This window comes from Olivibacter sp. SA151, assembly GCF_054130995.1.
This window is the reverse complement of the sequence record NZ_CP096391.1, coordinates 3748641-3805251: the sequence shown is the minus strand read 5'-3', so window position 1 is coordinate 3805251 and position 56611 is coordinate 3748641. Positions and strand designations below refer to the sequence as shown.

General features: G+C 39.0%; 58 protein-coding genes (2 of these 58 only partly in view). 33 read left to right on the top strand and 25 right to left on the bottom strand.

What is annotated here, in order from left to right; all coding sequences use genetic code 11:
• The 6 genes from M1D52_RS15825 to M1D52_RS15800 all read left to right on the top strand — a co-directional run.
• Window positions 1-881, top strand: partial view of a hypothetical protein gene (locus M1D52_RS15825; RefSeq protein ID WP_130857362.1) — the 3' portion only. 238 nt of this gene lie to the left of the window's left edge; only the last 881 of its 1119 coding nucleotides appear in the window; its start codon lies off the left edge, out of view; it ends in the stop codon at window positions 879-881.
• A gap of 221 nt (window positions 882-1102) precedes the next feature.
• A complete protein-coding gene (locus tag M1D52_RS15820) occupies window positions 1103-3679 on the top strand; it encodes a DUF5686 and carboxypeptidase-like regulatory domain-containing protein (protein WP_130857363.1) in 2577 nt (858 codons plus the stop codon).
• 87 nt (window positions 3680-3766) lie between these two features.
• Complete coding sequence (locus M1D52_RS15815; RefSeq protein WP_013666295.1) at window positions 3767-4399, top strand: sterol desaturase family protein; 633 nt, start codon at window positions 3767-3769, stop codon at window positions 4397-4399.
• Between the two features lie 75 nt (window positions 4400-4474).
• Complete coding sequence (locus M1D52_RS15810; RefSeq protein WP_437392951.1) at window positions 4475-5230, top strand: CDP-alcohol phosphatidyltransferase family protein; 756 nt, start codon at window positions 4475-4477, stop codon at window positions 5228-5230.
• Window positions 5214-5645, top strand: coding sequence for a GtrA family protein (locus M1D52_RS15805; protein ID WP_437392950.1), 432 nt, complete (start codon window positions 5214-5216; stop codon window positions 5643-5645). Before M1D52_RS15810 ends, M1D52_RS15805 begins: the two co-directional genes overlap by 17 nt.
• 8 nt (window positions 5646-5653) lie before the next feature.
• A complete protein-coding gene (locus M1D52_RS15800) occupies window positions 5654-6241 on the top strand; it encodes a DUF4833 domain-containing protein (protein ID WP_013666298.1) in 588 nt (195 codons plus the stop codon).
• Between the two features lie 33 nt (window positions 6242-6274).
• Here the strand turns inward: M1D52_RS15800 and M1D52_RS15795 are convergent, their stop codons facing one another.
• The 3 genes from M1D52_RS15795 to M1D52_RS15785 form a co-directional block, all read right to left on the bottom strand.
• Entirely contained in the window at window positions 6275-7549 is a 1275-nt protein-coding gene (locus tag M1D52_RS15795; protein WP_130857366.1) for a DUF6600 domain-containing protein, read from the bottom strand.
• 147 nt (window positions 7550-7696) lie between these two features.
• Window positions 7697-9412, bottom strand: coding sequence for a GMC oxidoreductase (locus tag M1D52_RS15790; RefSeq protein WP_437392949.1), 1716 nt, complete (start codon window positions 9410-9412; stop codon window positions 7697-7699).
• An 11-nt stretch (window positions 9413-9423) separates the two neighbouring features.
• Window positions 9424-9966 (bottom strand): gluconate 2-dehydrogenase subunit 3 family protein, encoded by a 543-nt coding sequence (locus M1D52_RS15785; protein ID WP_437392948.1) that lies wholly within the window; start codon window positions 9964-9966, stop codon window positions 9424-9426.
• Between the two features lie 251 nt (window positions 9967-10217).
• Here M1D52_RS15785 and M1D52_RS15780 point away from each other — a divergent pair, with 251 nt between their 5' ends.
• From M1D52_RS15780 to M1D52_RS15720, 13 genes are all read left to right on the top strand, one after another.
• A complete protein-coding gene (locus M1D52_RS15780; RefSeq protein ID WP_437363447.1) occupies window positions 10218-10802 on the top strand; it encodes a DUF4230 domain-containing protein in 585 nt (194 codons plus the stop codon).
• Between the two features lie 66 nt (window positions 10803-10868).
• Window positions 10869-11342 (top strand): GAF domain-containing protein, encoded by a 474-nt coding sequence (locus M1D52_RS15775; protein ID WP_437392947.1) that lies wholly within the window; start codon window positions 10869-10871, stop codon window positions 11340-11342.
• A gap of 53 nt (window positions 11343-11395) precedes the next feature.
• The gene (locus M1D52_RS15770) at window positions 11396-12211 is read left to right on the top strand and encodes a hypothetical protein (RefSeq protein ID WP_130857370.1); all 816 of its coding nucleotides are present in this window, start codon (window positions 11396-11398) and stop codon (window positions 12209-12211) included.
• Window positions 12212-12286: 75 nt separating this feature from the next.
• Window positions 12287-13189, top strand: a complete 903-nt coding sequence (locus M1D52_RS15765) for a histone deacetylase family protein (protein ID WP_437392946.1) — start codon at window positions 12287-12289, stop codon at window positions 13187-13189.
• Between the two features lie 11 nt (window positions 13190-13200).
• Window positions 13201-14016 carry an alpha/beta hydrolase gene (locus tag M1D52_RS15760; RefSeq protein ID WP_437392945.1) on the top strand — a complete coding sequence of 272 codons (816 nt, stop codon included), beginning with the start codon at window positions 13201-13203 and terminating at the stop codon, window positions 14014-14016.
• Window positions 14017-14048: 32 nt separating this feature from the next.
• Window positions 14049-15104: a nucleoid-associated protein gene (locus M1D52_RS15755; RefSeq protein WP_437392944.1), complete on the top strand. Its 1056-nt coding sequence runs from the start codon at window positions 14049-14051 to the stop codon at window positions 15102-15104.
• 16 nt (window positions 15105-15120) lie between these two features.
• Complete coding sequence (locus tag M1D52_RS15750) at window positions 15121-16200, top strand: DUF3810 domain-containing protein (protein WP_437392943.1); 1080 nt, start codon at window positions 15121-15123, stop codon at window positions 16198-16200.
• A 169-nt stretch (window positions 16201-16369) separates the two neighbouring features.
• Window positions 16370-16618, top strand: a complete 249-nt coding sequence (locus M1D52_RS15745) for a type B 50S ribosomal protein L31 (RefSeq protein WP_013666308.1) — start codon at window positions 16370-16372, stop codon at window positions 16616-16618.
• Window positions 16619-16718: 100 nt separating this feature from the next.
• Window positions 16719-17915, top strand: a complete 1197-nt coding sequence (locus M1D52_RS15740; protein ID WP_437392942.1) for a putative sugar nucleotidyl transferase — start codon at window positions 16719-16721, stop codon at window positions 17913-17915.
• A 6-nt stretch (window positions 17916-17921) separates the two neighbouring features.
• Window positions 17922-18686, top strand: a complete 765-nt coding sequence (tpiA, locus tag M1D52_RS15735; protein WP_013666310.1) for a triose-phosphate isomerase — start codon at window positions 17922-17924, stop codon at window positions 18684-18686.
• Window positions 18687-18748: 62 nt separating this feature from the next.
• Complete coding sequence (gene prmA, locus M1D52_RS15730; RefSeq protein ID WP_437392941.1) at window positions 18749-19600, top strand: 50S ribosomal protein L11 methyltransferase; 852 nt, start codon at window positions 18749-18751, stop codon at window positions 19598-19600.
• 1 nt (window position 19601) lies between these two features.
• The gene (locus M1D52_RS15725; RefSeq protein ID WP_013666312.1) at window positions 19602-20963 is read left to right on the top strand and encodes a UDP-N-acetylmuramate--L-alanine ligase; all 1362 of its coding nucleotides are present in this window, start codon (window positions 19602-19604) and stop codon (window positions 20961-20963) included.
• 230 nt (window positions 20964-21193) lie between these two features.
• Entirely contained in the window at window positions 21194-21532 is a 339-nt protein-coding gene (locus M1D52_RS15720) for a helix-turn-helix domain-containing protein (RefSeq protein ID WP_013666313.1), read from the top strand.
• 16 nt (window positions 21533-21548) lie between these two features.
• Here M1D52_RS15720 and M1D52_RS15715 read toward each other — a convergent pair whose 3' ends face one another.
• The 4 genes from M1D52_RS15715 to mqnC all read right to left on the bottom strand — a co-directional run bounded on the left by M1D52_RS15715 (window position 21549) and on the right by mqnC (window position 24752).
• Complete coding sequence (locus M1D52_RS15715) at window positions 21549-22658, bottom strand: hypothetical protein (RefSeq protein ID WP_013666314.1); 1110 nt, start codon at window positions 22656-22658, stop codon at window positions 21549-21551.
• A gap of 80 nt (window positions 22659-22738) precedes the next feature.
• Window positions 22739-22933 (bottom strand): hypothetical protein, encoded by a 195-nt coding sequence (locus M1D52_RS15710; RefSeq protein ID WP_013666315.1) that lies wholly within the window; start codon window positions 22931-22933, stop codon window positions 22739-22741.
• Between the two features lie 115 nt (window positions 22934-23048).
• A complete protein-coding gene (gene scpB, locus M1D52_RS15705; protein ID WP_013666316.1) occupies window positions 23049-23609 on the bottom strand; it encodes an SMC-Scp complex subunit ScpB in 561 nt (186 codons plus the stop codon).
• Between the two features lie 18 nt (window positions 23610-23627).
• Window positions 23628-24752, bottom strand: coding sequence for a cyclic dehypoxanthinyl futalosine synthase (gene mqnC / locus M1D52_RS15700; protein WP_437363465.1), 1125 nt, complete (start codon window positions 24750-24752; stop codon window positions 23628-23630).
• A gap of 411 nt (window positions 24753-25163) precedes the next feature.
• Between mqnC and mtaB the strand changes: the two genes are divergently transcribed.
• From mtaB to M1D52_RS15680, 4 genes are read left to right on the top strand one after another with little or no spacing between them, the layout of a single operon-like run.
• Complete coding sequence (gene mtaB / locus M1D52_RS15695) at window positions 25164-26483, top strand: tRNA (N(6)-L-threonylcarbamoyladenosine(37)-C(2))-methylthiotransferase MtaB (protein WP_013666318.1); 1320 nt, start codon at window positions 25164-25166, stop codon at window positions 26481-26483.
• Window positions 26484-26492: 9 nt separating this feature from the next.
• Window positions 26493-27095 carry a C40 family peptidase gene (locus M1D52_RS15690; RefSeq protein ID WP_013666319.1) on the top strand — a complete coding sequence of 201 codons (603 nt, stop codon included), beginning with the start codon at window positions 26493-26495 and terminating at the stop codon, window positions 27093-27095.
• On the top strand, window positions 27096-27233 hold the full coding sequence (locus tag M1D52_RS15685; protein ID WP_437392940.1) for a hypothetical protein: 138 nt from the start codon (window positions 27096-27098) through the stop codon (window positions 27231-27233).
• A 21-nt stretch (window positions 27234-27254) separates the two neighbouring features.
• Window positions 27255-28247, top strand: coding sequence for an exonuclease domain-containing protein (locus M1D52_RS15680; RefSeq protein WP_437392939.1), 993 nt, complete (start codon window positions 27255-27257; stop codon window positions 28245-28247).
• Between the two features lie 89 nt (window positions 28248-28336).
• Here M1D52_RS15680 and dnaB read toward each other — a convergent pair whose 3' ends face one another.
• Entirely contained in the window at window positions 28337-29929 is a 1593-nt protein-coding gene (dnaB, locus tag M1D52_RS15675) for a replicative DNA helicase (protein ID WP_013666321.1), read from the bottom strand.
• A gap of 359 nt (window positions 29930-30288) precedes the next feature.
• On the opposite strand from dnaB, the gene rlmB reads away from it, so the two are divergent.
• Window positions 30289-31056: a 23S rRNA (guanosine(2251)-2'-O)-methyltransferase RlmB gene (gene rlmB / locus M1D52_RS15670; RefSeq protein WP_041387428.1), complete on the top strand. Its 768-nt coding sequence runs from the start codon at window positions 30289-30291 to the stop codon at window positions 31054-31056.
• A 3-nt stretch (window positions 31057-31059) separates the two neighbouring features.
• On the opposite strand, the gene M1D52_RS15665 is transcribed toward rlmB, so the two are convergent.
• From M1D52_RS15665 to M1D52_RS15650, 4 genes are all read right to left on the bottom strand, one after another.
• Complete coding sequence (locus tag M1D52_RS15665; RefSeq protein ID WP_130857379.1) at window positions 31060-32325, bottom strand: nucleoside permease; 1266 nt, start codon at window positions 32323-32325, stop codon at window positions 31060-31062.
• A gap of 43 nt (window positions 32326-32368) precedes the next feature.
• The gene (locus M1D52_RS15660) at window positions 32369-32974 is read right to left on the bottom strand and encodes a bifunctional nuclease family protein (RefSeq protein ID WP_041387430.1); all 606 of its coding nucleotides are present in this window, start codon (window positions 32972-32974) and stop codon (window positions 32369-32371) included.
• A gap of 163 nt (window positions 32975-33137) precedes the next feature.
• The gene (locus M1D52_RS15655; RefSeq protein WP_013666325.1) at window positions 33138-34112 is read right to left on the bottom strand and encodes an electron transfer flavoprotein subunit alpha/FixB family protein; all 975 of its coding nucleotides are present in this window, start codon (window positions 34110-34112) and stop codon (window positions 33138-33140) included.
• A gap of 64 nt (window positions 34113-34176) precedes the next feature.
• The gene (locus M1D52_RS15650; protein WP_437392938.1) at window positions 34177-34914 is read right to left on the bottom strand and encodes an electron transfer flavoprotein subunit beta/FixA family protein; all 738 of its coding nucleotides are present in this window, start codon (window positions 34912-34914) and stop codon (window positions 34177-34179) included.
• Between the two features lie 161 nt (window positions 34915-35075).
• Between M1D52_RS15650 and M1D52_RS15645 the strand changes: the two genes are divergently transcribed.
• A complete protein-coding gene (locus tag M1D52_RS15645) occupies window positions 35076-35417 on the top strand; it encodes a tetratricopeptide repeat protein (RefSeq protein WP_013666327.1) in 342 nt (113 codons plus the stop codon).
• A gap of 86 nt (window positions 35418-35503) precedes the next feature.
• On the top strand, window positions 35504-38113 hold the full coding sequence (gene mutS, locus M1D52_RS15640; RefSeq protein WP_041388326.1) for a DNA mismatch repair protein MutS: 2610 nt from the start codon (window positions 35504-35506) through the stop codon (window positions 38111-38113).
• Here mutS and M1D52_RS15635 read toward each other — a convergent pair.
• From M1D52_RS15635 to M1D52_RS15625, 3 genes are all read right to left on the bottom strand, one after another.
• Window positions 38110-38805 (bottom strand): class I SAM-dependent methyltransferase, encoded by a 696-nt coding sequence (locus M1D52_RS15635; RefSeq protein WP_013666329.1) that lies wholly within the window; start codon window positions 38803-38805, stop codon window positions 38110-38112. The genes mutS and M1D52_RS15635 overlap by 4 nt on opposite strands.
• Window positions 38806-38826: 21 nt before the next feature.
• Window positions 38827-40011, bottom strand: a complete 1185-nt coding sequence (gene pncB / locus M1D52_RS15630) for a nicotinate phosphoribosyltransferase (protein ID WP_013666330.1) — start codon at window positions 40009-40011, stop codon at window positions 38827-38829.
• 121 nt (window positions 40012-40132) lie between these two features.
• Window positions 40133-40885: an SGNH/GDSL hydrolase family protein gene (locus M1D52_RS15625; RefSeq protein WP_437392937.1), complete on the bottom strand. Its 753-nt coding sequence runs from the start codon at window positions 40883-40885 to the stop codon at window positions 40133-40135.
• 270 nt (window positions 40886-41155) lie between these two features.
• Here M1D52_RS15625 and M1D52_RS15620 point away from each other — a divergent pair, with 270 nt between their 5' ends.
• Genes M1D52_RS15620 through M1D52_RS15610 form a run of 3 tightly spaced genes read left to right on the top strand, consistent with a single transcriptional unit; the run spans window position 41156 to window position 43704 of the window.
• A complete protein-coding gene (locus tag M1D52_RS15620) occupies window positions 41156-41920 on the top strand; it encodes an MlaE family ABC transporter permease (RefSeq protein WP_013666332.1) in 765 nt (254 codons plus the stop codon).
• Window positions 41921-41922: 2 nt separating this feature from the next.
• Entirely contained in the window at window positions 41923-42696 is a 774-nt protein-coding gene (locus M1D52_RS15615) for an ABC transporter ATP-binding protein (protein WP_013666333.1), read from the top strand.
• A 3-nt stretch (window positions 42697-42699) separates the two neighbouring features.
• Window positions 42700-43704: an MlaD family protein gene (locus M1D52_RS15610; protein ID WP_013666334.1), complete on the top strand. Its 1005-nt coding sequence runs from the start codon at window positions 42700-42702 to the stop codon at window positions 43702-43704.
• A 33-nt stretch (window positions 43705-43737) separates the two neighbouring features.
• On the opposite strand, the gene M1D52_RS15605 is transcribed toward M1D52_RS15610, so the two are convergent.
• Genes M1D52_RS15605 through M1D52_RS15590 form a run of 4 tightly spaced genes read right to left on the bottom strand, consistent with a single transcriptional unit; the run spans window position 43738 to window position 46993 of the window.
• Window positions 43738-44727, bottom strand: coding sequence for a YihY/virulence factor BrkB family protein (locus M1D52_RS15605; protein ID WP_013666335.1), 990 nt, complete (start codon window positions 44725-44727; stop codon window positions 43738-43740).
• Entirely contained in the window at window positions 44724-45140 is a 417-nt protein-coding gene (locus M1D52_RS15600) for an acyl-CoA thioesterase (RefSeq protein WP_013666336.1), read from the bottom strand. The genes M1D52_RS15605 and M1D52_RS15600 overlap by 4 nt, the downstream gene beginning before the upstream one ends.
• A 2-nt stretch (window positions 45141-45142) precedes the next feature.
• On the bottom strand, window positions 45143-46201 hold the full coding sequence (gene mltG / locus M1D52_RS15595) for an endolytic transglycosylase MltG (RefSeq protein WP_013666337.1): 1059 nt from the start codon (window positions 46199-46201) through the stop codon (window positions 45143-45145).
• Between the two features lie 27 nt (window positions 46202-46228).
• Window positions 46229-46993 carry a PASTA domain-containing protein gene (locus M1D52_RS15590; RefSeq protein WP_377609336.1) on the bottom strand — a complete coding sequence of 255 codons (765 nt, stop codon included), beginning with the start codon at window positions 46991-46993 and terminating at the stop codon, window positions 46229-46231.
• Window positions 46994-47116: 123 nt separating this feature from the next.
• Here M1D52_RS15590 and M1D52_RS15585 point away from each other — a divergent pair, with 123 nt between their 5' ends.
• A complete protein-coding gene (locus M1D52_RS15585) occupies window positions 47117-48118 on the top strand; it encodes a D-alanine--D-alanine ligase (RefSeq protein ID WP_377609334.1) in 1002 nt (333 codons plus the stop codon).
• Window positions 48119-48166: 48 nt separating this feature from the next.
• Here M1D52_RS15585 and M1D52_RS15580 read toward each other — a convergent pair whose 3' ends face one another.
• Window positions 48167-48583, bottom strand: coding sequence for an acyl-CoA thioesterase (locus tag M1D52_RS15580; RefSeq protein ID WP_130857387.1), 417 nt, complete (start codon window positions 48581-48583; stop codon window positions 48167-48169).
• A gap of 183 nt (window positions 48584-48766) precedes the next feature.
• Between M1D52_RS15580 and rpsO the strand changes: the two genes are divergently transcribed.
• Window positions 48767-49045 carry a 30S ribosomal protein S15 gene (gene rpsO, locus M1D52_RS15575; protein ID WP_013666341.1) on the top strand — a complete coding sequence of 93 codons (279 nt, stop codon included), beginning with the start codon at window positions 48767-48769 and terminating at the stop codon, window positions 49043-49045.
• Between the two features lie 108 nt (window positions 49046-49153).
• On the opposite strand, the gene M1D52_RS15570 is transcribed toward rpsO, so the two are convergent.
• Complete coding sequence (locus M1D52_RS15570) at window positions 49154-51571, bottom strand: ABC transporter permease (RefSeq protein ID WP_437392936.1); 2418 nt, start codon at window positions 51569-51571, stop codon at window positions 49154-49156.
• A 123-nt stretch (window positions 51572-51694) separates the two neighbouring features.
• Between M1D52_RS15570 and M1D52_RS15565 the strand changes: the two genes are divergently transcribed.
• Complete coding sequence (locus tag M1D52_RS15565; protein WP_437392935.1) at window positions 51695-52981, top strand: hypothetical protein; 1287 nt, start codon at window positions 51695-51697, stop codon at window positions 52979-52981.
• A gap of 71 nt (window positions 52982-53052) precedes the next feature.
• On the opposite strand, the gene M1D52_RS15560 is transcribed toward M1D52_RS15565, so the two are convergent.
• The 3 genes from M1D52_RS15560 to M1D52_RS15550 form a co-directional block, all read right to left on the bottom strand.
• Window positions 53053-53241, bottom strand: coding sequence for a hypothetical protein (locus tag M1D52_RS15560; protein WP_013666343.1), 189 nt, complete (start codon window positions 53239-53241; stop codon window positions 53053-53055).
• Window positions 53242-53351: 110 nt separating this feature from the next.
• Window positions 53352-54176: an SGNH/GDSL hydrolase family protein gene (locus M1D52_RS15555; protein ID WP_437363499.1), complete on the bottom strand. Its 825-nt coding sequence runs from the start codon at window positions 54174-54176 to the stop codon at window positions 53352-53354.
• A 65-nt stretch (window positions 54177-54241) separates the two neighbouring features.
• Window positions 54242-54628, bottom strand: a complete 387-nt coding sequence (locus M1D52_RS15550) for a winged helix-turn-helix transcriptional regulator (protein ID WP_013666345.1) — start codon at window positions 54626-54628, stop codon at window positions 54242-54244.
• A gap of 130 nt (window positions 54629-54758) precedes the next feature.
• Here M1D52_RS15550 and M1D52_RS15545 point away from each other — a divergent pair, with 130 nt between their 5' ends.
• On the top strand, window positions 54759-56192 hold the full coding sequence (locus M1D52_RS15545) for an MFS transporter (RefSeq protein WP_437392934.1): 1434 nt from the start codon (window positions 54759-54761) through the stop codon (window positions 56190-56192).
• 80 nt (window positions 56193-56272) lie between these two features.
• On the opposite strand, the gene M1D52_RS15540 is transcribed toward M1D52_RS15545, so the two are convergent.
• A protein-coding gene (locus tag M1D52_RS15540; RefSeq protein ID WP_013666347.1) for a retropepsin-like aspartic protease crosses the window boundary here: on the bottom strand, window positions 56273-56611 show its final stretch. It continues 513 nt past the right edge of the window; only the last 339 of its 852 coding nucleotides appear in the window; its start codon lies off the right edge, out of view — the gene reads right to left on this strand; it ends in the stop codon at window positions 56273-56275.

Here is a 56611-nt window from a genome sequence, read left to right as displayed (position 1 = left end):
TTACACAAGCGAATGATGGCTTCTTTGGTTTTTTTGATGCCATAGATGATCAGGTTGTTGTAGACACCCTGTTATCACACAGTATCGCTTGGCTTAAAGAAAAGGGAGCTAACCGGTTAATTGGGCCGATAAACTTATCAACCAACGACTCTTGTGGACTTTTGGTGCAAGGGTTTGATCGACCACCGGTGGCTATGATGCCTTATAATAAGTCATACTACGAAAAGTTATTACTGGCATCTGGCTTGAAAAAGTTTACGGACTTATTAGCTTATCTTGTTATTCGGAATAATTTGAACGACCGATCTGTGCGATTGCTGGGTGCGTTGGAAAACCGATTGAAAAGAAGCGATATAAAGATCAGACAGATTGACAAGAAAAATCTGAAGCGAGAAATTCCTAAGATTAAAGCGCTTTATAATAGTGCTTGGGATAAGAATCTTGGCTTTGTACCTATGACTGATGAAGAGTTCAACTTTTTAGCTAAAGATTTATCATTAATTCTAGACCCCAAATATTGCATTATTGCGGAACAGGGAGATAAAATGGTTGGATTTGCGCTAGGCATTCCGGATATCAACCAAATATTGATTAAGATAAAACGTGGCCGGCTTTTCCCCACAGGAATTTTTAAATTATTATTTGGGCTGAAAAAGGTAACAGGTGTACGTGTATTATTACTGGGTGTTATCGACGGCTATCGCAAAATGGGTATTGAAGCTTGCCTATACGGAACATTAATCAAGAACGCCGAAGGTACGAAAGTTGAGTACGCCGAATGTTCCTGGATGTTGGAAGACAATTACCTAATGAATCATGCTATTGAGCAAATAAACGGTCAACAATACAAGCGATATCGCTTATTTGAAAAAGTAATTTAGCGTTGATTCTTTTATCATCTTTGATGGTAATTTATCTTTCTGCATAAGCTTGTTCTGATTTACAGAGATGTAGAAATAGTATTTTATTTTCTTGTTAAATAAGTGAATCTCTGTTGTGAAGGCTCCAATTTTTGACTTTTTGACCACAATAGTCTTAAATGAAATCCTTTATTTTGCAGTGTAAATTAGGTGTTACACATCTAAACTAATTGAATTAAGAAGTGAAAGTAAATATCGCAAAGATCCACAAAAAATATACCCGTTTTTGTTTATTGTTTTTTTTCGTGTTACTTGGCTGGCAGGTTCATGCGCAAACGACTATCGTACGCGGTGTGATAACTGATGCTGCAACAAAAGAAACACTTCCTTATGTAAGTATTTTAATACCTGGAACCACGATTGGAACTTCAGCTGACGATGAAGGCCATTTTAGTATCAAGATAGACGGTAATTATTCGAAACTTAGATTTGCGTATATAGGATACGTTACGGTAGAGAAAGATATTAAACCAGGAGAGGACCAAGTCGTAAATGTCCAGATGAAAGTGGATGCCAGAATGCTAAATGAAGTGGTTGTTACCGGCAAGAAAGGTAGGTATAGAAATAAAAATAATCCGGCAGTTGAACTGATAAGACAGGTAATCGCTCATAAGAAGGAGAATCAAATGGAAAATTATGATTTCGTTCAATTTGAGGAATACAGCAAACTATCAATGGCATTAAGTAATCTGTCTGATAAATTTAAAGAAAAACGTATATTTAGAAATTATCAATTTTTATTCGCAGAGCAAGATTCTAACGCCATTGGGGGGAAAAACGTGCTTCCTGCTTATATGGAAGAGAAATTGTCAAACATTTATTTCCGTAAAAATCCTTATAAGAAAAAGCGGTATATTCTTGCCGATAAGAAAGCAGAGTTCGACCCACATTTTATTGATAATGATGGGGTAAGTAATTATCTGCATCGATTGTACGAGGATATCAATATTTACGATAACGATATTTCTATCACAACCAATTTGTTTTTGAGTCCTATCGCAAATAATTCCCCTACTTTTTATAAGTTCTTTATCAGCGATACTGTAAAAACGGAAAAGCCATGGTTAGTCGAGTTGAGTTTCGTGCCCCGCAATAAAGCAGATATGTTGTTTGAAGGGAAATTATTTATCACGTTAGATGGTAATTATGCCGTACAGAATGCCTACCTGACGGTAAATAAAGATATCAATCTAAACTTTATGCGGGATTTACAGGCAAAACTTGAATATAGCAAAAATCCTGACGGTCGGTATCATTTAAGTAAAAGCACACTTACAATGGAATTCGCTTTGGGAGATAAAGGAGGTGGTATATTAGGGGAGCGAACTGTATCTTTTCAAAAATATTTAATCGGGCAGTCACAACCGGATAGTATTTATAAAGGCCCGGATGAAGAAATTGCCTATAATCCGGAGGTGAAAACTACAGAAGAATATTGGAAAGGCGTACGCCATATGCCTCTTGAATTACGTGAAGTCGGTATATACAAGAATGTGGATACCCTTCAAACGATTAAGTCGTTTCGGCGTATTATGGATTGGGGAACCGTGCTATTAGCAGGGTATAAGTCATTTGGTAAGTTTGAAATGGGACCGGCAAGCACCTTTTATAGCTTTAATCCGGTGGAAGGGTTCCGATTACGCTTGGGCGGTCGGACTACCACGGATCTCAGTAAAAGGATGTTCTTTGAAACTTATGGCGCTTACGGTTTCCGGGATAAAAAATGGAAATATTTTTTGAGTGCCACTTACTCACTTAATAACAAGTCGGTATATTCCTTTCCATTACATTATTTCAAAGCGAGCTATCAACACGATACCAAAATTCCGGGACAGGAGTTGCAATTTGTCCAGGAAGACAATTTCTTACTCTCATTCAAACGGGGTGATAATAATAGATGGCTTTATAATGATATTGCAAAGTTCGAATATGTACATGAGCTGCCAAGCAGATTTTCCTATAAAGTCGGCTTTACACATTGGCGTCAACGCCCCGCGGGCGTGTTGATTTATCAGCGCGAAGATGCTAATGGCAATCTAGTTAATGTGAATGAACTGACATCATCGGAAGTAAATGTCGAGCTCCGTTATGCTCCAAACGAACAATTCTATCAAGGTAAGGTTTATCGTATCCCTATATTCAATAAATATCCAATATTCACACTGCGATATAATATGGGCTTAAAGAACGTTTTCAATAGTACTAATGACTATCATAACTTTAGTGCCAATATCTTTAAACGAGTTTATTTATCGCAATTTGGTTATTCTGATGTCACATTGGAAGGTGGATATATTTTTGGTGAGAACATTCCTTTTCCGCTCTTAGCTATTCATCGGGCGAATCAGACGTATGCGTACCAATTGAATTCTTATAACTTAATGAATTTCCTTGAGTTTGTGAGTGATCATTATGCGGCTGTTAATGTACAGTATTATCTTAATGGTTTTATTTTCAATAAGATTCCGTTACTTAAGCGTTTGAAGTGGCGCGAGGTAGTCAGCTTTAAAGGGTTGTGGGGCGGTTTAAGAAATGAAAACAATCCGAACTATAACAATTCAGTGTATAAATTTTCAATGGATGAAAACGGCTTACCTATTACGTATACCTTAGGAAGTAAACCTTATATTGAAGGAAGTGTCGGCATCGCTAATATCTTTAAATTGGTTCGAGTCGATTTAATTAGAAGATTTACATATTTGGAAAACCCAAATGTTTCCGAATGGGGTATACGAGCGCGGGTTAAATTTGATTTTTAATCGTTTTACGACGCTTTTTTGTTTATTTTTGTCTATTCTTGTCGGCTCTTACACGAACCGATAAGTTATATTATCAAGCGAATTATCATGGCAAAGAATTATGTTTCTAACTCGCAGGAATCAGTAAGGATGTTTAAGAGCAACTTGCTTGAACCGCTAACAAAGGTGCATTTTACGGTGCCTTTGATATTATTTGTGCCGGTTATTGTTTATTTCTCTTGGAAAGCATTTGCGACTTATAATGTATCTATTGGATTTTACTTAGGATATTTTGCTATCGGCCTATTTGTTTGGACATTTACAGAGTATGTCATGCACCGCTTCGTTTTTCATTTGCCCCCTAAGGGAAAAATCATGGAACGGCTGCATTTCATCTTTCATGGTGTGCATCATGACTATCCGATGGATAAATTAAGATTGGTAATGCCACCATCCGTTAGTATTCCGCTTGCTTTGGCCCTATATTACTTGTTTACGTTGTTCTTTAGTAATATTCAGATGGCTGCGTTTTTTCCCGGGTTTATTGTCGGATATCTTTTTTATGATATTGGTCACTATGCCATGCATCATTATAATTTCAAAAGCGGCATTATGAAACGAATAAAACAGCACCACATGCTGCACCATTACCAGGATGCCGACAAAGGATATGGCGTAAGTTCTCCGTTATGGGATTTCATTTTCGGTTCTAATTTTGAAAAAAGAAAAAAGGCGAAATAGCTAAGCGACTTCCTGCAACTGTTAAAAACAGCCGTTCATGAATGCTTTTGAGCATTGTGTGATTGATATGAACTTATGAAAGGAAATAAAACGACTGATGACATGCTTGAAAAAAAGCATGATCAGGTGCAAGAAGAAAATCGAAAAAAAGCGAGTCTTTTTAAAGATAGAAAGCGTACTAACCTTCTAAGAAGTGTTGAGCAACGTGCGATCTCTTATTTAGTTACGAAGATCCCGAATTTTATAACACCTAATATACTGACTGGTATTGGGTTCCTTGGAGGGGTAATGGTTTTGGGAGGTTTTGTACTTGCAAGTTACCTCGATCGTTCTTATCTTTTATTAGGAGTTCTCGGTTTGTTCGTCAACTGGTTTGGAGATTCACTCGATGGCCGAATTGCTTATTATCGTAACATTCCGAGAAAATGGTATGGATTCTCCTTGGATATTATAATGGACTGGATCAATACCGTTATTATGGGGCTTGGTTTTATTATTTATTTAGGAGAAGGCTATGAGCTTTTATCCTATTTTTTCGTAGCCTTATATGGGTGGGCGATGATTATAACACAACTGCGCTATAAGATTACGGATAAATATACCATTGATGCAGGTACCGTTGGGCCCACCGAAATTAGAGGAATTATTAGCCTAATCTTTATTTTGGAAGTGTTGTATGCAGGAGCTGTTAACGTGTTTTCGGCTCTAGTAGTTGTCATTTTATTTATTGTTAACCTAGTTGACACCAGAAAATTACTGCGTTTGGGTGATACCCGTGATATAGCGGAGCGGGCGGTAAAAAGCACTTCCCCTAATGTTAAGGAAAAGTAGTCTCTATGTGTTTGCCAAGGCTCAGTTTTCGGCTTTTTTAGGTGGTTTGGTCGATTATGGAGCGATGATTTTATGTACGGAATTATTGTACATACATTATACTATTTCAATTGTTATTGGTGGAATAATAGGCGCTCTTGTTAATTTTACAGTCAACCGAAACTGGACATTTAGTGGAAAAGAAACAAGGGCAAGAAATGAGGGAATACTTATCCAACTGTTAAAGTTTGCTTCGATGGTAGGTGGAAGTATTCTGTTGAAATCATCCGGCACCTTTTTGGTTACCGAGATTGGGCAAATTGATTATAGGATGAGCCGGGTGTTAGTAGATATCTTAGTGTCGATTGGTTTTAACTACACATTGCAGCGTTATTGGATTTTTAAAAAAATGCCTCCTAATAACCAGATCAGATAAATATCTTTATGAAAATAAATATAGTTAAATCATTGTTTTATGCACTTCTTTTGGGTGTTGGGCTGGCAACATACTCGCCCAATACTTATGCTTCTACGGCAGCATATGAAGATACGCATGCTTATGTCGATTCATTTCCTATACCTAAGGATGTGGAACATTTGCTGTTTTATATACAGCGGGACCCCAACACAAATACCATTTGTTATGCGTTAAATGTGGATAAAGGTGGTCGACTCGATTTAGGTAGCCCGATTCATGCTTTTTGGATCCGTTATCCGGAAGGGGGCATACGAAAGGAATTAAATTTTATTCAGCGAAAATTTGCTTACGGTATTAATACGAAAAAATTGAACGATGGTAGCTATGACGTTCGTTCCGTTGCATATAGCAAGTTACCACTGAAATTAAAGAAGGACGCAAAAGGAAGCTATCGTGTCTACGCAAATATTGATGGTAAGGAATCCGTACTTGAGAGAATATTTATCCGAATCGGTGATGGCGGAACTTTTTGGAAGCCTGACGTTAAATATATTGAGCTAAAAGGTATTGAGGTTAAAACCGGCAAACGTATACTTGAACGATTTAAACCCTAAATAGGAAGGCCCGATATTCGGGCCTTCTGTTTTTTATCCTCTGATATTTCTTGAAATTCTTTCCGGGCGATCTTGGCCTCTAGAGGGCCTTTCACTCCTTGAGGGAGCGTTCGATCGCGGTTGTTCACTCCTCTGGATCCGTGGTTGCTCATTTCTTGGCATTCTGGAAGGGCCACTTGGTCGTGTGTGCTGTTGTCTTTCAGAACGCCTTACGCCTGGTGCATTGTCTCCGTTAGATCGGGCACTGCCGGCACTGCTTCTCACTCTTCCAGGTCGTTCTATGTTATTTGGCGCCTCTTGTATGCGCGAGCGATTTTCCCTTATTCGAGTTTCGCTACTAGGATTTCTTGACGGCCCAACGCTCGAACGATTTGGTCTTTCGGTCTTCTCATTTCCGTTAATATATGGACTTCTCTCTATACGACCCGATGCCCGATTCGCTATATTTCCGTTTCGACTAGATGGCCTAGTCGTTGATCCTCCCCTAAAGTTATCGGTCTTTCTATCATTCGATCTATTTGCACTCGACCGAATGTTGTCAGCGGAAGTTATCCTAGCTGGTCTTGCCTGATTGCTTCTACTTACATTTGGTCGATAGATTTCCAGCGACCGACCTGTTATTCTTCCTGACCCTGGTCTACTTGCGTTACTTATACGATGTACCGGTACAGAAGATCGCGTGATGCGTTGAATATCACTTCTTCTTGGACCGGAATAATATCGGTGGTTATTATATACATAGGTATTGTTAATGATCGTTGTTCTGTTATAAACGTTTACAACGGTTCTTCTCGGGGCGTAATAGCGGTGTATGGAAGTACTTAAGATATAGCGTTGCGGAACAAAAATCCAGTATGAAGAGGGAATGTTAATGTTTATACCGATGCTTACACCGGGGCCTAAGGGAGCCCAGCCATAGTAACCACCTCCTGATCGCCAACTTACCCATGCGGGCCCCCATTCATAACCAGGTACCCAGCACCATCCAAATCGTCTATTATAGTTCCATCTTCCATAGTGAAATGGTGCCCAGCCCCAATCATAATTAGATACCCAGGTATTACCATAATCCGTCATTACCCATCTGCCGTTGGTTGCATAAGGTTGGAAATCGGGATCGACATTCGGTACCCATATATATCCGTAGTCAGGATCATCGATCCATTCTCCATAGGGCGAAAGTTCGTCGTAAAACTGCTGGAATGATACAGTTATTCCAGGTTGTGCATTTACTTTTTTACCAAAGCCAACAATAAATATAAAGCTAAGGGAAAAAAGTAATATGCGTATATTATTCAGTGTTTTCATCGTCTGCTTTTTTAACCTTACGAAATTATTTTCTTTAGTACTATGACAGAAAGTTTTCAGGAAGGTTTAAAAGTAGCCAATGGAGGAGAGATGATCTGTTAGGGCAGAAGCGCTGCAATATAAGGCGACGTGCCCCAACAAATTTTTTTACAGGTTATTTTTTTTCATTTCATTAACAGCAAAATCAACCGCTCTAGCTGAGAAAGCCATGTAGGTAAGCGATGGGTTCTGAGTAGATGTGGAAGTCATGCACGCTCCATCTGTAACAAAAACATTTTTGCAATGGTGAAGCTGATTCCATTTATTGAGCAAAGAAGTCTTGGGATCTCTTCCCATCCGTACCCCACCCATTTCATGGATATCTAAGCCAGGCGCTTGTCCGGCTGTATTTGCTTGTATATTGGTGAAACCGGCGGTAGTAAACATTTCGGTCATTTGCTCAATGTAATCCGCTTTCATTTTTGCATCATTTTCATCATAATCAACAGCTATTTTAAGCAGCGGAATGCCCCAAGCGTCCTTTTTATCACTGTCTAAAGCTACATAATTTGATTCTTTCGGAATGGTTTCAGCCATCATATGAGACCCAACACGCCAAGAGCCCGGTTTAGCGTTTAATAGTTGTTCCTTGAGATCTACTCCTAAACCCGACATATCGCGATTAGGTGACCGGTAAGCGGAAAATCCTGCTGCATATCCTCTAATAAAATCCGTTTCCTGCTTATGAACATTCCTAAATCTCGGAATATAGCCACCACCGGCTGGATTTCTCCCATCTGTTTTATATTCTTTCATTCCATCGTATTCGGCACTGATCCTTGCGCTGTAGTTATGAAAGGCTACATATTTTCCCAATAGGCCACTGTCATTACCTAAACCATTTGGAAAGCGGTTTGACGTCGAATTTAGGAGAATAAGGTTTGTATTTAGGGCGGCTGCATTGACAAAAATGATCTTTGCAAAATAATCTATTTCCTCTTTTGTGTTCGCATCGATAACTTTGACTCCTATTGCTTTACCTTTCTCTTCATCATAAATGATGGAATGGGCGACTGAGAATGGACGTAATGTTAGGTTCCCAGTTTTTTGTGCCCATGGAAGCGTGGAAGCATTACTGCTAAAATAACCGCCGAACGGACATCCACGTTGGCAAAGAACCCGGTTTTGGCATTGTACCCGACCTTGTTCTATATGGATGGGGTTGGGTTTAGACAAGTGCGCACAACGTGCACTGATAACATGTCGGCCGCGATATTTCTTTTGTAAGACACCCTTAAAATAATCCTCAACAGCATTTAGTGGATAGGCAGGAAGAAATTCACCATCCGGTAGCTCTTTTAGACCATCTCGATTTCCGGAAATGCCGGCAAATTTTTCGACATAGCTATACCATGGCGCTAGATCTTTGTATCGGATTGGCCAGTCTACTGCGAAACCGTCTCTAGCAGGGCCTTCAAAATCATAGTCGGACCACCGTTGCGTTTGTCGTGCCCACAAAAGAGACTTTCCGCCCACCTGATAGCCTCGGATCCAATCAAAAGGTTTTTCCTGTACATATGGATGCTCGTTATCTTTTACGAAAAAATGCATAGCATCCTCCCGAAAAGCATAACATCTATTTACGATAGGTGCCGCTTCTTGGATTGCTAAAGGAACCTCGCCCCGGTGTTCAAATTCATAAGGATACATGTTGGTGGTGGGGTAATCTACCACATGTTTGACATCTTTTCCACGTTCTAACACCAGCGTTTTTAACCCTTTTTCCGTTAATTCTTTGGCTGACCAGCCCCCGCTGATTCCGGAGCCGATAACAATAGCATCAAATGTACGTTCCTTTATGCTATCAATATTTATGTTTGACATTTGTACTTCCTTTAGCTTAATGTATCAGTTGATTCTTCTACTTTGGCATACCCATTATATCTCCCGGGAATCAGTTCATATTGCTTCAGATCTTTCATTACATATTGAGAGTTTAAGAAACCCTGAATTGTTCGTTTTTTTGTAATATCGTAAAAACGTTGTTCATCGGTTTCCTTTTCACTACTTGCTATGTATTGTAATAACTTTGTGCGTTGTTGAGCTGATAATACTGTAAATTCTTTTGAAAATTTTTCTTTTGCCAGGATATCTATGCGATCAAGTCCTTTGACAAAGCTATCTCGATCCACTTTATTGTGGCAATCATCCACCATTTTTAACACAAAGAGATGTAAATTCAGCTCTTTGGATCCGAAGGTTTCTGTTTTAGGAAGTATTGTTTCTGTAATCTCAGCTAACAGATCCTCTTGCTTAGCATTGATATCCAAGTTGTTCAACTGAATGGATGCTTTTCCAGCCTCTCCCGAACAGGACGGTAAAATAGCAATACCTCCTGCTATGATAAAAAGGCTTTTGATTGCTGCTCTTCTTTTCATCCGATTTATAGTGTAGTCTAGTTTAGCTTTCTGAAGTTATATTGAATTCAATATTAGTGATAAATATGCTAAGAAAGAAATTGCGCTTGTAGATTTATTCATTTTTCTTTTTTACTAAAACGGTTTTACAGAGCTGGATAAGTTATAAACTGTATGGCGGCGGGATAATGCAATCCTATAGTCACAAGAGATATGATTGCTAATGCGTTATTAAACCTTTTAGGTTAACAATTGTTCAAGCATTAAAAAGTATGTTGAGGAAAACAATTTCTACTATCGTTATTTTGTTGCTAATTGCCGTACTTCTAGTATCGGGGTGGTTTATCTATTACAAATTTGATCTGGGACCTTCAAAAATACAGGTGGCGGACGATGTAATGGTTGAGCGCATTACCGATATTGGCAAATTAGAGCTGGTTAAATATTCAATGAAGGATGTCCTTGAACGAAAAGAATTACGTTATTTTTTTCCCGATCAGCGCGTGCTTTTCATAGCGGTAGGAGAGGTGGCCGGTTGTATAGACTTGAGAAAAGTAAAGAAAGAAGATATTATTAGAAATGGCTCGGATTCGGTAACTATCTATTTGCCTGAACCCGAGATCTGTTATGTGCGTTTGGATCATAAGCGATCCAAAGTTTATGATATCTCGGGAGCGTGGTTACCGGGTGATACGCAGAATCTAGTTGAAGGTATTTATCAATTGGCGGAGCAGCGCTTGCTGAAAAATGCGCAGGAGATGAATGTTTTAGGTAAGACGAAAGAAAATGCTTCTATTATTTTTAAACCAATGATTGAGAATATAACAGGGGCTAAGATAAATATTGCTTTTAGATAGCAGTCCTCTCTAGGGAAAGCAGCATAAAATAAATAATTTCGTGCCGAAAAGAAAGCAAAAACAAACATGGCAGAAGATTTAGTTATAGCGAAAGGCACAAAAGAGAGTCAATATCAATCTTTGTTACCACAGGTAGAGGCCTTGCTAGAAGGCGAACAAGATTTAATAGCCAATTTGGCAAATATGGCCGCGGCACTTAAAGCACAATTCAATTTTTTTTGGGTCGGCTTTTACCTAATTAAAAATAATGAATTAGTGTTGGGACCATTTCAAGGGCCGGTAGCGTGCACACGTATACAAATGGGTAAGGGTGTTTGCGGCACAGCTTGGAAAGAGAACCGTGTATTGATTGTACCTGACGTAGATCAGTTTCCCGGCCATATCGCCTGTAGTTCCTATTCAAAATCAGAAATTGTATTGCCTGTAAGGCGACAGGGTGGGGATGTTATCGGTGTGCTTGATATTGATAGTGAACGATTGGCTGATTTTGATGAAATAGACGAGAAATACCTGGTACAATTACTTGCCCTTTTACCGTAAACCATTTGAACTTTCTGCCGGTCTGTTTGTTAGCGTATAAAAGACTCTTTGTTATGCGTTACATTAGGCAGTTGGCGATTATTAATTTCATTAGTTATTGCTTCGCATTTCTAATATCCATGTTAGGCCAAACACGAGACATCGGTGGATACACGATGGGCGAAATGTCTGCTAAATATGAATCCGGAATAACACCGGCCGCGTTCACTTTCTCTATTTGGTCTGTCATTTATACCGCTCTGTTCCTCATGTTGATCGTTCATTTGATAAAAGCTTTTTCGGAACAGCAACAATTTGTAACGAATCAAGAGGTTTTCCAAATTGGCTTTTCTTTTAGCATCAATCAACTGGCTATTGCAACCTGGGTATATACTTGGTTAAACGATATACCAGGGTTATCACTTGTATTATTACTGGTTCAGCTTTTTACTTTATACTATATGGCCAAACGCCTTCAATTGCTGATTCCCCAAAAGGGAAAACTTTCACTTTTTATTACCCAATTACCCTTGAGTATCTATTTTGGCTGGATAACGATTGCTTGTTTAGCCAATTTTGCGGCATGGTTGGTTTCTTTAGGATGGCTAGCAAATCCGGCAGTAGATCTTTACGTAAGTTATGCTCTATTGCTGACAGCAGCTGTATTAGGAACGGTTACTGTCTATTTTAAGCACAACATATTTTACGGGCTGATTATTATATGGGGCATATACGGGATTTTAATGAAACGATTTGAAGAGGCAGATCCTTATTTTCATTCGTTAATTTATGTAGGCGCGTTTGGGATTATTCTTATACTATTGGCTATTATACGAAGCATTCTAAATTATTCCAACACACAGAAGCGTACTTTTTTAAGCAGAAAGTAAGATTCTGATCCAATTATTTTATAGTTCACCGATTTTACTATTTTAGTGCTTTTTAAGTTTGTCAATTAAATTAAAGTGCTGAAGATTGCATTTGATCCACTGTATGTTCATCCTGTGCCTGTCGGACATCGTTTTCCGATGTTGAAATATGAATTAATACCTGAACAGCTTGTATATGAGGGGACCGTACTTCCAAACGCTTTTTTTAGGCCTCATGAGGTAGACGAACATTATATTACGTTGGCCCATCAAATCACTTATTGGGAGAAACTTAAAAACCTCAATCTCTCCACAAAAGAGATAAGGCGAACAGGTTTTTCTTTAAGTAAACTGCTGGTATATAGGGAAATCAGTATTGTTCAGGGGACTATTGAGTGTTGCGACCATGCTTTACAAGATGGAATTGCGTTCAATATAGCCGGTGGTACTCATCATGCCGGAAGCAATTGGGGAGAAGGCTTTTGCTTATTGAACGATCAGGCTATTGGAGCTCATTATCTTTTATCGCAAAAGAAAGCGAAAAAAATATTGATAATAGATTTGGACGTGCATCAAGGAAATGGAACGGCTGATATATTTAAAAGTGAGCAACGCGTTTTTACTTTTTCAATGCATTGTCAACGTAATTTTCCGTTTAGAAAAGAGCATTCCGATTTGGATATCGGTTTACCGGAGGGTGTGGGAGATGAAGAGTACTTAGGGATTCTTGAAAAGAACTTAGAAGCCTTATTTAATCAGGTGAAGCCTGAGTTCGTATTTTATTTGGCGGGGGTGGACGTTCTGGAGACAGACAAATTAGGTTGGCTATCGCTAAGTAAACCGGGATGCAAGATAAGAGATGAAATCGTTTTTGAATATTGTAGGCGTTTCGGAGTACCTGTACAGGTCAGTATGGGAGGTGGATACTCCACACATATTAAAGATATTGTTGACGCTCATTGCAATACCTTTAAAGCGGCTATCGATAAATTATATTAAAATTATCACCTATGCATAGAATATTCTTATCCTTAAGTTTTTATTTTCTTGTCTTCACAGCCTATGCTGCGAAAGTTGATACGGTTCTTACTACAAGTGGATCAATGAAGAAAACGATCAAAGCAGTTGTTATAACACCACGAGTATATAATGGAGAAAAGGCGCTGCCCGTTGTCTACTTGCTTCATGGATACAGTGGCAATTACGCTGACTGGGTGACAAAAGTACCGGCTATTCAAGAACTAGCGGATAATTATCAATACATCATTGTTTGCCCGGATGGTGGTTTCAGCAGCTGGTACCTAGATAGTCCAATTGACCCGCAATTCAAGTATGAAACTTATATCGTGAAGGAATTAATACCCTTTATCGATCAGAAGTATAAGACGGTAAGATCTCGTAATGGCAGAGCAATTACAGGACTAAGCATGGGCGGGCACGGGGCGCTTTATTTAGCATTCAGACACCAAGATTTATTTGGTGCAGCAGGAAGTATGTCAGGTGGCGTTGACATTCGGCCGTTTCCTGCTAATTGGGATTTATCAAAACGATTAGGGGCTCTGTCGGAACATCCCGAATCGTGGGAAGAACATACCGTTACTAATTTACTACATCTGCTAATGCCTGATAAGTTGGCTATTATTATCGACTGTGGTACGGCTGATTTTTTTTATACCGTTAATGAACAGCTTCATAAGAAAATGATGGATAGAAATATAGAACACGACTATATAACGAGACCTGGTGCCCATAATTGGGAATATTGGTCGAACAGCATAGCTTATCAGCTGTTATTTATGCATCGTTTCTTCTTGAAAAAAGAATAATACTATTTTTGTCCTCGTCTTATCAAAAAACTATGTTATCATTCTTTGAAGCTTCTTTAACGCAACTATCTATCCATCGTGTAGGAAATAAGGCCTTAGATGAGCATTACATTCTTTCGGAACAACCGTTAACTCTTCAGGACGAGCTATTGCAGAAACTGTTAATGCAATATTTTCTAACGCCTTTCGAGAAAGTGAATGAAGTGTATCGATTGAGCCATAATAGCGGTGAACGGGAGCTGAATGAACTTTATCATTTTGTGCACCTATTCTTTGAAGGGGAGCTCGACTTTCATTCAATGAGCCAGCAGGCTACCAAGCATCTGTACGAGTCTTCCAGCCATCCGAAAATAAAAGCAGGAGAGGTCTATGTCGTGCAGTTCGAAGAAGTACAGCTGGAAGGAGAGAGACTTCGAGGTGTTGGCATCTTTAAATCGGAGACGAAAGAAACCTATTTAAAAGTGTATCCGGAGCATGGCGCTTTTAAGGTAGATTACGAAGAAGAAGCCATCAACATACACAAATTGGATAAAGGTTGTTTAATTGTTGATACAGAAAAAGAAGAAGGTTACAAAGTGTTGGCGGTAGACCAAACGAATCGACAAAATGAGGCGGTCTATTGGAAAGATGACTTCATGCAAGTAGTTGTCAGAAATGACAGTTTTCATCAGACAGGTAATCTAATGCAAGTTTGTAAAGCTTTTGTAAACGAGAAATTAGAAGAAGCCTTTGAAATGGAAAAGGCAGACAAGATTGATCTGTTAAATCGTTCGGCCGCGTATTTTAAAGAAAAGGAAGTCTTTCAGCTAGATGAGTTTACAGAAGAAGTACTAGGTAATCCGGCAGCTATCACAATGTTCAGAGATTATAAAGCAAACTTTGAAGAGATGCACGACCTAACAATAGGAGACGGTTTCGAAATTTCCGGTCAAGCAGTTAAAAAGGAATCGAAGATTTTCAAATCTATCTTAAAGTTAGATAAAAATTTTCATGTCTATATCCACGGCAAACGGGAATATATTGAGAAAGGTTTTGATGAAGAAAGAGGCAAGCATTTTTATAAGCTCTACTTTGACCAAGAGAGCTAATTAGCGCGTTTTAAGAATGGGGGAAAAAGTCGTTCAGCAAATTCGGCGAAGTACAGTGCTCGTTGCCGTGCTGGTTCTTTTTGGGTGGCTATCAACGTATAATAGCCTCGTAGAGCGATTCTACAGTGGGAAGCTGTTCCCGGTATTTGCTATTGTCGGACAATCTATAACGGCATGGATTCCTTTTAGCTTAGGCGATTGCTTGTACCTTCTCGGCATTTTGGTCTTTCTCGTCTTTTTGATCACAATAGTTGTCGACCTTTTTCGAAAAAATTATTCGACAGCTCTTGTACGTGCTTTAAAGGCTCTAAACATGGTTTTTGTTTTAATGGTCTGCTTTTATCTTTTCTGGGGAATGAATTATTTCAGATTACCGCTTGAAAAAAGGATGGGACTGCAAATGGAAATCGGAGAATCTTGTGAGCTTTTAGAAGTTACTGCTTTATGTATCGAAAGGGCCAATTCTTTTAGGAAACAATTGAAAGAAACCGATCTGCAAATATCAAACGAAGCAATTTTTCTAAAAGCTCAAAATCTTATAGCAAGCAATAGTACGCTCCAACCCTACATTTTTAGTTATCTGCCAACAATTAAAAGTCCCATTACAAATCTTCAAGTAAATTATACCGGTGTGGCGGGATATTTCAATCCTTTTACTCAGGAAGCACAAGTAAACACCTCAATGCCGATCTTTTCAAAACCCTTTACAGCCTGCCATGAGCTTGGTCATCAGGCCGGTATTGGCTTTGAAGACGAAGCTAATTTAATCGGATTTATATTGTGTACTGAAAGCAAGGATCTGCTATTTCAATACGCGGCCTATTATAATGCCGTCTTTATGTTGCTTAACCAGCTCGCCTTTCAGGATAGAGATGCATATTTCAATATGTTGAAATTGATTGATCCCGCTGTATTGAATGATGCAAAGGAAGAAGAAGCTTACTGGCGGCGGTTCGATGGTGTTTTAACCCATGCCAGTTCCAAGTTTTATAATGAATATCTGCAGCTAAACAATCAGCCTGAGGGCTTAAAACGATACAGTAGGATGACCAAACTGCTCATTGCGTGGAAAAGAAAAATAGCGGCTGATTTTTAGTAATGTGGAAAAATTAGTCGATATATTTTGTTTGATTTGTTTTAATAACTATCTTTGCAGCCTTAAACGAAATTAACAATTAAAAAATATATACATCGTTAACCCTTGATATTATTTACCACGGCTGTAAAATGACAAAGGGACAAGATGTTAGTAAACGGTTATCATAATGAAGAAAGATTTGCATCCATCAAACTACAGACTAGTGGTGTTTAAGGACATGTCAAACGACTATGCCTTTATAACTAAGTCTTGTATCGACACGAAAGAGACTATCCAATGGGAAGATGGTCAGGAATATCCTTTGGTAAAACTAGAAATCTCTCACACTTCGCACCCATTCTACACTGGTAAGATGAAATTGGTCGATACTGCAGGACGTATTGATAAGTTCCGTAACCGTTACAATAAAAAGTAAGATCGGTTTAATAATAAAACAGAGTCTCGGTATTTTATCGGGACTTTTTTTATTTTTAGCCCTATACTAACGGAGCACCAAACCACTAATTTTTGAATTTATGCACATTGTTTTATATGATAATCCTGAACAACGCGTTAATCTCTATCCTTTAAGCTTAACCAGACCTGTAGGTGATTTCCGAGTCGGAACGTTAACTATTGCTGAAAAATGGACGAGGTGGATGAACGTATCGGTTTCGTATCTCAGCGCCGACTATCTGCAACTGAAATATCCTTTATCAATAACAGTGGGAGATGTCTTGATCATTAATGGAGGTATTTGCCCCGATGCAACGTTATGTGCCGCACTTGATGGGCTTAAAGTAGGTGAAAAGTTAATTGAAAACAAACAATTTATAGCCGCAAAAACAGATATAAGAGCTTTAGCTGAAGCTTGCGCCAATGACTTTGCTGCTTATAAACCGGTTGTTTATAGGCAGGCTTATACTGCTATCCGTTATCCGGAGGATATCTTTTTACAAAATGGAGCGGAAATAATAAAAGATTTTAACCTATTAACCAAGGGAAGAACTTCTGCAAATATAAGTTCAACAGTTAAGTTGCTGGGTGACGCCATTTTCCTGGAGGAAGGTGCATCGGCTGAATGTTGTACCATAAACACGCTGAAAGGACCCGTCTATATCGGGAGAAATAGTGAAATATGGGAAGGGGCTTTGATTCGTGGACCTTTTTCTTTAGGAGAAAATTCGCAGGTTAAATTAGGTACCAAGATATACAGCAATGTAACTGTTGGCCCGGGTTGCCGTGTTGGGGGAGAATTAAATACGTGTTTGATTTGGGGAAATTCATCCAAAGGACATGAAGGATACTTTGGCAGTGGTGTTATGGGCGAGTGGTGTAATTGGGGCGCAGATACCAATAATTCAAACTTAAAAAATAACTATAAGAACGTAAAACTATATCATTACGGAACGGATGCTTACCGCAACACGGGTTTGCAGTTTTGTGGATTGATAATGGCGGATCATGCAAAGTGCGCTATTAATACAGCTTTCAATACCGGAACAGTAGTTGGCGTTGCTGCAAGTATTTTTGGAGGCGAAGTGCCACCTACCTTTGTGCCCGATTTCTCTTGGGGCGTGGGAGAAAATGCAGGTGTTTATGAATTAGAGAAAATGTTTGAGACCGCAGAGTTGGTTTTTGCTAGGCGTAATTGTAAATTTGACCCTATTGAAGCATCCATCTTACGTAAGGTTTTTGAGATAACAATAAAACAAAGAAATAACAAAATTTAATCAATCATGCGAAAAAAAATTGTTGCCGGTAATTGGAAGATGAACATGGATTACCAAGAAGGAATAAGCCTGTTTTCAGAAGTGGCTAACATGGTAAAAGATGAGGTTATTGGTAATCAGCAAATAATTGTTTGCAGTCCTTTTATCCATTTACATAGTATTGCTTCTTTAGCAAAAGAGAGTGAAAATGTGTCTGTGGGTGCTCAGAATATACATCAGGAAGATGCAGGTGCATACACAGGGGAAATATCAGCAAAGCAAGTACGCTCGACGGGCGCGGAGTATGTAATATTAGGGCATTCTGAAAGAAGGGCTTATTTCGGCGAATCTGACGAGTTACTGGCACAGAAAGTAAATATAGCACTTACACATGGCCTGATCCCGATTTTTTGTATAGGCGAAACAAGAGAAGAGCGCGAATCCGGTGATTTTTTTGATGTTATCAAAACGCAATTAGAGAAGGGTGTTTTCCATCTGTCGGCAAGCGACTTTTCTAAAATAATCCTAGCTTATGAGCCGGTTTGGGCAATCGGTACCGGATTGACTGCAAGCCCGGAGCAAGCACAGGAAGTACACGCTTTCATTAGAAAGCAGATTGAAGCAAAATATGGTGCAGCTGTAGCGGATGAAACCAGTGTGCTATACGGGGGAAGCTGTAATCCCAAAAATGCTCCGGATTTATTTTCACAACCTGACATCGATGGTGGCTTAATTGGCGGTGCCTCATTAAAATCAAGAGACTTTACTGATATAGTAAAGGTTTTTAACTAATTCTATCATTTCAAAGAGGTTTCCGATTGATCAAATGTGGAGACCTTTTTTTGTTCGATAATATGGACTATAGTGAACTTACTTTTGTTTGTGTAGGAGGTGAAGAGTGGCAACAGGACCTGTTTATTAATGACCTAGCCGCTCTTGGATTTGATACATTTGAGGATACGCCCTCAGGATTTAAAGCGTATATCGCTAGTGCTTCATTGGACCTGGCTGCTATTGAGCATTTACTACTTACCTTGCCGGAAAACTTTCAAGTATCTTATAGCGTTCAGGAGATTAGTCCGAAAAATTGGAATGCAGTTTGGGAAAGCAACTTTGAGCCAATCACGGTTGATAAGCGCTGTTATGTTCGTGCTACCTTTCACGCACCTAAACCCGATTTTGAATATGAGATTATTATAGATCCGAAGATGGCTTTTGGTACAGGGCATCACCAAACGACATCACTCATGATGGAGTATTTATTGGATAGCCATGTAGCAGGAAAGCGTGTACTTGATATGGGATGTGGTACCGGTATACTCGCGATTTTGGCTGCCAAAATAGGTGCAGAGGAGGTGGTGGCAATTGATTACGATCCCGTTTGCTATGAAAGTGTAAAAGAAAATATTGAGCTAAACCAGGTCCCCGCTATAAAGATATACTGTGGATCAAAGGAAGTAATTCCGCAAGAACCATATGATTTGATTCTTGCCAATATCAATAGAAATATATTGCTCGATCAGTTGCCGACCTATTCTGCGGTTTTAAAACCCCATGGTCAGCTTCTTCTTAGTGGTTTTTACGAAGGAGACGATCTACGACAACTGGAAGAAGCTGCTATTGAACTGAATCTGAAATTTTTGGAGAAAAAAGTGAAAGATCATTGGGTTGCCGCAAAATTTGAACAAAACCATAAAAGAAAATAACATGCGTGTCCATTTTATAGCTATTGGCGGAAGTGTTATGCATAATTTGGCCATAGCATTAGCAAATAAAGGCTATCTGGTGAGTGGTTCCGACGACTTCATATACGAGCCCTCAAGAACTAATCTGACAAAGAATGGGTTAATGCCTGAACAATTAGGCTGGCATCCTGAAAGGATTACGGAAGACATTAATGCTGTAGTGTTGGGTATGCACGCTAAAGCAGATAACCCGGAGCTTGTCAGGGCTCAGGAATTAGGTTTACAAATTTATTCCTACCCTGCATACATTTACGAACAGGCTAAAGACAAGACACGGGTCGTTGTAGGAGGTAGCCACGGAAAAACTACGATCACCTCGATGATTATGCACGTTCTCAAGGAGTTAGGAAGATCGTTTGATTATGTCGTTGGGGCTAAACTGGAGGGCTTCGAAACGATGGTTAAGATCACAAAGGATGCGCCGTTAATCATTATTGAGGGAGACGAATACTTGGCATCAGCTATTGATAGAAGACCTAAGTTCTTACTTTATCACGCAAATATAGCTCTGATAAGTGGTATAGCTTGGGACCACATTAATGTATTCCCAACTTATCAGGAATATGTCGAACAATTTAAGCTCTTTATCGAAAGCATAGAAGAAAAGGGTACGCTCGTATATAATAAAGATGATAAGGAAGTGCAGAATCTGGTTTCTAATAACAATTCTAATATCAATAAACATGGGTATAAGCTGCCTGAGTTTACCATTAATAAGGGAGTAAGTTATCTTAAAACTTCCAAAGGGGAGATCGCTTTACAAATATTTGGAAAGCATAATCTTTCTAATTTGGCAGGCGCTTTTACTGTTTGTGAGTGGTTAGGAATCAGTAGAGAAGATTTTTATCAGGCGATTGGTAGTTTTAAGGGTGCAGCAAGGAGACTGGAGTATGTTGCGGATTATGCCGGAAGCGTTGTTTACAAAGACTTTGCACATTCGCCTTCAAAAGTTAGAGCGTCCATAGATGCAGTAAAAGAGCAATATCCGAATAGTAAGTTAGTAGCGATTATCGAGCTACATACGTTTAGTAGCTTAAATGAGGAGTTTTTACAAGAATATTTTGATACAATGAAACAGGCTGATGAAGCCGTTGTATTTATTGATCAAAATTCTTTCAGACAAAAAAATATTAAGCCAATCGAAGCGTTAACTATAAAGAAAGCCTTTAATAGAGACGATATAATATATTTTAACGATGCACAGAGTCTAGAAGCGTATATCAGCCAATTGGATCCTCAAGGTAAAAATGTGCTATTCATGAGTTCAGGGAATTTTGGCGGTATAAATCTAGTTAACTTATCAGATAAGTTTTTTAATTTTTAAAAATTATATATATATTTGATATAGTAAGTGCTACAATTGGTTAATACCTACTTCTTCTTGTATACTCTTTGTCTATGGGTCAAGCTAACACACGTGAAAATAATAGTCGAATGAAATGTCTACATGATTAATGAAAATTAAAAGATGGTGATAATAACTCATTTTGATCATGTGCGGAACTCTACCTACCGGGACAGTCATGAGGCCATTAAAAAACAAATTTTTTACGAATGAAATCTTTAGGAAAAAAAATAAGGTTATTAAGACATCAAAATGGGTGGAGCCAAGAGGATGTTGCTAAAAGATTAGACATATCTATTCCTGCTTTTTCTAAAATTGAAACCGGTATAACCGATATTAATCTTTCAAGGCTTCAACAAATTGCCAAACTTTTTGACATGACAGTGGTGCAGCTTTTGAATTTCAATGATGCTGATGAGCAAAAGAAATATAACTCTGACTTAGAAGCAGCCAATAAGAAGTTGCAGGAAAGAAATAACGAAGTAATCGAATTACAAAAGAAGGTAATCGAACTTTACGAGGAATTAAGAAAGCTTTATGCTAAGTGATGGAAACGTGCTTATGTTAAAACACATATCGTAATGTAGCGTGTTTCTTTCCAAATTGGGCTCCGGTAGCTTTATGGATAGCCAGCATTTCCTTGTTGAAATCGCCAACCCATGAAAGTTCCAGTTCTTTATACTTCTTGAGTGGAAGGACATATTCCTTCAGCTTTATGAAAAGAGCGGATTCAAGTCCATGCTTTTGATAATTTTTTTTCGTTCCCATCACAATTGCCCTCATCCTGTTTACTTTACGTCTGTTCAATAAAAATCGAATGCCGTTTAGCCAATTCATTTTACCTTTGAAGTCTTTAATCAATTGGTTGGCATCCGGTAATATCAAAATAAATGAGACAGGTTCATTATTGATGTAGGCAAACCAAATTAAACGTTCGTCTAGAATCAGTTTCATTTTCTTGAACGATTCGAGGATCGTTTCCATTTTAATAGGCTGAAAATTTTCGAAGTTTTCCCAAGCATCATTGTAAATTTCCATGAAGTCTTTTGCGAAAACTTGTAGGTTGTTTTTCTCGAAATGCTTAAAGGTATAACCCGGTTTTTCCATCACCCAATTAGCAATCCGAGTAAAACGTTCAGGAAATGGCTTATTAACTTCTAAATAGTTTGTAATCTGTTCATATATGGTTTTGAAGCCATAACTGAGAAAAAGGTTTAGATAATAGGGCTTATGATAATTCATACCATAGGAAGGCTGGGTAAATCCTTCTACTAATAAGCCCCAAAAGTTATCATTCTCGCCAAAATTAATCGGACCATCCATGCCCCTCATCCCTCTGTCTGCTAGCCACTTCTTTGCAGTATCAAATAATTTACCAGCTGCATCTTGGTTATCAATACATTCGAAAAAGCCGATACCGCCTATGGGACATTCTGATTTATAGGCCTTCTCATGGTTGATGAAAGCCGCAATTCTTCCAATGGGTTGATTATCTTTAAGCAATAACCATCGCGCACATTCTCCGTGCTTATGAAAATTGTTCTTTTGAGGATCGAAAATTTGGCGTATGTCGTTATCTAATGGACAAATCCAGTTGCTATCATCTTTATATATTTTTTTAGGAACATCTAGAAACTGCTTTTCCTGCCTTTTGTCGTTTACTTGGATTATCATTCTTTCCCCAAAACATTAATAAAAAAGCACTCAGCATAAATACTAAGTGCTTTATATTTTATAATACGGTGATTACAAGACTAATAGTCGTCATCATCGTCAAAATTGTCGAAATTGTCAAAGTTATCCAAATCATTAAAATCGAAGTCATCTTCATCTTCATCGTCAAAACGTCTTGTTGGTTTTGAATCATTAGGTTTGATACCTGATTTACCCGCTTTTTTTGCTGGATTATTTGATCCAATTTTTTTGTCTGTCTTTTTTGGCGTTTTCATTTCCAATTCTACTAGTTACGCTTGTTTTATATTGTTTGGTTTTGTGCTGATAAAATTACAAAGATTTTAAAACAGTCAAGTAATTTATTGAAAAAATAATACAAAAAAATGGAAGCTATTCCGTTGATTCTCCTATACTTTGTTCTTCAGTTAAGATGTCTTTCAATTTCGGTAAATCCGCCGTTGAATTGATCCCAAAATAGTCCATAAATAGTTTGCTTGTCGAATATAAGAGCGGCTTCCCAATAGCTTCAGATTTTCCACTGATCTGTATCAGGTCTTTTTCCAATAGTTTCTGTATGGAATAGTCGCAGCTCACTCCCCTTATTTGTTCTATTTCAAGCTTGGTTATAGGCTGCCGATAAGCTATTATAGCCAGCGTTTCAAGCGCAGCTTGACTCAATTTCTTTTTAGATCGATGGATCTGAAGTTGATTAACAATTTTATTGTACTCTTTCTTCGTTAAAAATTGATAGCCGTTATTAATATGATACAGTTGAATGGCAAATGCGCTGTCAGCGTATTTTGATTCAATAAGCTTAATTGCATTTTCTACGTCCTCGTTTGATAGCTCCAAGTCTAAGGCATCTCGAATAATTTGCTTAATGTCAAAAAATTCCACGCTCTGTTCAGAAGCAAAAATTAATGCCTCAATATGCTGTACGATGTTCTCCATGAAACGTTAACCTATTAATTAATAGTCGATGATTTGTTCTTGAATACCTGATGGGATTTCCCTGAAGTCATACTTTTGTGTACGCAATTGCGGTTCGAACCCAGCTTCTTTGATCGCATCTTGTATCGAGCGCGACGTGAATCGATGCGGAGCGCCGGCAGCTGAAACGACATTCTCTTCGATCATAATAGATCCAAAATCATTAGCTCCGGCATGTAAACAGAGCTGCGCCACGCGTTTGCCAACGGTCAGCCAGGAGGCTTGAATGTTTTTTATGTTGGGAAGCATAATCCTGCTCAGTGCAATCATACGGATGTATTCTTCACCACTTACATTATTGGTGATTCCCCTTACTTTCTTTAATAGCGTGCCGTCGTCCTGGAAAGGCCATGGAATGAAGGCAATAAAGCCATAGGCTCCTTCCGGTTTTTCGCTTTGGACTTCTCTGATCCATACAAGGTGTTCAAAACGCTCCTCGACGGTCTCAATATGTCCAAACATCATAGTGGCTGAAGTTGGGAGATTAATTTGATGGGCCGCCCGCATTACATCTAACCACTCTTTTCCGCCACATTTGCCTTTTGAAATCAGACGTCTAACACGATCATTTAATATTTCTGCTCCGGCTCCCGGGAGCGAGTCTAAACCGGCTTCTTTTAAGGCGCGGAGAACTTCGATATGACTCATATTCTCTAATTTGGCAATATGAGCGATTTCCGGAGGCCCGAGCGAGTGCAGTTTTATGGTCGGGTATAGTTCTTTTAGCTGCTTAAACAAATTGGTGTAGAAATTCAAGCCAAGATCGGGATGGTGCCCGCCCTGTAACAGCAGCTGATCTCCACCGTATCGTATCGTTTCCTCGATTTTTCGCTTGTAGGTATCTATATCCGTAATATAGCTTTCTTCGTGCCCGGGTCGCCTGAAAAAATTACAAAATTTGCAGTTAGCAATACAAACATTGGTTGTATTTACGTTTCTGTCAATTTGCCACGTAACCTTTCCGTGAGGTACTTGTATTTTTCGGAGCTCGTTGGCTACATAACTTAGTTCAGCAGTTGAGGCGTACTGATGCAAATATATACCTTCTTCTTTCGATAAGAATTCAAAATTAAGCGCCCTTCGAAGTATTTGTGTAGTATCCATTGAAAATGCCTGATTATACATTGCAACGTTACTTCCTGTAGAGCTGCATTGTAGACCTTGCAAACTTAGCTATTTTTGCGAGGATATCCAATCAAGTCACGAGGTTTACGGTGCGTTGTTTGCAAGCTATATGACGGCCTGTACGGTTGTCTTGAAGAACGATAGCACTACTTGTAAATAGCTGTTCATATTTGTCATAACTGTATCGAAACTAGTTGCATTTATATAAAAACTGAGACAGTTCCTATAATAAGCCTAAAGAAAAACGTATTTTTGCCGCTGACAATTTAAAACCTTGTTTAAGGTGCACAACAAAGTTGTTTAATGTAAGATTGAATTGATATGGACCTTACTTTCATGGCGCATTTGACGGAGCATTCATCTTGCATTTTGAACGCAAAAACTAATTAAATGGATAAGAGAGTAGCATTTTATACCCTTGGCTGCAAACTTAACTTCTCTGAAACTTCTTCTATCGGACGGATTTTTCAGGATGCAGGTTATCAAACTGTGCCTTTTAACGAAAGAGCGGATGTTTATGTTATCAATACCTGTTCGGTGACGGATAATGCTGATAAAAAGTGCAGAAAAGTGGTAAAAGAGGCTTTGAAATATTCTCCTCAGGCTTATATTACTATTGTGGGTTGCTATGCGCAATTAAAGCCCCGGGAAATAGCCGAAATTCCCGGAGTTGATATGGTGCTTGGCGCAGCAGAAAAGTTCAATATCATTGAGCATATTAACGACTTAACCAAACAGAAAAAGGCAATTATACATAATGCACCTATTGAGGAAACCAATGTGTTTGTTCCGGCTTTTTCGTTTGGTGATAGAACAAGAACTTTTCTTAAAGTACAAGACGGTTGCGATTATTCTTGCACATTTTGTACCATACCACTTGCACGCGGAGCCAGTAGAAGTGGAACCATTGAATCGTTGGTTAAACAAGCCAAAGATATTGCTGCATCGGGTGTAAAGGAAATTGTATTGACAGGAGTTAATATCGGTGACTTCGGTATGAGGCAAGGCCAGCGGGAAGATCGTTTTTTGGATTTGGTGAAAGCGTTGGATGCGGTCGATGGGATTGACCGTTTTCGGATTTCGTCCATTGAACCCAACTTACTGAGTAATGAAATCATCGATTTTGTAGCCTCGTCCAAGCGATTCGTGCCCCATTTTCATATGCCCTTACAATCAGGATCTAATAAGATCTTAGGGCTGATGCGTAGACGATATAAACGGGAACTCTATGCTGAAAGGGTAAAAAGAATTAAAAGCTTAATGCCGGATTGTTGTATAGGAGTAGACGTCATTGTTGGATTTCCCGGCGAAACACGGGAAGATTTTTTACAAACCTATGAATTTCTTAATGATCTAGACATTTCCTATCTACATGTCTTTACCTACTCAGAAAGGGAAAATACGATAGCTTCACAAATGGAAGGGGCAGTGCCGGGGAGTGCCAGATCGGACAGAAGCAAAATGTTACATATCCTTTCTGAAAAGAAAAGACGGGCATTTTATGTTAGTCAGTTAGGCAATGAGATGGAAGTGCTTTTCGAAAGTGACGTAAAAGAAGGATATATGCACGGCTTTTCGAAGAATTATGTTAAAGTACGGGCTAAATACGACCCTTTACTCGTAAACGAAATAAAAACCGTTCGGCTGCTGAATATAAGCAATGAAGGAGAAGTAGATGTGGAAGAAGTAGAATCTTTTGTTGAACATTAACAACAATACATGCGGCTTCCGATTCAAAATATCACCTTTATTTTGCTAGCGATTATACTGATGGGAATGTTGACAAGCTGTTTGAGCAGACGGCGAGCTACATCGTCCGTTCTAAAACGTGAAAACTATCATCGAAAGAAGGGAGATATTTTAACAGATGTTTCAGGAACTTCCGGATTTTACGTTAGCTCAGGGAACCTGCTTACTGACTATGCCGGTTTATTGGGGGTTGAAACCAGTGAACTGAAAAATGAAAAGCTTTATCGCTTTATAAACGATTGGATTGGTACTCCTTACGCTTATGGAGGAACAACAAAAAACGGTATAGATTGTTCGGGATTTGCGGCGATGCTGATAAGTGAGATTTATGGTAAAAATCTTCCGCGAAGTTCGGAGGATCAAGCAAATGCCGTTAAAAGAAAATATGAAAGGCAGCTGAAAGAAGGAGACTTGGTTTTCTTTAGTTTTGGAGGTTCGAGCATCAATCATGTAGGAGTCTATTTGCATAATGGCAGATTCGTTCATGCTTCAACCTCAAAGGGAGTTATTATAAGCAATTTAAAGGACGGTTGGTATTACAAGTCTTTCAAAAGAGCAGGAGCGGTCAAATAAATGAAAGAGAAAGACGAAGATAATTTTGGTTTTTGGACGCAATATAAGCAGTTTGCAAAAAACGAATTACTGCTATATGCGATCATGGTTATATATACCAGGCATAATACCCTTCTACCAACCAATAAAGTAAATTAGGAATTCATAAAAAAAGAAGAAATGATCTTAAACCTAAAACGCCCATTGGCATTTTTTGATTTAGAAACAACAGGCGTAAACGTTGCTTCGGATAGAATTGTAGAAATTTCAATCCTTAAAGCGATGCCAGACGGAAGTGAACAGGTAAAAACCATGCGTATAAATCCGGAGATGCCCATTCCATTAAGCTCTTCACTTTTACACGGAATATACGACGAGGACATCAAAGACGCTCCAACCTTCAAGCAAGTTGCACAAGAAATTGCTGATTTCTTGGAGGATACGGATTTGGCCGGTTATAACTCCAATAAGTTTGATATCCCTGTTTTGATGGAAGAGTTTCTAAGAGCGGGAATTAATTTTGACATTGAAAACAGAAAATTCGTCGATGTTCAGAATATCTTTCATCAAATGGAGCAGCGTACATTGAAAGCAGCTTATAAGTTTTATTGTGATAGAACTTTGGAAAATGCCCATAGTGCTGAAGCTGATGTTCGTGCTACCTATGAAGTGTTGTTAGCCCAAGTGCAGCGTTATGACGGCGTTGAATGGGAAGACAAAAGCGGCAATAAATCGATACCTGTAAAGAACGATGTAGACGCGCTTCACCGATTTACCAATTTAAATAGACCGGTTGATTTTGCGGGCCGTATCATTTACGATGAGAATGGCGTTGAGGTTTTCAGTTTTGGTAAGCATAAAGGCAAAAGCGTAGTGGAAGTGTTCAAGATAGAGCCAAGCTATTATTCCTGGATGATGCAAGGTGACTTTCCGTTATATACCAAGCGCTGTATAGAAAAAATATGGACCGATTTCCGCAATATACAACATAATAGAGGCGCTAACGTTAAACCTTCGAATGCCTCAGATGTAGCGATACAGCCGAAAACAAAGCCCTATGGGGGAAATAAACCCTATAGCGGTAATCAACATTTAGATAAGGCTAAAGAAAAGAAAAGCGGCCCTATCACAGAAGATATGCTGAAGAGCTTACAAGATAAGTTTAGGAAATAGTTAAACTGAAAAATAGTTAGGTAAGGAAGTAGTTAAGTTGGAAATAGCAACCGACTACTTAACAACTAAACTACTACTTATTTGACAAACTAGAAGGGAGCTTCGTCGTCCATGTCGTTCATTCTGGAGGGACGTGTAATGATTCCGCCCATATTCCCAAATTCTGATGATGGCATCATACCGGCAGAAAAAGGATTATCATCAGTCATAGTTCCTGAGTCTGCAAATGACCCGCCACCGAAATCTTCCTCTAGATCTTGGAATTTAACATATTTACCGACAAACTTCAGCGGTACAATGGTCGTTTCACCATGTCTGTTTTTAGCAATAATGACTTCCCCTACACCGGCAGTTGGTCGGCCCTCTTCATCTTCCGTCATGCCATAATACTCCGGTCGGTATAAAAACAGTACCATATCGGCGTCCTGTTCGATAGACCCAGACTCCCGTAAATCAGATAGCATAGGCCTTTTTGAGGCTCCCGGACGACTTTCAACTGCACGACTCAATTGGGAAAGGGCCAGTACCGGAATATTAAGCTCTTTCGCCACCGATTTTAGCGCACGTGATATACTACCGATTTCTTGCTCACGATTTCCACCGCCTTTCCCCTCAGCTTTTCCATGCATTAATTGCAAATAATCCACAATCACCATCTGTATATCGTATTGTGCTTTTAAACGCCTGCATTTGGCTCGAAATTCAAATACATTCAGTGCCGGCGTGTCATCAATCAGTAAAGGGGCCTCTGTTAATTTTCCGATCCGTGAGTGGAGCTGAGTCCATTCATGATCCGCTAAGGTTCCTTTTTTGAGTTTTTCCTGTTCTATTTCGGTTTCACCGGAAATAAGGCGATTGACCAACTGTACAGAGGACATCTCCAATGAAAAAACGGCGACAGGTTTATCATGCAGCACAGCCGCATTGCGTGCACAGGTTAGAACAAATGCCGTTTTACCCATAGCTGGACGGGCAGCTATAATAATCAAATCGGATGGCTGCCAACCCGAAGTAATACGATCTAATGCTGTAAAGCCTGAGGGAACTCCAGTAAGCGAATCCGTTCTGTCGCGTAACTGTTCTAAATTATTAACCGCTTCCCGCATGATATCGTCCATCTTGCGGGTATCTCGCCTTAAATTGTTTTGAGCTATATCAAACAAACTTTTTTCTGCGGTGTCGAGCAAATCAAAAATGTCCGCAGTATCTTCATAAGCATTGTTTATAATTTCGGTTGAAATTTTAATCAATTCTCGTTGTATATACTTCTGAGATATAATACGAGCATGATATTCAATGTTAGCGGCAGAGACAACTCTGTCCGTCAGCTGTGTTATATAGTAAGCTCCCCCGACCATTTCCAGTGCACCCATTTTTCGGAGTTCAGCGGTAACCGTCAATAAGTCAATTGGTGAAGATTTTTGAAATAAGTTGACGATGGCTTCGAAGATTTTCTGGTGCGCATCTTTATAGAAAGTGTCTACTTTCAGAATATCAATAACTGTTGATAGCGCATCTTTTTCAACCATAAGTGCTCCTAAAACAGCTTCCTCTAAATCCACTGCCTGAGGAGGTAGCTTACCAAGGCCACTAACCATATTCCCTAGTCGATTTTTGCGTTCGGCAAAAGTTCCTTTCTTAGCGGTATTTCTTGATGAATAATTTTCGTTTTCGGAGTTCATACCACAAATGTACTTAATTTATAATCCCTTCTGAGCTTGAGTTTCTCACAATAGTGAATAACGAAAAATGTTAAGCATTGAATCTGTTCTCGTTAGCCTGTTAGATATTCACAAATGATGTGAATAAAATGTTAATCATTGCGTAAAGTATTTTAAAATCAATTGCTTAAAACTAATGTGAATAACTTTTTATATGTTAGTTTAGATGTGCTTAACAATTTTAGGAAAGAAAGAAACAAGAGATTTCTCATGAATCTACGGTATGAAAATTGCGGCTAAAATGAATTAAATATATCATAAAAATGAAAAAAGGATATTGAGAATATATTTGGTAACTTGCACGCCTAATTTACATAAGCATGCGTCAATTTTCAAAACCCATAAAAAGGGAAAGCAATCAAATGGTTTTTGGTATTAGAGCGGTAATTGAAGCTATTGATAGTGGAAAGGAAATCGAATCTTTATTTATACAGCGAGGATTGACCGGCGAGTTATTTAAAGAGTTGAAAGATGTTTTACGTAATAGAAATATCGGTTATCAGCAAGTTCCGATAGAGAAGCTCGATCGTATAACCCGGAAAAATCACCAGGGGGTCATCGCCGTTATCTCGCCGATTACCTATCAAAAAATAGAAGACGTTATTCCAACTATATACGAAGAAGGGAAGGTGCCATTGATATTAATATTGGATGGTATTACCGATGTCCGTAACTTTGGCGCGATAGCACGTACTGCTGCTTGTGCCGGGGTGGATGCGCTGGTAGTTCCGAATAAGGGATCGGCTGAGATTAATCCGGACGCTATTAAAACATCCGCAGGAGCTCTATATAAAATCGCCGTTTGCCGTCACGAAAGCTTAACACAAGTAATAAAATTCCTTCAAGAGAGTGGTTTACAAGTTGTAGCATGTACTGAAAAAACGGGAGACACTATTTATAAACCCGATTTTAAGTCACCAACAGCAATTGTAATGGGAGCAGAAGATACGGGTATATCTGACAGTATCATACGGAATGCCGACTATTTAGCCAAGATTCCCATGTTTGGCGACATTGCATCCTTAAATGTGTCTGTAAGTGCGGGTGTAATTATTTACGAAGCAATTCGGCAACGGGTTAACCAATAAGGATTAACCTGTCATTTCTTTCATCTCTTCCAGGGCCGAGGGGTCATGTTTGTGCTTAAAGAGGAATGAAAATAAGAACGCGATCACAAGCGCGTAAGCAGCGAAACAAATCCAGATCTCTTGCCACATCATCTGTCCACCCATTTCGGTAAAATAATGTTCAATCACGTAGCCACTGATTGAACTTCCGAGGATAGCGCCAAAACCGTTCGTCATCATCATGAACAAACCTTGAGCAGATGAACGGATATTAGCTCCCGTACTTGTTTCGACGAAAAGAGATCCCGATATATTGAAAAAATCAAAAGCCATTCCATACACTATGCAGGACAGAATGATCATCCAAAGGCCGCTTATCGGATCAGCATAGGCCAATAAACCAAAACGCAGTACCCAAGCCAACATACTGATCAGCATAACCTGCTTGATACCAAAACGTCGTAGAAAGAAGGGAATGGCTAGAATGAAGATTGTTTCGGAAATTTGAGAAATGGATAATATGATAGTAGAATGTCTTACTACAAAAGAATCAGTATAGATTGGATTTTTACCAAAATCGGATAGATAAGCATCTCCATACATGTTCGTCAGCTGTAGTGCTCCGCCTAGAAACATGGAAAAGGTGAAAAACAGCGCCATTTTTGGATTACGAAACAGCTTAAAGGCATTTAATCCCAAGCGCCCACTAAGAGACGCATTTTCAGATTTCGATTTTAATGGAGGGCAAGGGGGGAGGGTGAAAGAATAAATTCCCAACGTAATTGCAGCGATGGCGGAAATATAGAACTGCCCCCCTAAGGCCTTGTTGCCGGTAAGATCCGTCATCCACATAGCTGCAATAAAACCAATGGTACCCCATACACGAATAGGAGGAAAGTCCTTAATTACATTGTACTTATGTTTTTTTAACAGAATGTATGCAATTGAATTAGATAGGGCTATTGTTGGCATATAAAATAACATGGCCATCAAAATCACCCAAAAGAATGTTTGAGGATCTTGTACATGAGGTAGGTACAGAAACGTGCACCCGAATAGAATGTGCAAAATGCCGTAAAGAAACTCTACATTAATCCATTTGTCGGCGATGATGCCGGTTAACGCGGGCATAAATAAAGAAGAGATTCCTAGTGTAGAAAAAATAGCCCCAAATTCACTGCCGGACCATTGTTTATGCTGAAACCAGTATACGCCAACTGTAATCATCCAAGCTCCCCATACAAAGAACTGTAGAAAGCTCATGAGCGTCAATCTAAGTTTTATAGACATATTTATGTAAAGCTCAGCTTATGTTGTTGCATTTCTTTTCGAATTATGACGACTTTCTTCGAGATATTTCATCACGTATTTTAGCCGCTTTTTCATAAGCTTCTTCTTGAAGTGCTTGTTGAAGTGCTGCTTTTAGTTCATCGTCGGTGTAGGATGCATAGGCAGTTTTCGAGCTTTCTGCCACAGTAGATTGTTCCTCTCTAGGGGTTTCCAGGTTTTCTAAAAACACAAAATCATTTCCCTCAATAACGATTCCTGCGGATGCAAGAATAAACTCATAAGTATAGATTGGGCAATCAAATCGTATGGCCAGAGCGATAGCGTCGGAGGTCCTGGCATCTATTTCGATATCTTTTTTTCCATTATTGCAAACTAACTTTGCATAAAAAATTCCGTCAACTAGATTGTAAATAATGACTTCATGAATGGAAATTCCGAATGTAGAAGCAAAAGTTTTGAACAAATCATGCGTAAGAGGCCTGCTGGGTGTAAGTTTCTCGATTTCAATGGCAATCGCTTGCGCCTCAAACCCTCCGATAATTATAGGAAGTCTTCTGCGGCCATTAACTTCACCTAATACTAAAGCATAAGCCCCGGATTGTGTCTGGCTGTAAGATAATCCTACTATTTCTAACTTGATCTTATTCATTTCTCGCAGGCAAATATGCAAAAAGCATTTCATAGCGGCGCTATTTTTTTTATAATAGCGCTTTATGAATATAAATTTTTTTCTTTATAATAAAATTCAGTCTCCTCATGTCCAAAAGAGTACGATACCTCCTTATCAAAAGAAGTAGCTAATATCGAAAATTTCAGCCATTTTTATATGATCTGACTGCTGCTGTAATTTTTGGAACGATCTCAAAGGCATCTCCTACGATACCGTAATCTGCCACTTTAAAGAAAGGAGCTTCCGGATCTTTGTTGATAACTACTATTGTTTTTGAAGAACTTATCCCTGCTAGATGCTGAATAGCGCCTGAAATTCCGATCGCGATATACAGATTGGGACTTACCGCAATGCCGGTTTGGCCGACATGTTCGGCATGAGGACGCCAGCCTGCATCCGATACGGGTTTCGAACAAGCAGTTGCAGCCCCGAGCGCTTCGGCCAATTCTTCTATGATACCCCAATTTTCCGGCCCTTTTAATCCTCTACCTCCTGATACCACAATTTCTGCTTCGGGTAAAGAAACCTTGTCGGTGGCACGAATAATTTCTTTTACAACAGTGGTAAAATCATCGGGAGAAGGCTGGTTTTCAAATGCAACAATTTCTGCGTCCACAGGGCTCTCCCTTAATTCAAAGGCGTTTGCATTTAAGGCAATAACTTTAACAGCTGAATTCAATTCGGTGACCGCGAATGCCTTGCCTGAAAATGCAGTTTTTTTAACACGTAATATACTGCCTTCAATCGTTGGTAACTCCACCACACCATTTGCTAAACCAGCAACGAGTTTTGCTGCCAGTCGTGGGGCTAATCCCTTGCCACTGAACGAATTGGATAGCACAACAATGGATGAATTTTCTTGCCTCGCGGCTGCTTCTATAATGGATGCATAAGCTTGGTTTACGAAAGATTTAAGTTTATCTGAATTAGCAGTTAATATTCTATTTGCGCCGTATTTGCTTAGCCCTTTAAGGTTTTCATCCTTTACATCGCCAATAGAAAGTGCAACTAAGGGCTGATTAATGGTGTTCGCGATGGCTTTAGCATAAGAAACCACTTCATGTGCGGATTTCTTAAAGACACCTTCTATATTCTCTACAAATACTAATACCGACATCTTTTTTCGATTTAAATTATTGTATATGGTTTTACCTCAAAGTATGGGCCTTTTTAAGGCCGTACTAGATTACGCGTGCTTTTGTATGTAATAGTTCAATTAATTTTTCAGGTTCGGCCGCATCTATTAGCGTAACTGCTCCCCTTGGAGCAGGACTTTCATATTGCACTATTTTGGTTAGTGTTTCCACTTCAATGGCTTCAATAACCTCCAACGGTTTTGTGCGAGCAGACATAATGCCTCGCATATTCGGTATGCGCGGTTCTGCCACGCCTTCTGCAGTCCCGACAACCATGGGTAGGGGACTGGAAATAATTTCCTTACCGCCCTCGATCTCACGTTCTACCAATGCCGTTTTCTCATGAATATCAATTTTTTTTGCGATAGAAATGGACGGAATGTTAAGAAACTCTCCTAAAAAACCAGCTACCTGTACTCCGTTGTAGTCAATAGATTCACGACCTGTCAAAATCAAATCAAATTGCTTTCCATTTGCATAGTTTGCAATCTGTTTGGCTACAAACCAGGCATCGCGTGGTGCGGCATTAACTCGCACAGCATCGTCTGCTCCTGTGGCTAGTGCTTTTCTAATGGTTGGCTCAGTGCTTACCTCGCCTATGTTTATTACCGTAACAGTCCCTTTGCCTCCTTCTGCTAATTCGATCGCTCTGGCGAGCGCTATTTCGTCATAAGGATTGATGATAAATTGAATACCTGTATTGTTGAAAGAAGTTTTATCTTCAGAAAATGTGATTTTTGACGTAGTGTCCGGAACATGACTGATACACACGAGTATTTTCATAATTGCTGCATTTAAATAATAAATTGATTCCCCGCTTGAACCAATGATAGAGGAAGTTATCTTCTGTCTTTGTGAAAAGAACCGTACTTTTTTATCTTTGGCTTCTAAAGTTCTAAAGATAGGAAAAATCACATAATAATTAAATTTTAACCGCTGAATCTATGAGCAATGACCGTTTGGAGCAACTTTTTAAATTTCTAGAGGCAAGTCCTGATGAACCTTTTATTTTATATGCAATTGCTACAGAGTACGTTAAAAGGGAGAATTCGACTAAAGCCTTACGTTATTTTCAGGAACTTGTAGATAAGCGGCCGGATTATGTCGGTACTTATTACCATTTTGGTAAACTATATGAGTCATTGGGAAGGGAAAATGATGCGATAGTCACCTATCAAAGAGGTATGGACGTAGCGAAGCAAGCGAATGATATGCATGCTTTCTCCGAACTTCAAGCGGTTTATAATAACATCTTAGGAATAGAGCCGGACGAAGAGGACTGGTAAATAAGTAACAAAACAAATATAGCGGCGAAGTGCGGCCGCTAATTCCCAATTTTATTTTATTTTTACGCCCCTAAAGAAAGTTGATTTTGGCAAAGACAGCAAAGAAAGAAACTCCATTAATGCAGCAATACAATAGTATCAAAGCAAAATATCCCGGTGCTTTGTTATTATTTAGAGTCGGTGACTTTTATGAAACCTTTGGTTCCGATGCCGTTAAAGCAGCGGAAATATTGGGCATCGTTTTAACTAAGCGTGGTAATGGCAGTGCTTCTGAAACCGAATTGGCCGGATTTCCTCATCACTCATTAGAAACTTATCTGCCGAAACTGGTGAGGGCGGGACAGCGAGTTGCAATCTGCGATCAACTGGAAGATCCTAAATCTGTAAAAACGATTGTAAAAAGGGGAGTGACAGAATTGGTAACTCCGGGTGTATCTTACAATGATAATATCATTCAACAAAAGGCTAATAATTATTTAGCTTCCTTGTATCTTGATAAGAATGCAATAGGTGTTTCCTTTTTAGACATTTCAACAGGTGAGTTTTTAGTTGCGCAAGGAAGTGGTGACTATATTGATAAATTGTTGCAAGGGTTTAAGCCAAGTGAAATTATCCTGCCGAAACGTTCTTATAGCGATTTTGTAGATCAGTTCAGCGATCGATTTTACACTTATACATTAGATGAATGGCCCTATAGCGGCGATTATGCGAAAGAAACGCTTCTGAAGCACTTCGAAGTTAATTCCCTAAAGGGATTTGGAATTGACCGTATGCATCTTGCTATTGTAGCTGCGGGGGTTGCTTTGCACTATTTGAACGAAGCGGAACATCGGAATTTACAGCATATCTCTAACATTGCACGGATTGAGGAAGATCGTTACATGTGGTTGGATCGATTTACCGTCCGTAATTTAGAATTGATCGGTTCAGCTAATGAAAATGCCATTACATTAGCCGACGTATTGGACAGTACTTCATCTCCAATGGGTGCCCGGTTGTTGAAACGTTGGATGGTTATGCCTTTAAAAGACAAACGACCAATTACGGAGCGATTAGAGGTTGTGGAGTACCTTTTAAAACGAGCCGATCTACGGGAACAACTGACGCAAGAGATTAAACAGATCGGTGATTTGGAGCGATTGATAAGTAAAATCGGACTGCAAAAAGCAAATCCGAGGGAACTGGTTCAGTTAAAAAGAGCTTTGCAAGCTATCGGACGACTTAAAGAGCTGACGGCTACTGCGGACGCTCAGGCCTTAAATGTGATTGCAGAGCAATTAAACCCCTGTAAAATAATTTGCGATCGGATAGAAAAGGAGTTGAAATCGGAGCCTCCTGTGTTATTGATTAAAGGGAATGTAATTGCTGATGGAGTGGATGCAGAGCTTGATCGCTTACGTAAGGTTGCATTCGGAGGAAAAGATTATTTACTTGAAATTCAGAAGCGCGAGTCGGAAATTACCGGTATCCCGTCTTTAAAGATTTCTTTTAATAATGTGTTTGGGTACTATCTTGAGGTGACCAATGCCCATAAAGACAAGGTACCCGCTGATTGGGTAAGAAAGCAAACCCTGGTGAATGCAGAACGTTATATTACCAATGAGTTAAAAGAATATGAAGAACAGATTCTTGGAGCGGAAGATAAGATACAAGTCATAGAAAATCGTTTATATAACGAACTTCTCGCTTCGCTGCTTGACTATATAAAGCCCGTTCAACTGAATGCCAATTTAATTTCTCAACTGGACGTACTGTTGAACTTTGCAACAATTGCTCATAAGAACCATTATGTGAAGCCTATCATCAACGATGGTAAACTCATTGATATCAAGGGCGGGCGTCATCCGGTGATCGAAAAAAATTTGCCGATTGGTGAAGAATATATTACCAATGACGTGTTTTTAGATAGTGACAGTCAACAAATCATTATCATAACAGGACCCAACATGGCGGGTAAATCTGCTCTATTACGACAAACAGGCTTAATTGTACTAATGGCACAGATGGGATGTTTCGTTCCGGCAAAACATGCCGAAATTGGTTTGGTAGATAAAATTTTTACTCGGGTTGGAGCCTCTGATAATCTGTCATCAGGTGAATCTACATTTATGGTCGAAATGAATGAAACGGCCAGCATTCTTAATAATTTATCCGATAGAAGCCTTATTTTACTAGATGAGATTGGTCGTGGAACAAGTACTTATGATGGGATATCAATCGCTTGGGCCATTGCCGAATACTTGCATAACCACCCTTCTGCCAAGGCAAAAACTTTGTTTGCGACGCACTATCATGAGCTGAATGAACTGACAAATACTTTTAATCGGATAAAGAACTTCAACGTTTCGGTAAAAGAAGTAAATAATAAAATTATTTTTCTTCGTAAACTCGTTCCCGGTGGTAGCGAACATAGTTTCGGAATCCATGTTGCTAAGATGGCGGGCATGCCTGCCAAGCTTGTTGTGAGGGCTAACGAAATACTAAAAAGGCTTGAACAGGAACGAACAGGTGGCGAACATATTAAGGATAGCATGAAGAAGATACAGAAGCAGGCTTACCAGCTGCAAATGTTTTCAATTGACGACCCGATTTTAGTCAAAATCCGTGATATGTTAAATAACTTAGATGTCAATGCATTAACTCCTGTTGAGGCCTTAATGAAACTCGATGAAATTCAGCGTCTATTGAAAAATTAATCGCGGAGCGACAATCGGACAAGATATTGGTCGTTTTCATCTTCGTATAGTATTTGAACCACCCAGCCATCTTGCCGGGCAATTTTGATGAGCGTATCTTGGTCGATATACAACCATCCAAATGAAGCGCCTCTTTGGCCTTTATATTCATATTGAAATTTCACCTCTCCATAATAAGCCCCAGCGGCTGGGATATGGCCCTCGTACAAGTAAGCAATGTCAGATGAGTCGAATAATAATTGGCCGCCTTTCTTTAAAATCTGTTTACAATGAATAAGAAGTTGTTTTAAGCCATGTATGGTTTCCACCAGACCGATGCCATTCATGAGAAAAAGTATCGTATCGAATTTTTTCTTTCTATAATGGAAAATATTAGCGTTCACCACTTGTTTTACTCCCCGATCCTTCATGATTTCGCATGCAGTCTTCGAAATCTCCAAGGCGGTGACCTCAAAACCTCTATTTTGTAAGTAGAGACAATGGCTGCCGGCTCCGGCTCCTACATCTAATACAACACCATCGCACAATGAAAGTGCGATGAATTCCAGCTCAGGAAACTCCTCTTCTTCTCTAAAGAATAGATCTACCGGCATTTCCTCATCTTCACCGTAATTATTATGTAATATCAATGGTGCGGTTTTTCCTGTTTTATAAAAGTCGAACAGGGCAGCTCCGTAAACATCTTGATTCATTATAATAAACTTAGGACCTAGTTAGTCATTGATGCCAAGGATAGTTTTGCTCAATTCAATCATATCGGGGTCTCCCGTATATTTGCCTTTTACGTCGGAAAGCTTTACTACCGGTGTCCAGTATGCTTCTTCCGGGTACGCTTCGGTCATTTTAACAACAATATTCATGGGCGTTAGCCCTACATCATTTGTGAAATTTGTACCTATACCAAAAGATATTCCGATTTTTCCCTGGCAATGTTTAGCAATTCGTTCGACCTTTTCATAGTTAAGTCCATCAGAAAAAATGATGGTTTTGGATATGGGATTTATCCCTTTACTTTTATAGTGTGCGATAGTTTTGTCGGCAAAATCAAGGGGATCGCCACTATCATGTCTTACACCATCAAAAAGCTTAGTGAACATTTTATCAAACTGAGAAAAAAATACATCGGTGGTATAAGTATCTGAAAGCGCTATTCCTAAATCACCTCTATACACATTAACCCAATGCTCTAACCCTAAGCCATTAGCCATCTTAAAGCCATATTTAGCTGCATGGAACATAAACCACTCATGTGCATGCGTACCTATTGGTTTGGTTTGGTTAAGCATAGCCATATGCACATTGCTGGTTCCGATGAAGCTGGTATTACCGTATTGTTTTAAAGTTTGTACAACTAAACGATGTGTATGATAAGCATGACGCCTACGCGTGCCGAATTCGGCAATGGTTACCCCCAACTTATTGTATTGTTCAATCTTATTTTTTGCTGTTGTAATAATTTGCTCATCTTGATCGCCTTGAAGGTGGTTAAGTTTATAGTAGAGCTCGGATATCAGCGACATGATAGGCACTTCCCATAAGATGGTTCGATACCAATACCCGGTAATTTTAACCAACAGATTGGGACCTTCCTGCGATATTATTACTTCATCAGGGTCATAACGATAGCCTTGTAAAAAGTCGAGGTAGGTGGGGTCGAGGTAAGGACAGGTATCTCTTAGGTATTTTTTCTCCTCGCGAGTTAAGTGTAGACCTGCCATGCTGTTAACGGAGGCTCTAAGTGCATCTGCAAAGCCGGAAGGGAAGTGGTGATTTCCACGATTGATGAATTCGTACTTTGCCTTAGCTTTTGGAAATAATTTAAACACAGCATGTTGCATAGTGAATTTGTAAAAATCATTATCCAACACAGAGTTTAACGTTATGTGAGAAGGTGTCATTTTATATGCTAAGCCATACGGCCAATGGTTTAAATCAAACGAGTTTATCTAAAATCGGGAATAGTCATTAATCGGTAAAATTAGGTAAATCCGTTGATCAATGGCTATTCATCCAAAGTAACTAGAGGCCGACTGCTTTAAGCCATGCTTGAGCCATTAGAGCCGCACCTGCCAAGCTGGGATGTACACCGTCGCCTGTCCAGTAATTTGCAGGAGCCTGTTTGATCGCTTCATCAAATACTTGTTGATAGGGAATAAAAACAGCATTGAATTCATTGGCGATTTCCTTTGCCGCCATTCTATATTCATTGAATTTAGGATACCATTCATCTGTTACTGCCCGAACATCCTTTACAGCAAAAGGTTCGCCTATGATCAGTTGCACTTCAGGTAATTCTTTTTTTGTTCGCACTAATAAACTTTTTAAATCTTTTTTGTAGGTGTCAATTGTCCCTTGATAGGGATTTTCTTTAGCAAGGGTGTGCCAATAATCGTTTACTCCTATTAAAATACTCAATACGTTCGGTTTTAACCTTAAGCAATCATCGTCCCATCGATCTGCTAATTGATAAACTTTGTTGCCACTAATGCCTTTATTAAAAATCTGAAGATTAAGCGAAGCTCTTTTTAACAATAGCTGCGAGGCAGCAACAAAGGAATAGCCCTTTCCAAGCGTTGCAGGATCATTTGCTTGCTCCTTCTTTTTGTCTCTACCGGCATCCGTTATGGAATCTCCTTGAAACAAAATGACATCATTTACGTTTAAGTTAATCGATGTTCCCTTTATACCGGCAGCAGCGACGATTTTAGGAAAGCTTAATGCTACGGAGGTGCCAAGAGCCAAATTTTGAATAAATTTCCTTCTATTAGTCATAGATTTAAATTTAGTTAAGTAATGGTTAAAAAGTAAAAAAAATGTAACAGTTGAATTCAAAAGATATCAAACGAATGTTTAAAAGTAAGTCTTTTAGAATTAACACGAAGGAACAAAGATTAAAAAATTCACGAAAATATCATAAAAGGAAAAAAGACAAAAGAGGATTAACTTTTATGTTACTAAATCAGGAATTTATTCAATAAAAAACTACTTTTGCAAAAAAAGGCACTTGGCATCCTTTGTGCCCATAGCTGATAAATAGAACTAATGATTTCTAAGAAAATAGACCAAAAGCTTATTCAGCTGGGTAATGTACATCACTTTATCATGCGATTCTTCAAAGAGTTAGTTATGCCACCTTATGAATTTAAGGAGATCATAAATCAATGTTATGAAGTTGGTGTAAAATCTTTACCACTGATCTCTTTGACTGGTTTTATTACCGGTATTGTATTTACAAATCAATCGAGACCATCTTTAGAAGACTTCGGTGCGACGGCCATGCTACCGTCACTGATCGCTATTGCCATTGTACGTGCATTGGCGCCTTTGGTAACGGCCTTAATCGCTGCAGGGAAAGTAGGATCTAACATTGGCGCAGAGCTGGGGTCCATGAAGGTGACAGAACAAATCGATGCGATGGAAGTTTCGGGAACTAATCCATTTAAATTCCTAGTCGTGAGTAGGGTGCTGGCTACCACTATTATGATTCCTATTTTAAGCTGCTATACAGGGTTTGTTGGTCTTATGGGATCCTTTCTGAATGTCTATCAGCATGAATCCGTTAGCTTTATAAGCTTCTTCGATCAAGTGTTTGAAACGGTAACTTTTCTGGATATTTTTCAGGCAATTATAAAAGCTGCTTTTTTTGGTTTTACTATTGGCATTGTCGGTTGTTACCAAGGGTATAACTCTTCCAAGGGAACAGAAGGTGTAGGGAAAGCAGCCAACGCAGCGGTAGTCGCTTCCATGTTTCTCATTTTTATTGAGGAGCAATTAGTTGTAATGATCGTTCAAAGTATACGTGGATAAGAATGGAAAAGCAGCTATCTCATATTAATTACCAGAATCCCGTAATCAATATCTCAGGACTTCGTAAATCGTTCGGAGATCTACATGTGTTGCGAGGTGTAGACTTACAGTTGTTTGAAGGGGAGAATCTGGTGGTTTTAGGGCGGTCAGGTACCGGTAAATCAGTATTGATAAAAATTGTATCGGGCTTGCTTTCGGCAGATGAAGGAACAGTCAACGTTTTAGGACAAGAAGTAGGAGATCTGGATGAAAAAGAACTAATGGCTTTGCGGTTACGCATCGGTTTTTCTTTTCAAAACAGCGCGCTGTACGACAGCATGACCGTGCGTGAGAACCTTGAATTTCCTCTTGTTAGAAATAAACGTTCGTTAACGAGAGCGGAGATTGATAGAGAGGTACGTGAAGTGCTGGACTCCGTTGGTTTATTGCAGGCGTTGAATCAAATGCCGTCCGAATTATCAGGCGGGCAGCGCAAGCGAATAGGTATAGCTCGGACCTTAATCTTGCGACCGGATATTATGTTGTATGATGAACCGACAGCTGGTTTAGATCCGATAACCTGTACAGAGATCAATAATCTGATCAACGAAGTACAACAGATATATAAAACATCGTCCATTATTATTACACACGATCTTACCTGTGCAAAAGAGGTTGGTGATCGTATTGTTATGTTATTGGACGGAAAGTTTGAACGACAAGGCCGATTCAATGATATTTTTGATTCGGATGACGCACGTGTCAAAGCATTTTATGATTATAATTTTATTGCATAGTATATGGCTAATAATTCAGATAGTAAAAAGTCGGTTATTGTAGGTTTGTTTACCTTATTAGGGATTATATTTTTTGTTACGGCAATCTTCGTTCTTGGCGGAAATCAAAAGCGTTTTACAAAAACTATTGGGCTCAGAACAATATTAACTAACGCCGGAGGATTAAAAGCAGGGAACAACGTCTATTTCTCCGGTGTCAAAATCGGAACCATCAAGAATATCAAGTTAATTGAGAACTCGCATGTAGAGATTGATTTCAATATCGAGCAAAAATCACAGGATTATATCCGTAAAGACGCAGAAGTTCGTGTAAGTTCTGAAGGTTTTATCGGGAATAAGATTATTGTTATACAAGGGGGGAGCCCGAACGTTGCAGTAGTTGAAGAAGGAGATTTACTGCAATCGGTAAAAAGTATTGACACAGAAGAAATGATGGCTACTTTACAGGTGAACAATCAAAATCTGGTTGCCATTACCAGCGATGTAAAGAAGTTAAGCGAAAAAATAGCTAACGGGGAAGGAACAATTGGTGCTATCCTCACGGATTCAACCATGGCTCTTCAGGTAAGGGCGATCATGGCGAGTCTGACACAGACCGCTGCGAATACAGCTAAAGTATCTAGTGCTTTAAATGCTTTTACTACCAAATTGAATACGGAAGGTTCTTTAGCTAATGAGATTTTAACGGATACCAGTGTTTACCAAAGCCTACGCAGCTCAGCCGCGCAGTTACAAGGAGTTACGCAGAGTGCAGCAGCTTTGACCGCAAATCTTACCAAGGCAAGCGAAAAGATGAACAGTAAAGATAACACGTTAGGAGCGCTTTTAAATGATCAGGAAATGGCGGTTACCATGAAGCAGACCATGTGTAATTTGGAGGAAAGTACTGATAAGTTAAATCAAAACATGGAAGCACTTCAACATAATTTCTTGTTCAGAGGCTTCTTCAAAAAGCAAGCAAAGGAAAGAGAAAAAGAGGCAAAGGCCGCGCTGGAGAAAACGAATTAATCTACGGTATAGTTTACGACGCCTTTACGTGCGTTATTTAAATTTGTTTTCACCTTTTACCTCGGTTTTAAAGCTGTTAAATCGAGGTTTTACTATTTTTATACTCTGCTTGGACAACGCGATACTCGCATTGAGTTCAAAACCGATTAGCAAGATAAGCGAATTTAGGTATAACCAGATCATGATGACGATCAGCGTCCCTATTGAACCGTAGAGTTTATTATACGTGTTAAAGTTATTGATGTAGAAGGCAAAGCCCCAAAATGTAAGAGCGGCTAAGACAGTAGCTAAAGTAGCTCCGGGGCTAAAAAAGCTCCACTTTCTTGAGGAAGAGGGGCCATATTTGTAAAGAATACTGAGTGTGAAAAAGTAGATGCCCAATAATATAATCCAGCGTGTAATTCCGATAAGCCAAGTCCAAAAACCACCGGTAATTTCAATGGTGTTTTTTAAATGGTTGATAATAAAGGATGCCAGCGTAACGATACCCATCCCTATAGTCAATGCCATAATAATCATAATGGCCAATGCGAGTGCAACCAGTCGCTGTTTTACGAAGCTCCTACTTTCCAATACCAAGGAAGACTTATTGAAAGCTCGCATCAAGCTATGAATACCATTAGTGGCAAAAATCATAGCCATAAGGAAACCAAATGAGAGCAATCCGCTATTTTGATTAGTAACGATATCCAGTAAAGTAGATTCAATTGTTTTGTAAGCATTTTCAGGTAAAATCATCTGCATAAATTCTAATAATTGCTCCTGAAAATCGTCGATGAATACCTTGATATAAGGAATAAGTGTAAACAGAAAAATGATACCCGGAAAAATGGCCAGCATAAAAGAGTAGGCCAGGGAGGAAGCTTTGTTTAGAAGTGATTCCCTGGCAATTTCCTGAAAAAAGAAAAGGCCTACTGTATAAAGAGGTAATTTGCCAAAACCAGGGAGCACGACGACCTTCGTCCACTCAATAAAAAGATAGTAGGGCCTTAGGTTTAGCAATTTTTGGTGTAACCAACTCATTTACCCTCCTCGAAATGTGGCGCTAATCGGTTCAGAAAGTCTTGCGGAGGCGGGCACGGTTTATTCTTATCCATATCAATAAACACAAGTGTCGTGGCTCCTGTGTTGATTAACTCCATGCTTTCATTAAAAAGCTCATAGTCGAATTTAATCCGTAAAGACGGTTTACTTCGAATAGACACTTTTATAGTTAGCAATTCGTCGTATGTTGCCGGTTTAATATATTTACATGTTAAATCTAAAACAGGCATCATAACCCTCCTCGCTTCCATTTCTTTGTAGGAAGTGCCTAAGCTACGAAGCATTTCTACCCGCGCTACTTCATAGTATTCGGCATAATTGCCATAGTAGACGTAGCCCATTTGATCGGTTTCACCATATCTCACTCTTACTTGGGTTTCGAAGGTTAACATGTTTATCTTTTGATGTTTCGTTCGTTTAAAGCTTGTTGAAATTTCCTTGCATTAATCAAATGCTCGGCCTGATTAGTTGAAAAATTGTGATAACCCGAAAAATCTTCTTTTGCACACATGTAAATGTAATTGTGCTTTTGATAATTAAGAACTGCATCAATTGAGGCAATACTTGGCATCATTATCGGCCCGGGCGGCAAACCTTTATAAATGTAAGTGTTATAAGGAGAGTCTGTGCGTAAATGTCTATTTAGTACCCTCCGAATAGTAAAATCATTTGTAGCAAAAATCACCGTGGGATCAGCTTGGAGTAATATGCCTTTTTGTAATCTGTTCAAATATAAGCCTGCTATTTTAGGCATTTCGTCCGTATGTAACGCCTCGCCTTTTACAATGGATGCCAATATACTGACTTGGATGGGAGTTAAGTTAATAGACTCAGCTTTTTTCCTGCGTTCCTCAGTCCAAAAGTTATTATACTCCTTATTCATTCTGTCAAAAAAGTCATTGGCCGAGATATTCCAATACATTTCGTATGTATTTGGAATAAACATCGTGAAGAAGTTGTCGGTATTGAATCCGTACTTAGCGGCTAGTGTGTCGCTGTTCAACAAGGTGATAAGGATAGAGGAATCGGGCTCTATTTGGGTGCCGATGTAGCCGGCAAACTGATCTTTTAATCGAATGTTTTGAAAACGTAATTTTACAGGTTCTTGGAATCCACCACCCAGCATATTAATTAGCGATCGGTTGTTCATGCCTCCTTTTAACTTGTATTTTCCCGGTTTGATGCGAGATGGATATTCCATTTTCTCTGCAGCCCACCGGAAGCTGGCGGTATCCACCAAGATGTTTTTCTCTCCCAGCTCTTCCATTAAATTATCGAAGGAAGCCCCGGTTCTAACATATAGATATTCTTCTGATTCCGTTACATTAGGTGCAAAATATCTCTTATAGTAAGTATATGCAATAACACTACCTGCCAACAAAGCAATTAGTATGATGACGCTAATAATCCTTTTGCCTATTGACCTTTTCTTTGGTGTAGGAACTGTCTCCATGCTGCGATATTTAACAATTGTAAAGATTTAATTGCTCAAAGCTAAGTTTACGGGTGTGCCAATGCTCACTTTTTTCATGTTAGAAGTATCTGCTTCCGGTGTTTGGCTAACGACGCGCGCGCTAGCACTGTCTACAACGGGCCCCATATATTTTACAGTTCCTAACGTTAACGATGCCCCTTTTAGCGAGAATATAGCTTCATCAAGGGTGTATCCAACCAGATTAGGCACGGCTACTTCGCTATCACCCATTCCGTTCCCAAGAACCAAGTCAATTTTGCTACCCTTTGGAATTGGTTGACCGGCATTTATTTTTTGTCCTGCATATTTAACATCTAATACGCGATCACGAGCTATATCCGGTATATAAATAGTATCTCCCAATTTTAAGCCGTAATTATTCAACGTAGAAATGGCTTCCAGGAGCGCCATTTCTGTCAAATTAGGTAACTGGACCTCGGGAGCGTTTTTTGTAATAATTGTTAAATAAAGTGTCCGGTTTAATTTAACTTTCGTCCCTGGGTCTGGATCCTGTTCTATTACTAATCCTGGTTGCTTGTCTGCTTGGTAAACAGAATCAACTTGATATCGGAAGCCTTGGGCTTCCAGCTTTTCTATAGCATTTTCTATGCTTATCCCTTTTAGCGCTGGAACTTCTATTGATTCTCCGTGACGTGTATAAAACCTTAAGCTGTAAAAAAGTAAAAGAAGGAAAATCACACCGGATATAATGGCGATGATTAGATTCTTTCTGAATGTTTGGGTTCTTAAGTACTGAAAAAGTTTGCTCATCTAAGATGTCCTCGTTGAATTTTTAGCCTAATTCTAATACGTAAAAAGTATGCCAATTCTTGTAAGACGATGAATAAAGATAACAATATTCAATTATCTTTGCTGGTAATACTTTACTGATATATGAGCGCAAAAATAGCATTAATTACCGGTGGATTTACGGGTGAGATAGAAATTTCCTTAAAAAGTGCCGCTTTCGTTGAGCAGAAGCTGCAGACGAGTCGATTTGATGTTTATAAAATAATATTAACTCCTGAAAGCTGGTACCATGTAGATGATGCGGGGATTAAACATGAAGTAAACCGAAATGATTTTACCTTATCCCTTAAAGACGGCCTCGTTAAGTTTGACCTGGCATTTATTATGATCCATGGGTCACCTGGTGAAGATGGAAGGTTACAAGGTTATTTGGATATGATCGGACTAAAGTATACTTCTTGTGATACACTAACGTCGGCTTTGACAATGAATAAAGCTTATACTAAGTCTTTATTGCAGGGAATTGACGGTTTATATTTAGCTCCATCAGTTTGCCTTTCCCCTGCCACGAGAGCGGTTATTGAAATAAATGTTAAGAATGAGCTGAAGCTGCCCTATTTCGTAAAGCCAAATGGAGGAGGAAGTAGCATCGGTATGACGAAAGTAAAGCAACTTGACGAACTTTCGTCAGCTATTGATCGGGCATTGGGTACCGAGAATGCGGGGAAGCAGGTTCTAGTAGAAGAATTTGTTTCCGGGAGGGAGTTTTCTGTAGGTATTTATAATAGTAAAGCAGGGTTAAAAGTACTACCGGCAACAGAAGTCATCACTACACGGGAGTTCTTTGATTTTGAAGCTAAATACATCCCTGGGCTTACAAAGGAAATTACACCGGCTGATTTAACGAATGAGCAGCAAGGTCGGGTAGAGCAATTGGTGAAGGAAGTTTATATTAGATTAAACTGTAAAGGATTGGTTCGCATTGATTTTTTTCTTGAAAGAGAAACCGATAAGTTTTATTTCATTGAAATCAACACGATTCCAGGGCAAACCGAAACAAGTTTTATACCACAGCAAGTTAGGGCTGCAGGTCTTCAGGAAACCGATTTTTATACAGAACTGATCGAACAGGCTTTGGTAGAATAGATGGAAAACAACAATTGGCTAATTATTAATTAGCCAATTTCAAGATAGCTAAATCGAATATTTCTCCAGCATTTCCTCCGTTATGAAGGCTGATTTCCCTGATTTGAGATCAATCAGCGCATAATCGAACCAGCCATCGCAGGAAACTTTTCCTGAATCTTTAAATTTTATAGCAAAAGTTACCACACATCCCTTGTCTTTCATTTCATCTACACCTGTTTCAACAATGAAGTATTGCCCTAATTTTAGCGGACGTTTGTAGTTAACATGAGCCGTACGCACTACCCACCCAAAGCCTTGTTCCATAAACTCTTCCATGGTCATGCCATAAAATAGTTCCATTTGCTCATACCTCGCCGCTAATACATAGTCAAAATACTTGCTGTTATGCACATGCTGAAACATGTCTATATCATCGGGCCGCACTTTAAATTCGCTCTCAAAGCGAGCATAGTTATTAATCATTCCCGCTAATATAGCGAAAATTTTGGCTTAATCAAGCATTTCTCAGTCTTAAGGGACAATTTAGGTAGAACTGTGCAGTAAATGATTTCTAATTATTTACTGCTTTATTTGGAAAGCAGGCGTATTTGTACTACCTTTGCAGCCAATTAATTTTTTTATTAACGCTTTAATATTATTCAGGTAATGTATTTAAGTAAAGAGTACAAAGAAGGGATTTTCGCAGAATTTGCAGGAAATGCTAAGAACACGGGTTCTACCGAAGGACAGGTAGCATTATTTACTAAACGTATTGCTCATTTAACTGAACATTTGAAAAAGAATCGTAAAGATTTTTCCACTCAGTTAGCTTTGCAGAAGTTGGTAGGTAAACGTCGTTCCTTATTGTCTTATTTGTATAAGAAAGATATCGAAAGATACCGTGCAATTATCAAAGCTTTGGAACTGAGAGATATTATAAAATAACTTTTGGTAAAAAGAAGGAGGAAGCCATTACGTTACACGTAATGGCTTCTTTATTTAAACAGATTGTGGATACACTTGCTAATGTGTTCATTTTAACCGATCGGAATCTTATTCTTCACGCAGAGACGTCACCGGTTTAGCGCTAGCTGCTTGAATTACCTGAATGGAAATGGTAAGCAATGCAATTATAAGCACAGCCATTCCTGCTATAAAAAACATCCACCACCGGAGTTGAATGCTATAGGCAAAATTATTTAACCACTTGTTCATCCATATATATCCTAGGGGTATCGAAATAAAAAGGGAGATAACGACCAACTTCAAAAAATCTTTGGAAAGTAATCCAACGATACCACTTATAGTAGCTCCCATAATCCTTCTTATACCTATCTCCTTGATACGTTGTTCAATTGAGAATGTTACCAAGCCTAATAACCCCAAACAAGAAATTACAATAGCCAATATCGCGAAAATAATAGCAAGTCTCGACGTGGTTAATTCACTTTTATACATGTTTTCATACTCTTGGTCGGCAAATTGATACATAAGGGGAAAGTTTGGATTTAATTCATTATATACTTTTTCCAGATTCGCCAAGGCGGTCGTTAACTGATTAGGTTTGGTGCGAACAATAATAAAACCAAAATACTCATATTCCTTTACGTCTAAGATTAGGGGTTTTATTGGGTCGTGAAGAGACTCCGTATGGAAATCCTTTAAAACACCAATGATATGTCCTCTTTTGTTCCAGGCCGATACCCATTTACCCAAAGGATCTTTATATCCCATTTGCCTTACGGCTTCTTCGTTTACCAAAAAAGCATCAGCAGAATCCGTTTGTATGTTTCTTGAAAAATTCCTTCCTTCTGTAATCGTTAACTTCATTAAGTTGACAAAGTCAAAACCAACAGAAGCCGGCTTGAACGCTACGGAAGCATTGTCGGGCTTCCCTTGCCAATCAATGGGTGTAGTGGTTTCGAAGCTCATTTCATGAGGTGCTTCTGAACTCCGATCAATCATACTAATACCAGGTAAATTTGATGCTTTCTGTTTAAATAATTGATATTTATCAAATTTAGAAAGCTCGCCTTCGATGCGAACATAGAGCAAATTTTCGCGATCATAACCTAAATTGTTATTTTTAATGAAAGATACTTGATTGGAGATAACAACTGTAGCGATAATCAGTAAAGAGGAGAGGCTGAATTGAAATATAGTGGTGGTCTTTCTAAACAGAATGGCTCTTTTTCCTGAACGGTTAATGCCTTTTACGATCTGAATAGGCTTAAGTGAAGATAAGTATAAGGCAGGGTACATGCCGGCAATGATACCTGTTATAAGAACTAGGCTGATGATTTCAATCCAAAAAGAAAGTTGAAAAAATGGGTAATCCATTTCTTTACCTGTCAACCCATTAAAGGTTGGTAATAAAATTAACAAAAGTATAGCGGACAATATTGTTGCCAAAGCACAACACAGGATGGATTCCCCAAAAAATTGGCCTATCAGACTCGTCCGATTCGAACCAACTACTTTTCGAAGCCCTACCTCCTTTGCTCTCTTTACTGATCTGGCGGTAGCTAAATTCATAAAATTGATACACGCCAAAAGGAGAATAAAGATGGCTGCCCCTTTAAATAGTCGTATATATTCTATACGTCCACCGGTTGGTTCACCGTCAACAAAATGATTGAACAGGTATTGGTCGCCAAATCGTTGTAGACCCAGCTTGGTTTGAATACCTATTCGTTTTTCCAATTTCGTATCGAGCAGTAGCGATAATTTTTTCTCAGCCTGTTCTATATTAGTATCTTTTTTAAATTGAACATAGGTAAAAATATTATTGGAAGCCCATTCCAGTAAGCGCTTTTGCGCATCCCAATTAAAGACATAATCGAACTGAAGCGAGCTTTCTTTCGGAATATTTTCGAATACCGCCGTCACAATAAAATTGTACTTATTTTCATAACGTAAACTTTTTCCCATTGCTTCCCGTGGACTTCCAAAAAAGATTTCTGCCATTTTTCGAGAAATGGCAACACCATATAAGTTGTCCAACGCAGTTTCAGCCCGGCCTTCAATTAATGGAAAGCTAAACATTTTAAAGAAATCCTTGCTTGCTCGTGAACCGGCTAATTTCACTTTCTTTTCCCCTAGCTGAAAAGTTTCCAGGTGCCCCCATGGTAATTCATAGGCTGCGATATAAAATGAAAGATGCTCTATTTCAGGAATTTGCTCTTTTGCATCTTCCAGTAACAAAGTAACTTCTGTGCCATTACCGCGAAATGGGCTGGCATAGGTGGCTTCTTTTTTTCCGTCAGCGGTTGAAGTTATGTAGGTAGTGTAAAGTTTGCTTTGCTGTTCGTGAAAATTGTCTTTGCCCTGTTCATCCGATAGCCATAGCGAAATGAGTAGGTAACAAGTAATGCCCAAAGAAAGGCTCAAAATGTTGATGGCGCTCTGCACTTTGTGTTTGATGATATTTCGCCAAGCGGTTTTAAAATAACTTCTAATCATATTACGCATAAATTGGTATCTTTCAATAACTTTGTCTTATGAAGGCCAATTTATTAAGATTAAAATTGGACGAATGAACCAAGATCGATTCAAGTTCGTTCAACCTTGTTCAAATACGACCATTTTTCATAAATGATAGAAAATAAAGATAGATATAGGCTGGCTTGTTTACGTTTGATCGAAAAGAAAGTCGGTTGGGGTGATGGCTCACATTGGTCTAACGCTGATTTCGAAAAACTGAGCAATCTAATCTACGAGAAAACAAATGTATTATTAAGCGCAAGTACCCTAAAACGCGTTTGGGGAAGGGTCCGTTATGACGGAAAGCCGGCAATATCGACGTTAGATGCACTTGTGAATTTTATTGATTATGAAAATTGGCGAGCCTTTGTGGTACAATATGATAAACAAACAAAGCAGGGGGCACCAACATCACCGCCTAAAGAAAGGAATGCCTCAAAGTTCAGAACAAGGCTGATATTGTCGTCGTTAATGGTATTAGTTGGTTTATCTGTGATTTTTTCGTTTTTGAACAGAAAAGAAGAAAAGGCAAAAACCAGTCATTTTACATTATCTGAAAAAGATTTTTCCTTTAGTAGCAAACCACTCACAAGAAGTATTCCCAATTCGGTCATTTTTACTTACGATGCTTCTAAGGCAATCGTTGATTCGGTCTTTATACAGCAGACTTGGGATGCAAACCGACGAGTTCAGGTTCCTAAGGACGGAAATACACACACCGCAGTTTATTATGAGCCGGGTTATTACACCGCGAAGCTGAGCATTGGAGACCAAGTTGTTAAGGAACATCCTTTGCTAGTTGCTACTGATGGCTGGCTAGCCACGATTGACCGTAAACCGATACCTATCTATTTAAAGAAAGAGTGGTACCTCAATAAAAACCAGCTAAGTATACCCGCTAGGATTGTCGAACAGTCCAAAATAAGTTTACTCCCGAATCCACCTGTCGTCAAATTTTTTAATGTAGGAAACTTTGAACCTACTTCAGTGAGTGATTTTTCTTTTGAAGTTCAAGTTAAAAATGCCTTTAATGACGGCAATTCTGCCTGCCAATTTTCTCATATTCTTCTTATCACTGATGCAATGCCCATTGCCATTCCACTTTCTATAAAAGGATGTGTATCAGACTTGAATTTAATGACAGTCGATTCCGTGATCTCGGGCAAATACACAGATCTATCCAAATTTGGTGCTGATCTTTCAAATTGGGTTAAAGTAGCTTGCAGATCGGACGGGAAAGTATTACAGTTTCATGTAAATAATGAAAAAGCCTTTGAGGCGCCCTTAATTTCAAAGAATGCAAAAATTGTTGGCATGGCTTATACCTTTATGGGTACCGGTTCAGTCAAAGGCATCAAACTGTCGAATTCAAGCAAAATGCTTTATAAAGCATTTTAACACCTTTGCTAAACTGCCAACAAAATATTTCATTACGGAGTTTGTGCAACAATTAACCCCGACCTTATACGTTAAGCCTCTTTAAAGTCTGTAAATTTCCAAATACCTTCGTCATCCTGTTGATAAGAGACGTTGTATTTTCTTTTACCGATTTCTATTTCGAAAGAAAATGGTTTACCTTTTGAAAGTTCAGGCTTATGCTGATTGAGCCTTGCATCGGCAATTTCCTGAATTTGTTCTTTACTATATACTTGGTCCATACTATTTTGATTGATGTTGTTAGCTTATGAACAATTTTCGGCTGGTAATGTTGATTCTTTTTTAAAAAATACAACGTGAAAACAGCTACTATGCTCTGTGCGAGAGATTATTACAGATCATTAAATATACTTAATAACTGCTCCGCAATAAGCTGATTGCCTCGGTCCGAAGGGTGTAACCCATCGTAGGTCATGTTAATAGACTGGGGCGGATAAGGGTATGCATCTTCGTCAGCATTAAAAGGAATGTTAATATAATCAGGATATTTGAAATTTTTATAGGCGCCGTTAGTTTTATCCCTAAGTCTTTTATAATGGACTAAATTTGCTAAATCAAGTTGCTTATTATGAAATAAATCTATTACCTTGAATCCTTCCAGTTTACCGATGCTAATGATCGCGTTGGCAAATTGCTCTAAATGCTGTCCGTTTTTCTCTTTGTAAGAGCCCCAGGCATTATTATGCATATCGTTAATGTAGACGAAATCTGTTCGTTGCATGGGAGTAATTAGAATAATATCCGCTTTGCGATTTAACTGTTTGATTTTATCGGTTATTGTTTTAAATGCTCCAAATACAGTCGAATTTCCTGTTCCTTGCTGATAGTCCTTTAATGAACCAAGTGTGAGCCCCGCCCACCAATCATTCGTGCCTAAAAAAATAGTATAGACATCTGCTTTCACCAATCCGAGGTCTTCAATCTCCTGGGCTATACGTACAGCAGTCCATCCATTATGCCCTTGGTTAATATAACGAAGAGACGGCTTTTTTTCGGTAACATAAGTCATATAGCCTTTATGGACCCTATTGCCCGTCTCGTTTAAATGATCGTTCAAATAGGTAATGGAATCGCCCAAGGCTAACCATACCGTTTCTTTTTTTGTAAAGGACGAATAGATAGTAAACACCATCAAAAGAGTCAGAAATCTTTTCATATATAATCGCATTGATTCAGTTTTAGGTGCATCGTTTTTTACTTAAGCCGATAAAGGTTGAGGTGTTATTCATTGTGTATGTCCCTACAGTTGGTGTAAGCATGCCACCAATCTTCCAACGACCGGATAACAGGCATAAGTGTTTTTCCAAGATCTGTTAACTTATATTCGACACGTGGAGGTGATTCAGCGTAAGCCTTTCTGCAAATAATGCCATCACGCTCCAATTCGCGTAACTGGGTGGTTAATGTTGCTTGCGTAACGTCCTCCATTTCCCGTCTCAATTCTCCAAATCTTTTAGGGCAGTTACTATAAATAGCATTAATAAGCAAAACCTTCCATTTTCCTCCAATTACCTTAAAAACATTTGTCACGGCACAGTTATTTTCTTTAGAACTTGTTTTTTTCTCATTTTCAAGATGCTCATTATCAATAATAGTATTCTTTTCCATACTTAGTATCGCTTACCAAACTACTTGTGTAATACGCTGAAATCCCTCACTTTCGATTTCTAAAGATAAGTAAATAAGAGCAATCTAATAGGCTTAACATACAAAATAGAAAGCTTCAAAAAACTGTTATATGAATAGAATGATTAATAAGTGGTTTCTCCTTCTCATTGTTTCCTCAGCGATTTTTTTATCTGTCATCGACCTTTTTATCGTAAACGTTGCCGTACCTTCCATTAAAGAGGGGATTCGAGGATCGGACGGTGATATTCAATTGGTAATCGTATTGTATGTTATTGGTTATGCGTCGTTTCTTATAACGGGAGGTAGGGCTGGTGATTATTTTGGAAAGAAGCGTGTATTCATTGCGGGTATCTTAATTTTTACCATCGCTTCCTGTGCTTGCGGCTTTGCTCAAAATGCCTGGCAGTTAAATCTAAGTAGATTGGTGCAAGGAATAAGTGCTGCTTTTATGGTCCCTCAGGGTGTCGCTTTTATACCGGTGCTTTTTCCGGATCCCAAAGAGCGAGAGAAAGCTCTAGGTATTTATGGCAGTATTGCGGGCACAGCATCCGTCATCGGACAATTTTTGGGCGGTGTATTACCAGATACCCATTTCTTTGTTGCTGGCTGGCGTCTTATATTCTTGATTAATCTTCCAATTGGTCTTGTTGCCTCTTATATGGCTTATCGTTTTCTGTATAACGATAAGGAGAGGCCATCAATAGATAAGACTGCTCAAACGCACAAAAAAACAACCTTTAACTTTTCCGGGGTTGTGCTTCTTATGTTGGCTTTGATCGCTTTTATTTATCCGCTTATCCAAGGGCGCGAACTAAATTGGCCCAAATGGAGCATCTTTTTGTTGATTCTGTCCATACCGATATTCTTGATTTTTGTTTATGATCAACGTCATTGTATGAGAATAAAGAAGGAGCCACTGATCCGTTTCGATTTATTTAGTAACAAGTATTTTACTATTGGGTTATTTGCTGCGATTTTTTATTATATGGTGCAAGATTCTTACTTTCTTATCAACGCGATGCATCTTCAAAAGGGCCTTCATGTAAGTTCTTCAATGACCGGGCTTTATTTCGTATTCCAAGGCCTCGGATATGTCATTGCTTCCTTTCTTTCAATAAAACTGGTACAACGTTTTGGTAAATGGGTGTTAATAGGAGGGATTTCCTGTATGATTGGTTCTCTTTTCTTGCATCTCTTGGTGCTACGAGACGGTAATCTGCAGACGATGAAAGTTCTCCCCGTGTTGTTTGTTTATGGGCTGGGTTGTGGTTCGGTGCTACCAACCATGTTCACCATGTCACTTAAGAGCATTGCTTCGCAATTTGCAGGCGCAGCATCAGGACTCTATTTAACCGTTCAACAAATTTCGATTGCTCTAGGTGTAGGTGTTGTTGGCGGATTGTTTTTCAGCGTGTTAGACAACAGGGAGGCCGAGGCGTCCTACTTTCAGGCATACAGCATAACGACAATAGCGAATATATTGCTATTGGTGTTTGTTGCCTTAATATGCTCCTTGTTCCCGTCGCGTCCGTCACGTAGTTAATAATCTATATTGTATACCACCAAAACGTAATCGGTTGAATGGAGTTGATACATTGATGATAGCTATGAATATTGCGGCATTTACTCTAGAATAAAAATCTTCTTTTCAGGAAGACTAATGGCTATTTTTTTGCCCAACCAGTCAATGCTGGTCTTACCTTCATAAATCAGACCTTCTACAAAAGATACCTTCGGTGCTTTTATATGGGCGGTATTATTTGCTGTTTTGATTGACTCAATGGAACCGATAAAAAATCGATTGGTTTTAAGTGAATCAAATTCACTTTTTTTAGCATAGCTCTCAAACTGATTGCTATCTAATGCAAGTGTTTTCATGAATTTTGAGTGAATCCAAAATGAGTTTTGACCCGCTCCCGCATCCAGCGCCACTTGGATCGTTATCTTATTGTTCAATGTTAC

What these genes read in the sequence shown, in the direction of transcription:
- M1D52_RS15795 (WP_130857366.1), bottom strand. Translation starts at nt 7,549, where the DNA reads ATGAAAACACTGAATAATATACGCATATTACTTTTTTCCCTTAGCTTT.
- M1D52_RS15590 (WP_377609336.1), bottom strand. Translation starts at nt 46,993, where the DNA reads ATGAGCAAACTTTTTCAGTACTTAAGAACCCAAACATTCAGAAAGAAT.
- mtaB (WP_013666318.1), top strand. Translation starts at nt 25,164, where the DNA reads ATGGATAAGAGAGTAGCATTTTATACCCTTGGCTGCAAACTTAACTTC.
- M1D52_RS15815 (WP_013666295.1), top strand. Translation starts at nt 3,767, where the DNA reads ATGGCAAAGAATTATGTTTCTAACTCGCAGGAATCAGTAAGGATGTTT.
- M1D52_RS15635 (WP_013666329.1), bottom strand. Translation starts at nt 38,805, where the DNA reads ATGAATCAAGATGTTTACGGAGCTGCCCTGTTCGACTTTTATAAAACA.
- M1D52_RS15780 (WP_437363447.1), top strand. Translation starts at nt 10,218, where the DNA reads ATGTTGAGGAAAACAATTTCTACTATCGTTATTTTGTTGCTAATTGCC.
- dnaB (WP_013666321.1), bottom strand. Translation starts at nt 29,929, where the DNA reads ATGAACTCCGAAAACGAAAATTATTCATCAAGAAATACCGCTAAGAAA.
- M1D52_RS15740 (WP_437392942.1), top strand. Translation starts at nt 16,719, where the DNA reads ATGCACATTGTTTTATATGATAATCCTGAACAACGCGTTAATCTCTAT.
- rpsO (WP_013666341.1), top strand. Translation starts at nt 48,767, where the DNA reads ATGTATTTAAGTAAAGAGTACAAAGAAGGGATTTTCGCAGAATTTGCA.
- M1D52_RS15615 (WP_013666333.1), top strand. Translation starts at nt 41,923, where the DNA reads ATGGAAAAGCAGCTATCTCATATTAATTACCAGAATCCCGTAATCAAT.
- M1D52_RS15555 (WP_437363499.1), bottom strand. Translation starts at nt 54,176, where the DNA reads ATGAAAAGATTTCTGACTCTTTTGATGGTGTTTACTATCTATTCGTCC.
- M1D52_RS15755 (WP_437392944.1), top strand. Translation starts at nt 14,049, where the DNA reads ATGTTATCATTCTTTGAAGCTTCTTTAACGCAACTATCTATCCATCGT.
- M1D52_RS15680 (WP_437392939.1), top strand. Translation starts at nt 27,255, where the DNA reads ATGATCTTAAACCTAAAACGCCCATTGGCATTTTTTGATTTAGAAACA.
- M1D52_RS15550 (WP_013666345.1), bottom strand. Translation starts at nt 54,628, where the DNA reads ATGGAAAAGAATACTATTATTGATAATGAGCATCTTGAAAATGAGAAA.
- M1D52_RS15710 (WP_013666315.1), bottom strand. Translation starts at nt 22,933, where the DNA reads ATGAAAACGCCAAAAAAGACAGACAAAAAAATTGGATCAAATAATCCA.
- M1D52_RS15655 (WP_013666325.1), bottom strand. Translation starts at nt 34,112, where the DNA reads ATGTCGGTATTAGTATTTGTAGAGAATATAGAAGGTGTCTTTAAGAAA.
- M1D52_RS15690 (WP_013666319.1), top strand. Translation starts at nt 26,493, where the DNA reads ATGCGGCTTCCGATTCAAAATATCACCTTTATTTTGCTAGCGATTATA.
- M1D52_RS15745 (WP_013666308.1), top strand. Translation starts at nt 16,370, where the DNA reads ATGAAGAAAGATTTGCATCCATCAAACTACAGACTAGTGGTGTTTAAG.
- M1D52_RS15625 (WP_437392937.1), bottom strand. Translation starts at nt 40,885, where the DNA reads ATGACTAATAGAAGGAAATTTATTCAAAATTTGGCTCTTGGCACCTCC.
- M1D52_RS15760 (WP_437392945.1), top strand. Translation starts at nt 13,201, where the DNA reads ATGCATAGAATATTCTTATCCTTAAGTTTTTATTTTCTTGTCTTCACA.
- M1D52_RS15545 (WP_437392934.1), top strand. Translation starts at nt 54,759, where the DNA reads ATGAATAGAATGATTAATAAGTGGTTTCTCCTTCTCATTGTTTCCTCA.
- tpiA (WP_013666310.1), top strand. Translation starts at nt 17,922, where the DNA reads ATGCGAAAAAAAATTGTTGCCGGTAATTGGAAGATGAACATGGATTAC.
- M1D52_RS15645 (WP_013666327.1), top strand. Translation starts at nt 35,076, where the DNA reads ATGAGCAATGACCGTTTGGAGCAACTTTTTAAATTTCTAGAGGCAAGT.
- prmA (WP_437392941.1), top strand. Translation starts at nt 18,749, where the DNA reads ATGGACTATAGTGAACTTACTTTTGTTTGTGTAGGAGGTGAAGAGTGG.
- M1D52_RS15715 (WP_013666314.1), bottom strand. Translation starts at nt 22,658, where the DNA reads ATGATAATCCAAGTAAACGACAAAAGGCAGGAAAAGCAGTTTCTAGAT.
- M1D52_RS15570 (WP_437392936.1), bottom strand. Translation starts at nt 51,571, where the DNA reads ATGCGTAATATGATTAGAAGTTATTTTAAAACCGCTTGGCGAAATATC.
- M1D52_RS15665 (WP_130857379.1), bottom strand. Translation starts at nt 32,325, where the DNA reads ATGTCTATAAAACTTAGATTGACGCTCATGAGCTTTCTACAGTTCTTT.
- M1D52_RS15685 (WP_437392940.1), top strand. Translation starts at nt 27,096, where the DNA reads ATGAAAGAGAAAGACGAAGATAATTTTGGTTTTTGGACGCAATATAAG.
- M1D52_RS15660 (WP_041387430.1), bottom strand. Translation starts at nt 32,974, where the DNA reads ATGAATAAGATCAAGTTAGAAATAGTAGGATTATCTTACAGCCAGACA.
- M1D52_RS15790 (WP_437392949.1), bottom strand. Translation starts at nt 9,412, where the DNA reads ATGTCAAACATAAATATTGATAGCATAAAGGAACGTACATTTGATGCT.
- M1D52_RS15770 (WP_130857370.1), top strand. Translation starts at nt 11,396, where the DNA reads ATGCGTTACATTAGGCAGTTGGCGATTATTAATTTCATTAGTTATTGC.
- mqnC (WP_437363465.1), bottom strand. Translation starts at nt 24,752, where the DNA reads ATGGATACTACACAAATACTTCGAAGGGCGCTTAATTTTGAATTCTTA.
- M1D52_RS15725 (WP_013666312.1), top strand. Translation starts at nt 19,602, where the DNA reads ATGCGTGTCCATTTTATAGCTATTGGCGGAAGTGTTATGCATAATTTG.
- M1D52_RS15800 (WP_013666298.1), top strand. Translation starts at nt 5,654, where the DNA reads ATGAAAATAAATATAGTTAAATCATTGTTTTATGCACTTCTTTTGGGT.
- M1D52_RS15585 (WP_377609334.1), top strand. Translation starts at nt 47,117, where the DNA reads ATGAGCGCAAAAATAGCATTAATTACCGGTGGATTTACGGGTGAGATA.
- mltG (WP_013666337.1), bottom strand. Translation starts at nt 46,201, where the DNA reads ATGGAGACAGTTCCTACACCAAAGAAAAGGTCAATAGGCAAAAGGATT.
- M1D52_RS15650 (WP_437392938.1), bottom strand. Translation starts at nt 34,914, where the DNA reads ATGAAAATACTCGTGTGTATCAGTCATGTTCCGGACACTACGTCAAAA.
- rlmB (WP_041387428.1), top strand. Translation starts at nt 30,289, where the DNA reads ATGCGTCAATTTTCAAAACCCATAAAAAGGGAAAGCAATCAAATGGTT.
- M1D52_RS15565 (WP_437392935.1), top strand. Translation starts at nt 51,695, where the DNA reads ATGATAGAAAATAAAGATAGATATAGGCTGGCTTGTTTACGTTTGATC.
- M1D52_RS15580 (WP_130857387.1), bottom strand. Translation starts at nt 48,583, where the DNA reads ATGATTAATAACTATGCTCGCTTTGAGAGCGAATTTAAAGTGCGGCCC.
- M1D52_RS15785 (WP_437392948.1), bottom strand. Translation starts at nt 9,966, where the DNA reads ATGAAAAGAAGAGCAGCAATCAAAAGCCTTTTTATCATAGCAGGAGGT.
- pncB (WP_013666330.1), bottom strand. Translation starts at nt 40,011, where the DNA reads ATGACACCTTCTCACATAACGTTAAACTCTGTGTTGGATAATGATTTT.
- M1D52_RS15720 (WP_013666313.1), top strand. Translation starts at nt 21,194, where the DNA reads ATGAAATCTTTAGGAAAAAAAATAAGGTTATTAAGACATCAAAATGGG.
- M1D52_RS15620 (WP_013666332.1), top strand. Translation starts at nt 41,156, where the DNA reads ATGATTTCTAAGAAAATAGACCAAAAGCTTATTCAGCTGGGTAATGTA.
- M1D52_RS15805 (WP_437392950.1), top strand. Translation starts at nt 5,214, where the DNA reads ATGTTAAGGAAAAGTAGTCTCTATGTGTTTGCCAAGGCTCAGTTTTCG.
- M1D52_RS15775 (WP_437392947.1), top strand. Translation starts at nt 10,869, where the DNA reads ATGGCAGAAGATTTAGTTATAGCGAAAGGCACAAAAGAGAGTCAATAT.
- M1D52_RS15810 (WP_437392951.1), top strand. Translation starts at nt 4,475, where the DNA reads ATGAAAGGAAATAAAACGACTGATGACATGCTTGAAAAAAAGCATGAT.
- M1D52_RS15750 (WP_437392943.1), top strand. Translation starts at nt 15,121, where the DNA reads ATGGGGGAAAAAGTCGTTCAGCAAATTCGGCGAAGTACAGTGCTCGTT.
- M1D52_RS15560 (WP_013666343.1), bottom strand. Translation starts at nt 53,241, where the DNA reads ATGGACCAAGTATATAGTAAAGAACAAATTCAGGAAATTGCCGATGCA.
- M1D52_RS15605 (WP_013666335.1), bottom strand. Translation starts at nt 44,727, where the DNA reads ATGAGTTGGTTACACCAAAAATTGCTAAACCTAAGGCCCTACTATCTT.
- M1D52_RS15600 (WP_013666336.1), bottom strand. Translation starts at nt 45,140, where the DNA reads ATGTTAACCTTCGAAACCCAAGTAAGAGTGAGATATGGTGAAACCGAT.
- M1D52_RS15610 (WP_013666334.1), top strand. Translation starts at nt 42,700, where the DNA reads ATGGCTAATAATTCAGATAGTAAAAAGTCGGTTATTGTAGGTTTGTTT.
- scpB (WP_013666316.1), bottom strand. Translation starts at nt 23,609, where the DNA reads ATGGAGAACATCGTACAGCATATTGAGGCATTAATTTTTGCTTCTGAA.